This is a genomic window from Aequorivita vitellina, assembly GCF_022008365.1.
Lineage (GTDB): Bacteria > Bacteroidota > Bacteroidia > Flavobacteriales > Flavobacteriaceae > Aequorivita > Aequorivita vitellina.
In genome coordinates this window covers 1-57,671 of sequence record NZ_JAIRBA010000012.1, presented here as the reverse complement: position 1 = coordinate 57,671, position 57,671 = coordinate 1, and the positions used below count along the sequence as shown (strand labels likewise).

At 36.6% G+C, this 57,671-nt stretch carries 46 protein-coding genes, 1 pseudogene and 1 riboswitch (1 of these 48 running past the window's edge); of the genes and pseudogenes, 24 read left to right on the top strand and 23 right to left on the bottom strand.

Annotated features, from left to right (window positions below; translation table 11 throughout):
- The 3 genes in view from K8089_RS07970 to K8089_RS07960 are tightly spaced (at most 10 nt apart) and all read right to left on the bottom strand, a layout consistent with a single transcriptional unit that may run on beyond the window.
- Positions 1–306, bottom strand: partial view of a nicotinate phosphoribosyltransferase gene (locus K8089_RS07970; RefSeq protein ID WP_237602748.1) — the 5' portion only. 1,095 nt of this gene lie to the left of the window's left edge; 306 of the gene's 1,401 nt are visible here — the first part of the coding sequence; its start codon is at positions 304–306; its stop codon lies beyond the left edge, outside the window.
- A gap of 10 nt (positions 307–316) precedes the next feature.
- On the bottom strand, positions 317–1,342 hold the full coding sequence (locus K8089_RS07965; RefSeq protein WP_237602747.1) for a threonine aldolase family protein: 1,026 nt from the start codon (positions 1,340–1,342) through the stop codon (positions 317–319).
- 1 nt (position 1,343) lies between these two features.
- Complete coding sequence (locus K8089_RS07960; RefSeq protein WP_237602746.1) at positions 1,344–1,973, bottom strand: hypothetical protein; 630 nt, start codon at positions 1,971–1,973, stop codon at positions 1,344–1,346.
- Positions 1,974–2,151: 178 nt separating this feature from the next.
- Here K8089_RS07960 and prfB point away from each other — a divergent pair.
- Positions 2,152–3,259, top strand: a protein-coding gene (gene prfB, locus K8089_RS07955; protein ID WP_237602745.1) for a peptide chain release factor 2 whose coding sequence is annotated in 2 segments (ribosomal slippage) — positions 2,152–2,214 and positions 2,216–3,259 — 1,107 coding nt in all. Because the reading frame shifts where the segments join, the coding sequence is not laid out codon by codon here.
- A gap of 66 nt (positions 3,260–3,325) precedes the next feature.
- Positions 3,326–3,426: riboswitch (TPP riboswitch) on the bottom strand.
- Positions 3,427–3,487: 61 nt separating this feature from the next.
- On the opposite strand, the gene K8089_RS07950 is transcribed toward prfB, so the two are convergent.
- The 5 genes from K8089_RS07950 to K8089_RS07930 all read right to left on the bottom strand — a co-directional run bounded on the left by K8089_RS07950 (position 3,488) and on the right by K8089_RS07930 (position 10,214).
- Positions 3,488–3,661, bottom strand: a complete 174-nt coding sequence (locus tag K8089_RS07950) for a DUF1328 family protein (protein WP_237602744.1) — start codon at positions 3,659–3,661, stop codon at positions 3,488–3,490.
- A gap of 97 nt (positions 3,662–3,758) precedes the next feature.
- Complete coding sequence (locus tag K8089_RS07945) at positions 3,759–5,489, bottom strand: hypothetical protein (protein WP_237602743.1); 1,731 nt, start codon at positions 5,487–5,489, stop codon at positions 3,759–3,761.
- Between the two features lie 2 nt (positions 5,490–5,491).
- A complete protein-coding gene (locus tag K8089_RS07940) occupies positions 5,492–6,700 on the bottom strand; it encodes a DUF4249 domain-containing protein (RefSeq protein ID WP_237602742.1) in 1,209 nt (402 codons plus the stop codon).
- Positions 6,701–6,705: 5 nt separating this feature from the next.
- The gene (locus K8089_RS07935; protein WP_237602741.1) at positions 6,706–9,483 is read right to left on the bottom strand and encodes a carboxypeptidase-like regulatory domain-containing protein; all 2,778 of its coding nucleotides are present in this window, start codon (positions 9,481–9,483) and stop codon (positions 6,706–6,708) included.
- 2 nt (positions 9,484–9,485) lie between these two features.
- Positions 9,486–10,214 (bottom strand): hypothetical protein, encoded by a 729-nt coding sequence (locus K8089_RS07930; RefSeq protein ID WP_237602740.1) that lies wholly within the window; start codon positions 10,212–10,214, stop codon positions 9,486–9,488.
- Between the two features lie 224 nt (positions 10,215–10,438).
- On the opposite strand from K8089_RS07930, the gene K8089_RS07925 reads away from it, so the two are divergent.
- The 5 genes from K8089_RS07925 (at position 10,439) to K8089_RS07905 (ending at position 14,942) form a co-directional block, all read left to right on the top strand.
- A complete protein-coding gene (locus K8089_RS07925; protein ID WP_237602739.1) occupies positions 10,439–10,978 on the top strand; it encodes a DUF4142 domain-containing protein in 540 nt (179 codons plus the stop codon).
- Positions 10,978–11,340: a plastocyanin/azurin family copper-binding protein gene (locus tag K8089_RS07920; RefSeq protein WP_237602738.1), complete on the top strand. Its 363-nt coding sequence runs from the start codon at positions 10,978–10,980 to the stop codon at positions 11,338–11,340. The genes K8089_RS07925 and K8089_RS07920 overlap by 1 nt, the downstream gene beginning before the upstream one ends.
- Before the next feature lie 142 nt (positions 11,341–11,482).
- Complete coding sequence (locus K8089_RS07915) at positions 11,483–11,962, top strand: hypothetical protein (RefSeq protein ID WP_237602737.1); 480 nt, start codon at positions 11,483–11,485, stop codon at positions 11,960–11,962.
- Positions 11,963–12,023: 61 nt separating this feature from the next.
- Positions 12,024–12,365, top strand: coding sequence for an arsenate reductase (glutaredoxin) (arsC, locus tag K8089_RS07910; protein WP_237602736.1), 342 nt, complete (start codon positions 12,024–12,026; stop codon positions 12,363–12,365).
- 84 nt (positions 12,366–12,449) lie between these two features.
- Complete coding sequence (locus K8089_RS07905; RefSeq protein WP_237602735.1) at positions 12,450–14,942, top strand: TonB-dependent receptor domain-containing protein; 2,493 nt, start codon at positions 12,450–12,452, stop codon at positions 14,940–14,942.
- A 75-nt stretch (positions 14,943–15,017) separates the two neighbouring features.
- Here the strand turns inward: K8089_RS07905 and K8089_RS07900 are convergent, their stop codons facing one another.
- Positions 15,018–15,191, bottom strand: a complete 174-nt coding sequence (locus K8089_RS07900; RefSeq protein WP_237602734.1) for a hypothetical protein — start codon at positions 15,189–15,191, stop codon at positions 15,018–15,020.
- 225 nt (positions 15,192–15,416) lie between these two features.
- Between K8089_RS07900 and fumC the strand changes: the two genes are divergently transcribed.
- Positions 15,417–16,802: a class II fumarate hydratase gene (fumC, locus tag K8089_RS07895; protein ID WP_237602733.1), complete on the top strand. Its 1,386-nt coding sequence runs from the start codon at positions 15,417–15,419 to the stop codon at positions 16,800–16,802.
- 81 nt (positions 16,803–16,883) lie between these two features.
- Here the strand turns inward: fumC and ccsA are convergent, their stop codons facing one another.
- The 3 genes from ccsA to K8089_RS07880 form a co-directional block, all read right to left on the bottom strand.
- A complete protein-coding gene (gene ccsA, locus K8089_RS07890; RefSeq protein ID WP_237602732.1) occupies positions 16,884–20,075 on the bottom strand; it encodes a cytochrome c biogenesis protein CcsA in 3,192 nt (1,063 codons plus the stop codon).
- A gap of 65 nt (positions 20,076–20,140) precedes the next feature.
- Positions 20,141–20,548 carry a group III truncated hemoglobin gene (locus tag K8089_RS07885; RefSeq protein ID WP_237602731.1) on the bottom strand — a complete coding sequence of 136 codons (408 nt, stop codon included), beginning with the start codon at positions 20,546–20,548 and terminating at the stop codon, positions 20,141–20,143.
- Between the two features lie 2 nt (positions 20,549–20,550).
- Positions 20,551–20,838: a hypothetical protein gene (locus tag K8089_RS07880; protein ID WP_237602730.1), complete on the bottom strand. Its 288-nt coding sequence runs from the start codon at positions 20,836–20,838 to the stop codon at positions 20,551–20,553.
- 82 nt (positions 20,839–20,920) lie between these two features.
- Here K8089_RS07880 and K8089_RS07875 point away from each other — a divergent pair, with 82 nt between their 5' ends.
- The 10 genes from K8089_RS07875 to K8089_RS07830 all read left to right on the top strand — a co-directional run bounded on the left by K8089_RS07875 (position 20,921) and on the right by K8089_RS07830 (position 31,356).
- Entirely contained in the window at positions 20,921–21,508 is a 588-nt protein-coding gene (locus K8089_RS07875; protein WP_237602729.1) for a Crp/Fnr family transcriptional regulator, read from the top strand.
- A gap of 153 nt (positions 21,509–21,661) precedes the next feature.
- A complete protein-coding gene (locus tag K8089_RS07870) occupies positions 21,662–22,411 on the top strand; it encodes a Rossmann-like and DUF2520 domain-containing protein (RefSeq protein WP_237602728.1) in 750 nt (249 codons plus the stop codon).
- Positions 22,412–22,519: 108 nt separating this feature from the next.
- Complete coding sequence (locus K8089_RS07865) at positions 22,520–23,047, top strand: KdsC family phosphatase (protein WP_237602727.1); 528 nt, start codon at positions 22,520–22,522, stop codon at positions 23,045–23,047.
- A gap of 59 nt (positions 23,048–23,106) precedes the next feature.
- A complete protein-coding gene (locus K8089_RS07860) occupies positions 23,107–24,021 on the top strand; it encodes a geranylgeranylglycerol-phosphate geranylgeranyltransferase (protein WP_237602726.1) in 915 nt (304 codons plus the stop codon).
- 63 nt (positions 24,022–24,084) lie between these two features.
- Positions 24,085–24,759 carry a VOC family protein gene (locus K8089_RS07855; protein ID WP_237602725.1) on the top strand — a complete coding sequence of 225 codons (675 nt, stop codon included), beginning with the start codon at positions 24,085–24,087 and terminating at the stop codon, positions 24,757–24,759.
- A 91-nt stretch (positions 24,760–24,850) separates the two neighbouring features.
- Complete coding sequence (locus K8089_RS07850) at positions 24,851–25,438, top strand: Maf family nucleotide pyrophosphatase (protein ID WP_237602724.1); 588 nt, start codon at positions 24,851–24,853, stop codon at positions 25,436–25,438.
- A gap of 31 nt (positions 25,439–25,469) precedes the next feature.
- Positions 25,470–26,405 carry a septum formation inhibitor Maf gene (locus K8089_RS07845; protein WP_237602723.1) on the top strand — a complete coding sequence of 312 codons (936 nt, stop codon included), beginning with the start codon at positions 25,470–25,472 and terminating at the stop codon, positions 26,403–26,405.
- Positions 26,406–26,416: 11 nt separating this feature from the next.
- Positions 26,417–26,980 (top strand): mechanosensitive ion channel domain-containing protein, encoded by a 564-nt coding sequence (locus tag K8089_RS07840; RefSeq protein WP_237602722.1) that lies wholly within the window; start codon positions 26,417–26,419, stop codon positions 26,978–26,980.
- Between the two features lie 54 nt (positions 26,981–27,034).
- Complete coding sequence (locus tag K8089_RS07835; protein ID WP_237602721.1) at positions 27,035–29,527, top strand: PIG-L family deacetylase; 2,493 nt, start codon at positions 27,035–27,037, stop codon at positions 29,525–29,527.
- A 122-nt stretch (positions 29,528–29,649) separates the two neighbouring features.
- Positions 29,650–31,356 (top strand): sodium:solute symporter, encoded by a 1,707-nt coding sequence (locus tag K8089_RS07830; RefSeq protein WP_237602720.1) that lies wholly within the window; start codon positions 29,650–29,652, stop codon positions 31,354–31,356.
- Between the two features lie 83 nt (positions 31,357–31,439).
- Here the strand turns inward: K8089_RS07830 and K8089_RS07825 are convergent, their stop codons facing one another.
- The gene (locus K8089_RS07825; protein ID WP_237602719.1) at positions 31,440–32,363 is read right to left on the bottom strand and encodes a mechanosensitive ion channel domain-containing protein; all 924 of its coding nucleotides are present in this window, start codon (positions 32,361–32,363) and stop codon (positions 31,440–31,442) included.
- A 172-nt stretch (positions 32,364–32,535) separates the two neighbouring features.
- On the opposite strand from K8089_RS07825, the gene K8089_RS07820 reads away from it, so the two are divergent.
- Complete coding sequence (locus K8089_RS07820) at positions 32,536–33,102, top strand: GNAT family acetyltransferase (protein WP_237602718.1); 567 nt, start codon at positions 32,536–32,538, stop codon at positions 33,100–33,102.
- A gap of 42 nt (positions 33,103–33,144) precedes the next feature.
- Here K8089_RS07820 and K8089_RS07815 read toward each other — a convergent pair whose 3' ends face one another.
- Both K8089_RS07815 and K8089_RS07810 read right to left on the bottom strand, forming a co-directional pair.
- A complete protein-coding gene (locus K8089_RS07815) occupies positions 33,145–33,762 on the bottom strand; it encodes a hypothetical protein (RefSeq protein WP_237602717.1) in 618 nt (205 codons plus the stop codon).
- 75 nt (positions 33,763–33,837) lie between these two features.
- Positions 33,838–34,881, bottom strand: coding sequence for a WD40/YVTN/BNR-like repeat-containing protein (locus tag K8089_RS07810; protein WP_237602716.1), 1,044 nt, complete (start codon positions 34,879–34,881; stop codon positions 33,838–33,840).
- 417 nt (positions 34,882–35,298) lie between these two features.
- Here K8089_RS07810 and K8089_RS07805 point away from each other — a divergent pair, with 417 nt between their 5' ends.
- The 3 genes from K8089_RS07805 to K8089_RS07795 all read left to right on the top strand — a co-directional run bounded on the left by K8089_RS07805 (position 35,299) and on the right by K8089_RS07795 (position 47,402).
- Positions 35,299–36,507 carry an RsmB/NOP family class I SAM-dependent RNA methyltransferase gene (locus tag K8089_RS07805; RefSeq protein WP_237602715.1) on the top strand — a complete coding sequence of 403 codons (1,209 nt, stop codon included), beginning with the start codon at positions 35,299–35,301 and terminating at the stop codon, positions 36,505–36,507.
- 225 nt (positions 36,508–36,732) lie between these two features.
- Positions 36,733–40,548, top strand: a complete 3,816-nt coding sequence (purL, locus tag K8089_RS07800) for a phosphoribosylformylglycinamidine synthase (protein WP_237602714.1) — start codon at positions 36,733–36,735, stop codon at positions 40,546–40,548.
- 344 nt (positions 40,549–40,892) lie between these two features.
- The gene (locus K8089_RS07795; RefSeq protein WP_237602713.1) at positions 40,893–47,402 is read left to right on the top strand and encodes an alpha-2-macroglobulin family protein; all 6,510 of its coding nucleotides are present in this window, start codon (positions 40,893–40,895) and stop codon (positions 47,400–47,402) included.
- A gap of 88 nt (positions 47,403–47,490) precedes the next feature.
- Here the strand turns inward: K8089_RS07795 and K8089_RS07790 are convergent, their stop codons facing one another.
- The 3 genes from K8089_RS07790 to K8089_RS07780 form a co-directional block, all read right to left on the bottom strand.
- On the bottom strand, positions 47,491–48,564 hold the full coding sequence (locus K8089_RS07790; RefSeq protein ID WP_237602712.1) for an AOC03_06830 family ribosome hibernation factor: 1,074 nt from the start codon (positions 48,562–48,564) through the stop codon (positions 47,491–47,493).
- Positions 48,565–48,821: 257 nt separating this feature from the next.
- Positions 48,822–49,127 (bottom strand): hypothetical protein, encoded by a 306-nt coding sequence (locus K8089_RS07785; RefSeq protein ID WP_237602711.1) that lies wholly within the window; start codon positions 49,125–49,127, stop codon positions 48,822–48,824.
- 161 nt (positions 49,128–49,288) lie between these two features.
- A complete protein-coding gene (locus K8089_RS07780; RefSeq protein ID WP_237602710.1) occupies positions 49,289–50,011 on the bottom strand; it encodes an endonuclease domain-containing protein in 723 nt (240 codons plus the stop codon).
- A 322-nt stretch (positions 50,012–50,333) separates the two neighbouring features.
- On the opposite strand from K8089_RS07780, the gene K8089_RS07775 reads away from it, so the two are divergent.
- Entirely contained in the window at positions 50,334–50,474 is a 141-nt protein-coding gene (locus K8089_RS07775) for a hypothetical protein (RefSeq protein WP_237602709.1), read from the top strand.
- 51 nt (positions 50,475–50,525) lie between these two features.
- Here K8089_RS07775 and K8089_RS07770 read toward each other — a convergent pair whose 3' ends face one another.
- The 4 genes from K8089_RS07770 to K8089_RS07755 all read right to left on the bottom strand — a co-directional run bounded on the left by K8089_RS07770 (position 50,526) and on the right by K8089_RS07755 (position 54,896).
- The gene (locus K8089_RS07770) at positions 50,526–52,355 is read right to left on the bottom strand and encodes a DUF885 domain-containing protein (protein WP_237602708.1); all 1,830 of its coding nucleotides are present in this window, start codon (positions 52,353–52,355) and stop codon (positions 50,526–50,528) included.
- Positions 52,356–52,488: 133 nt separating this feature from the next.
- Entirely contained in the window at positions 52,489–53,034 is a 546-nt protein-coding gene (locus K8089_RS07765; protein ID WP_237602707.1) for a hypothetical protein, read from the bottom strand.
- 15 nt (positions 53,035–53,049) lie between these two features.
- Positions 53,050–53,451, bottom strand: a complete 402-nt coding sequence (locus K8089_RS07760; RefSeq protein ID WP_237602706.1) for a response regulator — start codon at positions 53,449–53,451, stop codon at positions 53,050–53,052.
- Positions 53,452–53,453: 2 nt separating this feature from the next.
- Entirely contained in the window at positions 53,454–54,896 is a 1,443-nt protein-coding gene (locus tag K8089_RS07755) for a sensor histidine kinase (protein WP_237602705.1), read from the bottom strand.
- Between the two features lie 205 nt (positions 54,897–55,101).
- Between K8089_RS07755 and K8089_RS07750 the strand changes: the two genes are divergently transcribed.
- The gene (locus K8089_RS07750) at positions 55,102–55,674 is read left to right on the top strand and encodes a response regulator (protein WP_237602704.1); all 573 of its coding nucleotides are present in this window, start codon (positions 55,102–55,104) and stop codon (positions 55,672–55,674) included.
- A 645-nt stretch (positions 55,675–56,319) separates the two neighbouring features.
- Here the strand turns inward: K8089_RS07750 and K8089_RS07745 are convergent.
- Positions 56,320–57,171, bottom strand: coding sequence for a hypothetical protein (locus tag K8089_RS07745; protein ID WP_237602703.1), 852 nt, complete (start codon positions 57,169–57,171; stop codon positions 56,320–56,322).
- 228 nt (positions 57,172–57,399) lie between these two features.
- Between K8089_RS07745 and K8089_RS07740 the strand changes: the two are divergent.
- Positions 57,400–57,671, top strand: a pseudogene (locus K8089_RS07740) (IS110 family transposase); the annotation flags it as partial.

Sequence of the window (57,671 nt, the reverse complement as noted above, 5' to 3'; positions counted from 1 at the left end):
AAAAACTACGTCACCTTCTTTAACAGAAAAAATACTTCCGTTAAACTTAAAATCTGTAAGGTACTCTAAAAAATCTGCTTCAAAATCGTGCATTTTCAGAAAACTTATATCTTCTTTTGTGAAGCGCAAATTTTCGAGTATATGAAGAATATTTTCTAAACCAGCAAAAATAGTGTAGCCCCCGTTAAAAGGATTATTTCGAAAATAATAATCAAACACGGCCACACTTTTGGGTTTCGTTTTAAAATAAACCTGAGCCATCGTTAATTGATACAAATCGGTATATGAAGCTGAAAAGTCGAGCATAACTAAAATTTTATTTCGAATAATTTTTCAATACACCAAGAAAGGTTTCGTGCATTTGGTTCGTGTAATCTAAGTGTGTTACAATGCGAAGTTTTCCTTGCCCCATTGAACTAATTCTAATATTTTTCTGAAGTAAATCGTCCATAAATTTTTCTTCGGAAACAGCTTGCGATAAGTAAAATATTACAATATTCGTTTCGGTAGGTTCCACCATTTTTATATACGATTGTTGCGAAAGTGTTTCGGCAATTTCAGCAGCTTTTTTATGGTCTTCGGCCAAACGTTCCAAATGATTGTCCAAAGCATAAATACCTGCCGCAGCCATAAAACCAATCTGCCGCATGCCGCCGCCCAACACTTTGCGAACACGCATGGCTTTTTTCATTATATCTTTTTTACCGAGCAATACACTGCCCAAGGGCGTGCCTAAACCTTTGCTCAAACAGACTGATATCGTATCGAAAACTTTTCCGTAGGTTTTTGGATCTTCCTTTTTTGCTACTAACGCGTTCCATATTCGTGCACCGTCAAGATGGAGCCCCAAACCGTGTGAATTACACACTGTTCTAATTTTTTCAATTTCAGAAAAATCATAACACGCTCCTCCACCTTTATTTGTTGTGTTTTCTAAACACACCAAACTTGTGAGCGGACTGTGGTAAAAATCGGGTGGATTAATGTTTTCTTCCACTTGTTTTGCCGTAATCATCCCGCGATTGCCATCCAAAAGTTTGCAGGAAACGCCACTATTAAACGAAACGCCACCCCCCTCGTAATTATAAACGTGGGCCCATTTATCTGTAATTAGTTGTTCCCCTGGCTGAGTAAGCATTTTAATTGCGGCTTGATTGGCCATGCTGCCCGTGGGAAAAAACAACGCTGCGTCCATGCTAAACATTTCGGCGAGTTTTTGCTCAAGCTTATTTGCAGATGGGTCTTCTTTATAAACATCATCGCCAACCTTAGCATTTAAAATTGCCTGCAGCATTCCTGTCGTAGGCTGGGTAACTGTGTCACTTCTTAAATCTATAATCATATTATCGCTCTCTAATAAATTTGCCGTTATCTTCAAAATGATTAACCAATTCAGAAATTAATTCGTCTAGTTTTATCAATTGAAGCGAGTTGTTGTGTTCGGCATTTACGTTTTTATATTTCGACTCGTTCGTTAAATCAAATTCTCTGAATTTTTTTTCGAATTTAATACCGCCTAAAACAAATTTATAAGCTTTATGGCAAGATTCTACGCTCATATTTCCAAAGGCATTTTCATCTACTTGTTCACCTTTATAAGGTTTCACTTCGCCATTCATCAACGCATCTCTATCTGCTATTGCTTTTACAAAAACTTTACTTCTGCTAATACTAATAGGCATATAACTTCCGCAGTTGTCAAATTTCTGAATTTTCAAAACAGAGTCACTTTCTTTCCAAAAAACATAAACTGCATAATAGGTAGATGACGAGGTGCAAAGGCTGCCATCGGGCATATTAAAAATCATTACCTGTCCATCGCAATAATCTTTCCTCAAAAAATATTCTTGATTTTGTTGCAGCTCCAATTCAGCAAATTTTTGTGCAACTAATGAATTTACATAAGCTTCGTCGTTTTGTGCGAAACCAGTCGTGCCTAATAAAAGCGCGAATAAAAAAAGTATATTTTTCATAATAATGGTTTTAAGTGATTTAAGTATTTTGGAAATTCAAAAATTAAGAAAGTATAAAATTAGCCGAAAAAATCTTTCTTCTCACTAAGTTAATGGTATTTTTGCTGCAATTGCAACTGGAAAATTCGTTTCAAATTCATTTAATTAAAAAATTTCCCGTCTCTGCGGGCTTGTATATATGACTTCAACAGACCAAATAAAAGACCTTAAAGTGCGGTTAGATGCTTTGAGGCACTATCTTTGACATTGCCGGAAAAAAAGTAGAAATTACCAACGAAGAAGAAAAAACTTTCGACCCCAATTTTTGGAACAATACCCAAGAAGCCGAAGCGTTTATGAAGGTTCTGCGCACCAAAAAGAAATGGGTCTCCGATTACGAAACAGCCAAAACACTTACCGAAGAAGCCGAAATTTTACTTGAATTTCAAAAAGAAGGCGAAGGCACTCCCGAGCAAGTAAATGCGGCATTTGAAAAAGCCGAAAGCGCAATTGAAACACTTGAATTTAAAAACATGCTTGGCGATGAAGGCGATGATATGAGCGCGGTGCTACAAATTACCGCCGGCGCTGGTGGCACCGAAAGTTGCGACTGGGCAGAAATGCTAATGCGCATGTACTTAATGTGGGCTCAAAAACACGATTACAAAGTAAAAGAACTCAACTTTCAAGCGGGCGATGTTGCCGGAGTTAAAACGGTAACCTTAGAGATTGCCGGCGAATTCGCCTTTGGTTGGTTAAAAAGTGAAAATGGTGTACACAGATTGGTACGCATTTCACCATTCGACAGTAATGCCAAGCGGCATACCAGTTTCGTTAGTGTTTACGTTTATCCATTGGTAGATGACACTATTGAAATTGATATCAATCCAGCCGATATATCGTGGGATTTTGCACGAAGCGGCGGCGCTGGCGGACAAAATGTAAACAAGGTTGAAACCAAAGCCATCCTTACCCACCACCCTTCGGGAATTGTTATTCACAACAGTGAAACCCGCAGCCAGTTAGAAAATCGGGAAAAGGCTATGCAAATGTTGAAATCGCAACTTTATGAAATTGAACTTCGCAAACAAATGGCCCAACGCGCCGAAATTGAAGACAGCAAGATGGCTATTGAATGGGGCTCACAAATACGCAATTACGTTTTACACCCCTATAAATTAGTGAAAGACGTGCGTACCGGCCACGAAACCGGAAATACAGACAATGTGTTAAATGGCGAAATTGATGGTTTTTTGAAAGCTTATTTAATGATGAGTGGGCAGCCGGAAGCTTCAGATGAGCTTTAAAAGAATTGAACACAATAATTAATTGAAACAAAAAACAAAGGGAACAAGATTTAAAAAATCTAAGTTCCCTTTGCAAATCATATTCCTTCCGTTGGCATTATCCATTTTGAAGTTTTACGAGTGTATTCTCAGCTGTTTTTAAAACTTAAGCACCCCGATATGATAATGAAATAAAATTACTGAAATTATTTGATTTAAAATAATCTTTATTAAAACTTTAACAGCAGATTATCCGCGTTTTCTTCCGCTAAATTCTGTGGCCCAAGTTGTTACCAATAAAATTATAAAAATCCCGCAAATATATTTGGCTGGCTCTAAACCACCTTCTTCTCCAATACCAATAAAACCAATAACTCCGAAGACAATGGCTAATATTATATATGTCGCTTTCCAATGAAGCATAACCTTTTAAATTTAAAATTTCAGTTAAATTAAAATGAAAGATAAATTATTTATGCGACATATTTTAACATTTATGCAAAAATTTTAACAAAATATGTTAATTTTTCGAAACTTTAAAATAATATTTATTGAGAATGTGCAATCCATTTTTAGAAAATCCCGTTATTAAAATCTCATAAACTCCCGAAACATCTGAAGTATAAAATGAAGTAGTAAATCCCTCCTTAGAAAGGTTTATCTCTGGTTGCCAAAGTAATTGAACCCTATAATCGGGTATTCTAGAAAGTTGAACTTTATCGCTATAATCTGGACGATAATATTTTTTATTCTTTACAGCGGGTGGTAAATTTATCTCTGCTACATAATCGTTTGTATGCCTCGGAACAAAGTCCTTTTCTTTAGTTTCCACAGCAATTATTCCACTGTAAATTTTTGGGCCATACCGATAAGGTTCAGTTACAACACGCACACTTTCTATATTGCGCGCATTGTAATTTAGTAATTCAGAATAGTCTTGTACCAGCATTCCGTCCATCAACACCAATGGGTCTATACTGTTGAATTTCGCTATTCTATTTGGGTCGTATGCATTGTAAACTAAAAACCTTGTATCGCTGCCAGTGCCTCTTACGGCGGCAAGCGTAACCACTTCAATAAAAGTTTCTCTAACTGTAGGGAAACGCGTGTAATCGTCTAATAAAAAGACTGTTCCCAAATTATCGTAAAACGCTGTATTTGTTTTTTTTGTTAAAATACTATCTCTTTTTGTATCGTAATAAGCGTTCTCTACTTGCAACTGCACGCTGCGTTCCAGTAGCCAATCTTTCAATTGCTTGTCTAATTTTAAATTGTATTCTTCTTCATTTAATTTGAAGTCTTTTGAATCCAAAACCAAGTTGTACGCACTGCGATACGCTTCATTGCCATACAATTGTAAAATACTTTCTTCAGCATTATAGGTTTCATCTACCGAAAAGAAAAAACGCCCCTGCGCATTGGTTTTTGCAATTTTAAAAATATAATCTTCACCGGGAATGGTTAGCGCCACTTCCTTGTTCGCCGCAGGTATATTGTCTTGTTTTGAAACAACCAGACCCGAAATGAGTTCGCCACGAAGCTCGGGCACGTAAAACATTGCCGAAGATTTAGATTTAGATGCTTTTGCAATTTCTCCAATAATTTCAACCGGATTAACCTTTCGAACAGAAAGCACATAGCTTCCGTTATCGTTATTATCGGTATTTTCTATATTTAAAGTCACCTTTTCGCGCAGGCCGAAAGATTGTTTGTTCAGTTTTATTTTAAGTGATTTGGTATTAGCTTTATTCGTTAAAACATCACCAACTTTTTCGGGTGAAGCTGCAATTTCAACGGTCTCTTTTGCAGCGGGGGCTACTTCACTTTTTACAAACGTATTTATAATGAAAATATTCACTTGGGTAAATGCATCGTTTATATTGTTTTTTGAAAAATTAGTGTAACCAATCAGCTTATAAATCCCTGTTTTTAAGTTGGAAGGGACAAAGAAATCTCCATTTACAGTTGCGTTTTCAACTTTCAGTTTATGGTTGAAAACTACAGAATCGTTCGCGTTTCGCAATGAAACGTACAGTATTTTGCTCAGCGCACTTTTTTTCTTGGAAGCATTAAGGATAAACCCTTTATACTGAAGTAATTCCCCAGCAAGCAAAACGTTTGAATTTACAACAAGCTTTACATTTTCTTTCGGAAACACACTGCTATCAAGTAAAACTTCATCCTTCGGAATTTGAGCCATAACAGTCAGTCCAACGAAAAGAAATAATATAAAATTTAATTTTTTGACCATAATTAATCTTCCCAAAAATCGGGTCTTACATTTGATGAAAAATAAGTGCAAACACTGCATTGGGGCTGCACAATTCTATAAATAAGGCGTGAGTTTGCGCCGATAACTTGATAGTCATCATAAGTTAAAAGTTGATATAATGCCGCGCGTTCATCGAGATCGTTATCCAAAACCGTTGCATCGTTATAATCTAATGTCAACACTTCGCAGTCTATAAAATACGGCGGTTTTTCTAAGCCTACGTCTTCATAATTAAAGTATATTCTCTTCTTAGTCATTGAAGAAGCTTCAAAGAAACCCAAAACTTTTTCGTTGGGGTTTGCTTCTGAAACCATATTACCGGCTACATAACCTGGCTGACTTTGCGATAGTAAACTTTCAACGCTGCCAAGTTCTTTCACAATTTTATAAAAAGTAAAAGCTTCTACGCTCTGCACGTATTGCCTCACCAAAATGCTGTATCGCGTTTGAAATTTAGCATCGGTTTTGTCCATATATTTTACAGGAAATCTAAAAACTCTATTCTCGTTTAGTTCGGTGGTAGAAGTTTGCACAATACCTGTTGAATATTCTGTTGAGTAGCAAATTTCTTCGGGTTCTCTGGGTGTAAGAACAATTTCGTATGTTCCTGCCATTGGATCGTGATTTATAATTTCAGCAAAATAGGGCGACGGATTGGGCGCTACAATTTTATAGGTTTCTTCATATTCGTATCTAAAATATTTAGCATTGCCCGTAGGATCTTCAGTATTTACCAGTACCTGCACGCCATCCTTCTCTGCTGTAGGATCGTCAATGCGTTCGGGATAAACTTCATTCATTTCAACCTTTGGAGGCAAGTTAACGACAGACGACTTGTAGTGCTTTCCGTCTTGGGTAATTATGTTTAAGGTATAACTAACATTTGGTTCGGCTTTAAAAGGTAAATCGGAAACATAGTAATTTTTTTCATTATTCCATGAAAAACCAAAGTTGTTGCCATTACTGGAGTTAACGGCGACTGTTGCATTTTTTTCATATAAAATTGCAGGATTTTCTAAAGTTGAAGTCTTGCTAAGCTTCACAATTTGTGGTTTCAATTCATCGGTAATTGTGCTTTCTACCACCAAGACACTTTCAAATTCTACGGTTTCAATTTCGTATGGTTCGGTACATCCCCACTGTGCGAGAAAAATTGCGAAAAAAACACTAAATAAAATCTTTGTTTTCATCTTTTCTAAAACTTAAAATTATAGGTTATTGTAGGAACAGGTACGGAAAATATAGAAGTTTTGTACGCTTTTATTTCTCCAGCTTCATTCACAAAAAATACGGAATATGGGTTGTTTCTTCCTAACACATTATACACCGAAATATTGATAAAACTATGCGCTAGTTTCTTCAATTTATGGCTGCCTTCAATATTAACCCCCAAGTCTAACCTGTAATAATCTGGTATTCGAAATTGATTGCGGTCGCTGTACAGCACCTGTTCTTCACCCGCAAAAACATAACGACCAATTGGATACGTAATTGGTCGTCCAGTTTGATAGGTGAAGTTTCCCGAAAAACTAAAACGCTTGGTTAGCTTGTAATTAGCCACCAACGAAAAATCATGTGGTTTATCGTAATTTGCAGGGAAAAATTCGCCGTTGTTTACGCGTTCCTGCATTAGCTGACTATCTAGTTTTACTTGCGAACGGGAATAACTGTACCCCAAATACCCATTAAATTTTCCCGCATTTTTCTTCACCAGAAATTCGATACCGTAGGCTTTTCCTTCCCCTTGTAATAATTCGGTTTCCAGTTTATCGTTTAAAATTAATTGGGCTCCAATTTTATAATCGAGCAAATCGGTCATTGTTTTATAGTATCCTTCTAAACTGAACTCTACATCTTTTCCGGGCAGGTTTTTAAAGAAGCCCAAACTGTATTGATTGGCGCGTTGTGGCGCGATGTTTAAATCGGAAAGTTTCCAAATATCTGTTGGCGATTGCGTGGTGTTTGTTGAAAGAAGATGTAAATATTGAATTGTTCTGTTAAAACCCGCCTTCACCGAAAAATCACTCCCCAATAAATAACGTGCCGAAATTCTGTATTCCGGGCCGCCGTAGGTTTCAATTACTTCGTTTTTGTCATAGGTTTTAACTTCTACAATTGAACTTTCACTTTTGGGAACACCTTCTTTGTAAACATTTTGAGTGGCTTCACCCAACGCGGCATAAAACGAATAGCGCAGCCCCACATCTAATAATAGGTTTTTATTTACTTCAAATAAATCTGAAAGATAGATGGCAGACTCCAAACCTTTTTCGCGATCTAAGGTTTTTGGTTGCACATCAGAATTTATTCCAATAGGCTCAATATCGCCCGGATCTATTGCGTACAGTTTGCTGCTCACCCCGTAACTTAGTTTGTGTTGTTTGTTTATTTTATACGATAAATTAAGCTTTGCCTGATATTCGTTGAGTTGGTAACCAAAGTCGAAATCCTGGTTGGCGTCTGCTTCATAATTAATTCCGTACTCGTATTGGCTATTCACAAAAATTACCTCTGCCCTACTTTTATCGCTAAAATTGTGACCGTATTTCAATGAAATTAAACGGTTGTTATAATCAAAAATTGAATCTGAAGTTATGCTGAAACGGTCTTTACTATAATATACGGTACCTTGAATAGAATTGTCGCTGTCTATATTATGCTTATACTTTACAATGCCATCATAAAAGGAAGCTTCACTGTTTTTTAGTTCTTCTTCGTCTAAACTTCTTAAAATCCAATCGGAATACGTAGCACGGAAACCTGCAATTACTGAGGCTTTACCTTTAACAACTGGAACTTCTACGGCAAGATTGGCGGTTATTGGCCCAACAGAACCTTCGCCTTTAAATTTTTCCATATCGCCAGATTTGGTTTCAATATCAAAAACTGAAGAAAGCCTCCCCCCGTATTCCGCAGGGATGCTGGCTTTATAGATTTCTAAACTCCCCGTAGTAAACGGATTTACTGCCGAAAAGAATCCCAAAAAATGTGAAGGATTGTAAAGCACGGCATCGTCCAACAAAATAAGGTTTTGATCCGCGCGCCCGCCACGCACGTTGAAACCGCTGGAGCCTTCACCCGCAGTTTTAATTCCTGGCATTGTGGTTGCAACTTTTAATATGTCTCGCTCCCCCAAAACCAACGGAATGGTTTTAACCGATTCAATATTAATATTTGTAACGCCCACAACTGCATCGCGAACATTGGCGTCTTTGTTAGATTTTACAACCACTTCATCTAGCGACTCTGTGTTTTCGCGCAGTTCAATATTTAAACTGCCATCGCCATACATAACTACGTCTTGACGAATACGTTCAAAACCCAAAAGATTTGTTTCTAATTTATTCAACCCGTACGGCAAGCGAATGCTGTAGCGTCCTTCGGAATCGGTTACCGCATATTTACTTCTATCTGTGGTTGAAATGGAAAGATTTTGAAGTGGCTCGCCCGTTTTCGCATTTTTAAAAACACCCGAAAGCGTGTACGTTTTGTTGGCAGCATTTGGTGTTTGTTTGCCAATAGTTACCAGCTTTCTGGTTTGAATAGCATTAGACGCGTATTCTTCCTGAAATATGGGTGCATTGTTATTGTCGTCAAATTCTTTTTCATCGGGTTTGGCTTCGTTGAAAAAATCTGTTGGCAATAGCGTGTAAACATAAGTGTTGTTCAGTAAAATCACCTTTCCATCCTTTAAAACATAGTTGATATTGGTATTGCTGAAAAGATCGTCCAACACGGTGCGAAGCGATTCGTTTTTAAAATCTTTGGTTACAAAATGTCCTTTCAGCCACGTTTCATCAAAATAGAAGGTTTTGTTTGAAAGCGTTTCCACTTTTAAAACTGCTTCCTTTAAAGGTGTGTGATTAAATGTTACCGTAATATGAGTATCGTTTTGTGCAAAAGAAACGGCGGTAGTGAACAGAAAAATTGCAATGGCAAAAAATCTATATTGTACGGAGAAATTCGACTTCAAAATTATAATTGATTTTTTTCCATTTTAGGGCCATCGAGGTATTTTACGAGATTCGCCATAAAAACATTGGGATTAGATTTGTAGCGTTTTTTATAAGTTTTATAATACGATTTTATTTCTTCTTCTTTTTGCGGAAGTATTTTCCGCATATCTCTTGGAGAGCTTACTATATTGTACTTTCCGTCGCTTTTCAAAATATAGAAATCGGCTTCAGAAAACCTGTATTGAATCCCGCTTTTTAAAGCTTTGTCCTTTTTCTTTTTTGTGTGTTTTATGTACAATTCTAAATCGTTGCCCAGAACGGCCACTTCAAAATAACCGTTTCCGGATAGGTTTAAATTGGTATCGGTAAGCCGCACAAAATGACGATTGTATATTGAAAATGAATTGACAAATTGGGGGATTAACTTCACATTAAAAATGCTCAAATTGTCCTCAGAGCGGGTTAGTAAATTATCTTCCAAAAGGTCGTATTTCAATAATACATTTACATAATATTGTCCTTTGTAGGTTACAGAACCTTTGGTGTAATCAAACGCATTAAAATAGCGGTAGCTTCCATCTGTGTTTAAAAACAAGTCTGTAAATTCGGTGCCGTTGTAAAGCCCTGTATTGTCCTGCCCCACGAGCGCATCGTACGTTTTGTAAACCCTGTCGTCTAATTGGTTTTGTGCATGTAAGCAAAATGTAAGAAAAAAAAGAAGTGTAAAAAAGGCGAATGATATCTTCAAAGTTGTAACTGTATAAAAATTTCGTTTAAAAGTAACGAAAAAAACATTTTTTAAAGGCTTTTAATAAAATGAAATTTAAATTCTAAAAAGAATAAAATAGTCTTAATTCTTCCCAATAAATAAATTGGGGTTTGCCAAAGTTTTATTAAAATCTACATGGATTGTAACCTGGGTTATGTCTTGTCATCAAATCAATAAAACATAAACCATTTAAAACAAATATCATGAAAACAATTTTAAAAATTAAAGTACTGGCCTCTTTATTCGTAATGTTATTAGTATCCACTTTTGGATTTGCACAGGACACGCCGCAACTTAACGATGCCGAAATTGCCAAAGTAGCTGTTGTTGCAAATCAAATAGACGTAGATTACGCCAAACTTGCAATGGAACGTTCTAAAAACCCCGATATACGCGAATTCGCTCAAACAATGATTGCAGATCACAACGCAATTATAGAACAAGCTGTGGCCCTAGTCACCAAACTTGGAGTTGTGCCCGAAGATAGTAAAGTAAGCGAATCATTATTACAACAAGCCGAAGCAACGACCAAAAAATTAAAAGCTGCGAAAGGCGACGCATTCGACAAAGCATACGTAGCTAACGAAGTTGCCTATCACAAAGCCGTAATTAGTGCGGTAAAAGGTCTATTGATTCCACAATCGCAAAATGCCGAATTAAAAGCATTACTTAAAGTTGCCTTGCCAATTTTAGAAACACACTTAGGGCACGCCGAAATGGCCCAAAGTAAAATCTCAAAATAATGAAAACATTTCAAAAATCAGTTGCAATATTTTCAACATTGAGCCTAGTGTTAATTGGTGTATTTGTAATTACTTCGAGTTTTAAAAGTGAAAGTGTCAATACTACTAAAGCCGTAACCCATGTTGTTACTATCCATCAAATGAAATTTGATCCGCAAAACATTGTTGTAAATAAAGGAGATATTGTAGCGTGGGTAAACAAAGATATCGTTCCGCACGATGTTACCGAGATCAATAAAAAATGGACATCGAAACCGATGAATCCAGGCGATAAGTTTTCAAAAGTAATAACAGAAGATTTCAATTATTTTTGCAGTTTACACGTTATTATGAAAGGTTCCGTAGCCGTAAAAAGTCGTTAATTGCTCCATTTTTAGTAAGGAAATTCACTGTTGTTTTATTTTTTTTTACAACAGTGAATTTTTTATTTACCAAACTTTCTAATAGCAGCAATTAGAGTTTTAATTTCTGAAAAACACTAGTATCTTTACCGCAAATAGTGTTATGAAAGCAGCCTCTTTAAAAGAAATTAAAACCGAATTAAACCACCGTTCTACTCAGGAATTGCTGGAACTTTGCCTTCGGCTTTCAAAATTTAAAAAAGAAAATAAAGAGCTCCTTACCTATTTATTGTTTGAATCTGCAAATGAAGAAGCTTTTATTGAAAGTATAAAAGCAAAGATAGACGAAGATTTTGAAGCCATAAATACCAAAACCTATTTTTACATTAAAAAAAGTGTTCGAAAAATTTTGCGAGAGATTAAAAAATTCATCCGCTATTCGCAAAACAAAGAAACCGAAGTTGAACTTTTGCTTTATTTTTGTGAAAAATTAAAAGATTTTAAACCATCAATAAACCGAAATACAACACTTACCAATATATACAACCGACAAATTGATTATATTTCAAAAAAAGTGGAAACACTTCACGAAGACTTACAGTACGACTATAAATTAGAACTCGAAGAATTATCGAAAAAGTAGCCTCTTTTTTCTTTGTTCTTTTATTCTTTTTTCTCAATTCTTCAACTTTAAACTAAAACCGATGACCACATTATACCACAACCCCCGCTGCAGCAAATCGCGTCAAGCACTTCAACTTTTGGAAGAAGAAGGCGAAACAATTGAGATTATAAAATATCTTGAAACCCCACCATCGCACCAAGAATTAAAACAGGTTATTGAGTTGCTGGGCATTAAACCCATAGCCCTAATTAGAACCAACGAAGCTGCGTGGAAAGAAAACTACAAAGGCAAAGCGCTAACCGATGATGAGCTCATAGACGCAATGATTAAATACCCAAAATTAATAGAACGACCCATTGCAATAAAAGGTACACACGCAGTTATAGGAAGACCGCCACAAAAGGTGTTGGATATTTTATAAATTGACTTCCTATATTTAACAGAAGTTTAGCAATTCCCAATTAAACCACCGCTATTTTCGCAGGTCAAAATTGCTAAAGATTATATGAAACTCAAACTATCGCTTCTATTCCTATTTGCCACGACACTACTTGTGGCTCAAAACACTCACACAAAACAAGTTACCGTAAAAGGCACCATTCTAGAAGAGGGAACCGACTATCCGCTCGAGTATTCTACCGTTTCTTTCATCAATAAAGAAGGAAAAACGGTTACTGGTGGAATTACGACTGAAGAAGGAAAATATAGTATTGACGTGCCAGAAGGAGTTTACACGGTGCGTTATGAATTTATTTCATATAAAACGAAAGAAGTTCCGAACCAAAATCTTACAAAAAATACCACCCTACCCACCGTTAAATTGGCAATAGATGCTGCAAGTTTAGACGAAGTAGTAGTGCGTGCCGAAACTACAGAAGTGCAAGTTCGGTTAGACAAAAAAATCTATAATATTGGGAAGGACCTAACCGCAGGTGGCGCCACAGTTAGTGACGCGTTAAACAACGTACCTTCGGTAACAGTAGATATTGACGGTGCAATTGCTTTGCGCGGAAATGAAAACGTGCGTATTTTAATTAATGGAAAACCATCTGCAATTGCTGGGTTTGGCTCTACAGATGCGCTTCGCCAACTTCCCGCTGAAGCCATTGAGCGCGTTGAAGTAATTACATCGCCATCGGCTCGCTACGATGCCGAAGGAACTGCAGGAATTTTAAATATTATTCTTAAAAAGGAAAAAACGCTTGGCCTAAACGGTTCTATTAGTACCAGTATTGGCGTTCCGTTAAACAGCAACGCTTCGGGAAATATTAATATCCGTACCGATAAATTTAATATTTTCAACACTACGGGTGTTTACTATCGCAACGGTCCGGGAAGAGCATTTTTCAACAATAATTATTTCCCACGTACCTTTATAGATGAAAATGGTGAAACCGTAACAGTAGATCCACAATTTGATCAAGTTATTGAACGAAGAGACTATGACAGGCAAGGAGATGGCTTTAATACCAACCTTGGAATTGAATATTTTTTAACCGATAAATCTTCATTAACTGCAAGCGGTTTCTACCGGAAAGGTGGTGGCAAAGATGTTACTACCAATAATACTTCAAACTTCAATGATAATACAATTGAAGAAACCATTTTAAGGGTTGAGAATGAGGATGAAGACGACTCAAACTATCAGTTTTCATTAAACTACGTAAACAACTTTGATGATAAAGGCCATAAATTAACTGCCGATTTACAATACGACCGCGGTAAAGATGACGAGCGTTCCTTGATTACAGAACAAAGAACCTTTCCCACTACCTTGGCGCTTTCTGCTGAAGAAATTATTGAAAAGCGCAATCAAACCGAATATTTAGCACAGGCAGACTATGTGCTTCCTATTGGTGAAAATGCACAATTTGAAGCGGGTTACCGTGGCAAATTTGAAGAATCTGAAACAGATTACACCTTATTGGAAGAAACCGGTACGTCTGGCAATTTTGTAAGAAATGACAGTCTTTCAAATATTTTCACCTACAATGAAAACGTTCACGCTTTTTATTCGCAGTATGGAAATAAATTTGGAAATTTCTCTTTCCTATTAGGGCTTCGTCTTGAAAATACCCAGCTAAAAGGAAAAGTAGACGCCGAAAATGTTTCAGAAAACACCCCTTTAAACTTAAATTTCGATAAAAATTACACGGGTTTATTTCCAACGGTAAACCTTACGTATGAAATTAAAGAAAGCGAAAACATTACTTTAGGTTACAACAGACGAATCAACAGACCACGCCACTGGTATATAAACCCTTTCCCTTCGCGTTCTAGTGAAGCAAACGTATTTCAGGGTAACCCCAATTTAGATCCCGCATACGCAAGTGCCTTTGATTTGGGTTATTTAAAACGTTGGAAAAAACTTACGTTAACCACTTCAATTTACTACCAGCACGAAACAGATGCTTTTGAAAGAGTGCAGGAAGAAACTGGCGAAGTAACCAGCAACGGAATCCCAATTATTCGAACATTGCCAATTAACCTTTCAACAAATCAACGCTATGGTTTTGAGCTAGGTTTGCTTTACAACCCTACAAAATGGCTTAACTTAAACGGAAGCTTTAACTACTTTCAGTTTAAAACCGAAGGCTTTTACAACGGCGTAGATTACGGTGCAGAAAATACCAGCTATTTTGGGCGTTTTAGCAGCAAAGTAAAACTTCCGTGGAAAGTTGAATGGCAAACCAATGCTTTTTACAGAGGGCCGTCAAACAACTCACAGACTGAAAGTGACCCAATTTTGTCATTAAATATGGCGATGAGCAAAGATATAATTAACGACAATGGCACCTTGGCATTAAACGTAAGCGATTTGCTAAACACGCGAAAAAGAAATAGCCTAACCACAACAAACACTTTTACTAGCGAAAGCGAGTTTCAATGGAGACGCCGCCAAGTAACCTTAACTTTTACGTATAGATTCAACCAGAAAAAACAACGCCAACGTCCAGACAGAGGCGGTAATTTTGATGAAGGTGGATTTGAAGGTTAACACTAGTGATTAATTGCAAACAAAAAAGGGAACCCAAATTGGTTCCCTTTTTTTATATATCATTTTATTCTGAAGTTATTCCTTCACTTCATTTTTGCGTTTTTCTTCGCGCTTCAATTTCCAGTTTTCGTAAAGAGATCCTCCAATCCAGTATGGTAGAATGCTCACTAAAAATATCATTAACCAAAACCCCATTGTAAGGATGGTAAGGAAAACAAGAAAACCTAAATATTGTTCGAATGTAAACATGTTGCAGCGTTTTTAATTGATGCCTCAAAGATAATAGGATTTTTTGAAAAACAACAAGAAAACTTTTCGATTTATTCACAACAAATAAACACCTACGCGGGTTGAACAACTTTTGGCTTTTCGTTACCTTTGTATGCAAATTTAAAAGCTACAGCTCAAGATTTTTTAAAAGGTTCCCAAGCTACGGTGAAGGAACGTTACTAATTCATAATTAATACTTTCACAATGCAATATAGAATAGAAAAAGACACTATGGGCGAGGTAAAAGTACCTGCCGATAAACTATGGGGTGCACAAACAGAACGCTCTTTCGAAAATTTTAAAATTGGTCCAAAAGCATCAATGCCGTTAGAAATCATTTACGGTTTTGCGTATCTTAAGAAAGCTGCCGCCTACACAAACTGCGAGCTTGGCGTACTTTCGGAAGAAAAAAGAGACCTGATTGCAAAGGTTTGCGACGAAATTTTAGAAGGCAAACACGACGATCAATTTCCATTGGTAATATGGCAAACCGGAAGCGGCACCCAAAGCAATATGAACGTGAATGAAGTGGTTGCAAATCGCGCGCACCAACTAGCTGGAAAAACCATTGGCGAAGGCGAAAAAACCCTTCAACCCAATGACGATGTTAACAAATCGCAGTCGTCTAACGACACGTTCCCAACGGGAATGCATATTGCAGCCTATAAAAAATTGATTGAAAACACCCTTCCCGGTGTTGAACAACTTCAAAAAACATTCGCTAAAAAAGCTGCCGATTTTAAAGATGTGGTAAAAATAGGTCGAACCCATTTTATGGATGCCACTCCCCTAACCCTTGGGCAAGAATTTAGTGGCTACGCCGCACAACTTGAGCACGGTATTAAAGCATTAAAAAACACACTTCCACATTTGGCAGAACTTGCTTTGGGCGGTACTGCGGTTGGAACTGGCTTAAACACCCCAAAAGGCTACGATGTAAAAGTTGCTGATTACATTGCGAAATTTACCGATCTACCTTTCGTAACTGCTAAAAATAAATTTGAAGCACTTGCTGCGCACGACGCTTTTGTTGAAAGTCACGGTGCTTTAAAACAACTTGCCGTTTCGTTAAATAAAATTGCGAATGATGTGCGAATGCTTGCCAGCGGCCCCAGAAGTGGTATTGGCGAAATAACCATTCCTGCCAACGAACCCGGCTCATCTATCATGCCCGGAAAAGTAAACCCAACGCAATGCGAAGCACTTACAATGGTTTGCGCACAAGTTATAGGAAACGATATGGCAATAGCAGTTGGCGGAATGCAGGGGCAATTTGAGCTAAATGTTTTTAAACCAGTAATGGCGGCAAACTTTCTTCAATCTGCACAATTGATTGGCGATGCGTGTGTTTCATTTGATGTTCACTGCGCCCAAGGTATTGAACCAAATCTTGAAGTAATAAAAAGACAATTAAACAACAGTTTAATGCTAGTAACTGCGTTAAACCCAAAAATTGGTTACTACAAAGCTGCTGAAATTGCGAACACAGCCCACAAAAACGGAACTACTTTAAAAGAAGAAGGAGTAAACCTAGGTTATCTAACTGCTGAAGAATTTGAAGAATGGGTTAAACCAGAAGATATGGTTTAAAAGTAATTCAAAATTATATAGTTGTATAAAACTGCGAAGTCGAGAATGAGTAAAGAATTCTCGACTTCGCAGTTTTTTAATTTACTTTTTTAAAGTTTTGGGTTTCTTTTTCTTCCCATAAAACTTCTTATATCTAAAATAAGACACCACACTTAAAATCACTCCAAACAGCGTAATCCACCATACAAAGGTTGGTGTAGCGGGCGCATCACCACTAGCGTAACTATGTAAGCCACTTAGGTAGAAATTCACCCCAAAGTAGGTCATCATAATAGAAGCGTAAGCAAACATCGCTAAAACGTTGAATGTCCAACGTCCGCGAAGTCCTGGTACCAATCTGGCATGGATTACAAAAGCGTAAATCATAATACTAATAAGTGCCCAGGTTTCTTTTGGATCCCAACCCCAATAACGTCCCCAGCTTTCATTGGCCCATTGCCCGCCTAAAAAGTTACCGATGGTGAGTAAAACCAAACCTACCGTCAGCGCCATTTCGGTTACAACAGTAAGCTCGCTGATGTTGATCTCCATATTTTTATAGTTGCGCTTTGTGGTAAAAATCATAAGAAACAGTGAAACTGCAGCCAAAATCATTCCCAAAGTGAAAGGGCCGTAACTCATTACAATTACCGCCACGTGTATCATCAACCAATAACTATCTAATACAGGTTGTAAGGTTGCAATAGACGGATCTAACCAGTTTTCGTGTGCAACCCAAAGAATAATAGCTCCAGCAAATGCAGTGGCAGCAACGGTTAAATCGCTTCGGCGTCCAAATGCCAGTCCAAAGAAAATGGTTGCCCAAGCCACGTAGATAACAGATTCATAAGCATCACTCCACGGGGCGTGACCACTTACATACCAGCGCAGTGCCAACCCAAGTGTCATTAATGCGAAGAAAACCCACATTATAATCTTGGAACCACTAATTAAGGTGCGAAGTATTTTTCGATCTTTAAATAGCTGCATCACGATGAAGAGCATCATCAAAATTCCAAATACTGCAAAATATTTATAAAGCCTATTAAAAATGTCTGCTTGGTTGTAAAGAGTTTCTGCGCGAAGTTTATTTTCCGAAGGCATTACTTCGGCTCCGTATTTTTTCTGAAAATTGGTAACGCTTTCCAACAAATCGTTTGCCTGATTGTAATCGCCTGTCTCTCTGGCTTTTTTCAAACTGTCAAAATACAACGGAAGAATATTCCTCGCATATAGCGAATCCATTCCTTTTAAATTGGCTTCTCCCAATTCGGGGTACGAAACCCACTTGTTCCCTGGGTCGTTAGGTATGGGGAATATTTTCAGAATACTTCCACTTAAGGCTGCATTCAACAGTGAAAAGTTTTCGTGCGCGCGAATAAAATCTTTTTGAAATTGATTTGGCGTATTGGTGCGTGTTGCAGCAGACAAATAAGGCTCCAATTTGTAATTTCCTTTTTCGTCAAAAAGATCGAGCAAAGCAATATCTTTCTGACCTTCGGGAACACCCGCAACGTGACGAATACTGTCGTTGCCCCGTTTAAGCGCAATTAACGGTACTTCAACCCAAAGTCGTGGAAACTCCGTCATTGAAATAAAAACTTGGTTTGCATCCAAACCCTGGTAGGTTTCGTGTCTGCTTATTTTTCGCAAAAGCTCGCTGGCAAAGGTGTTTACAGGCTTCATTCGCCCGTTATCTTGAATAATTAAATGCCCAAACTTGGCGGCGTGCTCTTTACTAACTGCATTGGCCTTAATTAAAGAATCAATTTGATGCTTCGGAACTACCGTGTGCGCTGAAGGCTCGTGTTGCTGTGCAAATCCTGTAAACGATAAAAGTAAAACCAGAATGGTAATCATATTTTTCTTTTTTCGCTTTATTCTATTTAAAATCTCCTCCAATTTTCCAAAGCGACTGTGCTTACTAAAAAGAATAGCCATCAAACCAAGATACAGTAAAAAATAACCGATGTAGGTTATCCAAGTGCCCCACCAATCGTGGTTTACAGAGAGGATTGTTCCGCCCTCATCGGGGTCAAAACCAGACTGAAAAAAGCGATACCCTTGATGGTCCAACACATTATTCATAAAAATTTCGGCATCAAAATGAGTTTTATCTTCGTTAATAACGGTCACTTTACTTTTAAATGAAGAATAACCTTTTTCGGTACCTGGGTATTTATCGGCGATAAAATCGTTCAAGGTAATACTGAAAGGCAATGCTATGCTTTCAGAACCATAGCTTGTATATACTTTTAAGCCTGCAATTTCTGTTTCCACAGGATTTGGGGCAGTACCTTTTCCGCCGAGCATAGAAACTGTTTTTGTTTCCCCGCCAGCAGATACTTCAACAATAAGTGCGTCTTGGTGACTCGGCTGATCTGCTGCGGCTTTTACAACTCCAAATTCTCCTTTGGTAATAGGTTCTGGCGCAACAAATGAAATCCCGGCAAGTCTATAAAGTGAGCGTAAATTGAAAGGCTGCACACTATCTGAAAGAACTTCGCCTTCCATTTGGTCTGCCATACGCATATAATTACCTTCAAAAGGACTTGAAATCGTGTAATTTCCATCTTCGGAATACGTAATGTTAATTGCTCCGTCTGTTGGTTTATTGATTGCAAAAAGAATATTGTGAATGTTTGAAACCTCTCCAACTTTTACCCAATGATCGTGGCGTTCACCTTCACCTGCTTCAACAATTTTTAAGTACTCTTCTCCGTTTTCATTTGGTGTTAATCCTTCGGTCGCCCCACTAATAAAATCTTTAAATTTAATAGTTACCGGTTCGCCATTATAGTCGGTTTTAATTGTAAAATCGTTGTTTAACTTTTCTGAAAGTCGAAGTTTTTTGGGTTTAACTTTTCTTCGTTGTGCAACGCCATCAATCATATAATCTCCGTCAATAAAAACGTCGAGGTAAGTTTGCTCTGAAAGAATTGTATTTTCTGTTTGGCCTTCGCGTATGTGCATTACACCTTCAAAACCAATATATCTAGTAACGAATGCGCCAAAAATCACTAAAATAAATGCAAGATGCAGCATTAATGAAGCCCACATTTTGCGTTTGTGAAGATTGTATCTAAAAATGTTTCCCACAAAATTTATTACAAAAAGCGCCATAATGGCCTCAAACCACCAAGCGTTATAAATAAGTTCTCGTGTATAGGGTGTTGGCGGACTCTGTGAATCTGCATCCATAAATGTTCCAGCGGCCATTGCGGCGGCATAAACAATAAATAAAACAGCGGTGAGTCTAGTAGAGAAAAGAACGGAGGCAATCTTTTTTTGCATTACAGGAAATTTTGGCGCAAAAATAAGGAATTAGACCCATTTGGACTACTGAAATGTGTTAACTATTATTCTTCTTTCTTTGCTTCTCTATTTCTAGCGTTAAAAATATTCAAATGAATAAAAGTTCCCATATTTCTGGCACGATTTATCGCAATCTGTGCAGTTTCGCCTTCAAAAAGCTCGTTAATAGTTTCTAACCAAAGATTAATCCAAACACCAAAATGAAGTTCATTAATGGTATGGTTCATTTTATGATCAACTACAACATGGGCGTGTAACGGATTTCCATAATACTTTCTTGCGTACAGTAAATTGGTTTCCCAAAAATCGGTTAGGAGCTCTAAATGCGTATCCCAATCGGTGATAATTCGGTTGAAAATAGGCCCGAGAAGCGCGTCTTTCCTAACTTTTGAATAGAACGTATTTACTAGTAAAGACACATCTTCTCGGGACTCTATTTTCTTTTTGCTCATTTTTATAATAAGGTTATTAATATCAACAATAAATTTACCACTAAACTAACAATAAGTAACCAGAAAGCAAATTTTCTATTTGAACCCGCTAGCAAAGCTGCGTTATAACCCATGCACAATGCTACACACAATGTAAGCTCAATACCTGATATTAAACTAGTTCCTTGTGCCAAAATGGCCATAGCAGCAATAGAACCAATGCAGCTATTTAAAATTATGCTCAAAGGTACATACATGTAATAATCGTGTTCAAATTGTTGTTGCCAATGTTTTAAAGAAAGGGTTTTCATAATATGAATAGGGTTTTGATTTTTTAAAATGTAAATTTACAACACCAATGAACCCCTATTTTATGAGGCTAATCATAAACCTATGATCCCAGAAAATTTACTCTTAGACTACAATGCAACCCTTGAAAATATAGATGCTGCTGAAGTAATACTTCACGAAAAAAAACGTGCCCATTTCTATTTTCAGATTAAAACTGGTGAAGTAAAAATGTATAATTTGAACGATCAAGGAAAAGAATTTGTACAAGGTATTTTTTACAAAGGCGAAAGTTTTGGCGAACCGCCTTTGTTTGGCGATTTTAAATATCCAGCTTCGGCAGCTGCAGTAAAACCCACGGAGCTTTACAAATTAAGCAAAACAAATTTATTTGAACTCCTAACCCACAATCCTGAAGTAAATTTAAAATTTACCAAAGCCATGGCGAAACGACTTTTTTATAAAGCCACTATTCTAAAGGAAATTTCGGTGCATACACCCGAACATCGCATTTTGGCGCTTATAGATTTACTAAAAAAGAAATATGGTTCCGAAGCACTTTTTCAAGTGGAATTAACACGACAGCAAATTGCAGATTTAACCGGTCTGCGGGTAGAAACCGTAATTCGCGCAATTAAGCAACTGGAACAAGACGGCGAACTAAAATTGATAAAACACAAGGTTTTCCGTTGAAAAACCACAAAGAATTATTGAGAACAGCCCAAAGTAAAAAGTCGAGATTGATAAAATCATCTTTTTTCTTTCTTCTTTCATCTTTACTCTTTTTTCCATCTTCTTTCCTCCTTTTTCCCCCACCATTCTACTAAAAAAAGTTAACTTCGTATTATGATAAAAGTGGTTCTATTAGGATTTGGCAACGTAAACCATCATTTACTTAACGCTTTATATAAAAGTGATAAAGTTTCTGTTACACAGGTCTTTAATCGAAACTATATTAAAATGATTTCTCCTTTTGAGAATATTCCCTTTACCGATGATATTTCAAAAATCGTCAATGCCGATATTTATATAATCGGAATTCCTGACGATGCTATTGCTAGTTTTTCGGAAAGCTTACCATTTCAAAATAAATTAGTTGTGCACACTTCCGGTGGCGCAGCAATGAACGTACTTTCCTCAAAAAACACGCGCGGAATATTTTATCCGTTACAAACATTTTCAAAACAACGCCCTGTAAATTTCGTAAACATTCCTATTTGTATTGAAGCCGAAAACCCAAAAGATTTGGAGCTATTGCAAAGTTTGGGAGCAGCTATTTCGGAAAATGTGGTTGAAATTTCTTCGGAACAAAGAGCGAAGCTACATTTAGCCGCGGTTTTTGTGAATAATTTCGTGAACTATTTATACAAAGTTGGAAACGAGATTTTAGAAGAAAATAACTTGCCTTTTGAGCTGTTGAAGCCGCTTATTGCCGAAACCGCTTCAAAAATAGAAACTCTTTCACCGGAAGAAGCACAAACCGGCCCCGCAAAAAGAAACGATAATAAAACAATTGAAAAACATTTACATTTACTGGAAAATAGTGACTTTAAAGCGTTTTACGAATTATTTACAAAAGCTTTAAAAAAAGAATGAAAACACGCTACGAACTCACGAGCATACTGCAAGGTTTTATTGCGAAACACCAAGCAATTGCCTTGTTGGTATTAACCAATCAGTAAATTCATAAAAAACAATGCGAAAATGAGCTATAAAGAATATTTAAAACACATTACAACTTTCATTTTTGATATTGATGGCGTTTTAACCGACGGCACCATACAAGTAAACACCCAAGGCGAGATGTTCCGTACTATGAATATCAAAGACGGTTACGGACTTAAAACCGCAGTTGAGCAGGGGTACCACGTTTGCGTTATTTCTGGCGGTACGAATGAAGGCGTACGAGTTCGACTTCAAAATTTGGGAATAAAAGATATTTTTTTGGGAGCGCATCATAAAACTAAAGTTCTGGAGGAATACTTAAATTCCAATAATATAAAACGTGAAAACACCCTGTATATGGGCGACGATTTGCCCGATTTTGAAATTATGCAAGAGGTTGGCCTTCCTACTTGTCCGCAGGATGCCGTACCCGAAATTAAAACAATCTCTAAATACGTTTCACATAAAAAAGGCGGCAAGGGCTGCGTTCGCGATGTGATTGAGCAAGTCCTGAAAGTTCAGGGAAAGTGGATGGTTACAAATGGCGTAAGTGCAAAATATGACTAAAATTGAAACCGAAACTGAAATCGAAACCGCACTCCAAGATTAATATTGAATTTTAAGTTTTGAAATACCTAAACCTCATTCGTTACCAAAATCTGCTATTTATAGCTTTGGTACAGGGTTTTATAAAACACGGGCTTTTCAAACCTTTTGGTGCCGCAACAGTTTTAGACGCTTTCAACTTTACACTGCTTGTGTTTGCAACTCTTTGCATAGCCGCCGCCGGCAACATTATCAACGATATTTACGATGTAGAAATTGATAAAATTAACAAACCCAATAAAGTATTAATTGGCAAAAAAATTTCCGAAAGAAACGCCAATCAACTTTTTATCATCTTAAATATAACGGGAGTTGCAATAGGTTTTTATCTTTCAAATAGGATACAGCAACCCAGTTTTGCAGCGCTATTCGTCGCCATTTCCGCGCTGCTCTATTTGTACGCTACTTACTTAAAAGGAATATTGCTTTTAGGGAATATTACAATTTCAATTTTGGTGGCGATGAGCCTAATAATAGTGCCAATTTTCGATTTACTTCCCGCGATTACACAACACAACCAAACTATACAATCCACAGTTTTTACAATTGTTTTGCATTATGCGCTGTTCGCGTTTTTCATTAATTTAATTCGTGAAATAGTAAAAGATCTTCAAGATATTAACGGCGACAAAAAAGGCGGGAAAAACACCTTAGCCATTGCCATAGGCAGAAAACGAACAATTACAATAGTTTTTATTTTAGGAGTTCTTTTGGTTTTCGGCATTGTGTTCTATATGTATGAAAATTTGTACAACACGCAAATACTTTTATTGTATTTTCTATTTGCCATCGTGGGTCCGCTACTCTATTTTTGCATAAAAGCCTGGGATGCCGAAACACCAAAACAATACACATTCCTTTCAATTCTCTTAAAAATTAGTATGTTTTTAGGAATATGTTCCATCCCATTGTTTCAATTTGTAATTCTGAAATAAATAGGAAACAGCTAGCCGTTATATGCAAAATCCCACAGCTAGTCATCAATTAAACTGTTTGTAATGAAAATTAAGGAACTCACTCTTCACACCTCTCAAATAGCGCTACAAAAGAAATTTTACGGCGAGGTGCTGGGTTTGAAAATTTTCCGCGACGACGAAAATGAAATTTCTTTCAAAGCAGGAAACTCTATTCTCAATTTTTTAAATAAAGAAATATCGCAGCCGTACCATTTTGCTTTCAACATTCCTTCAAATAAAGTAAATGATGCCTTAAATTGGCTTAAAAAACGAGTGGAAATTCAAAAAGATGGAAAAGCTGAAATCGTGGATTTTCCCGCTTGGAACGCCGAATCGATCTATTTTTACGACGCGGATAAAAACATTTTAGAATTCATTGCAAGAAAGAATTTGAACAACAATTCGCAAAAACCTTTTAGCTCGGAAGACATTTTGGAAATTTCAGAAATAGGGCTGGCAACAACCAATTTTAAAGAGAAATACAGTTTTTTAACTTCGACGCTCGGGCTCGAAAAATTTGGAGGTGGATTGGAAGTTTTTAGCGCAATAGGCTCAGAACACGGGCTTTTTATTTTAATTGATAAAACGCGTAAAGATTGGTTTCCTACGAACGACAAAGCATTTTCAGCAGAATTTCTCGCAACTATTGAGGCCAATGAAAAAGTAACGCGCGTTGAATATAAAAACGAAACAATTATTTTTGAACATATAACTTGAGCGAAACCGAAAATACTACAGCTGCAACTTTCAGATTTTGCATCTTTGTGAAATTATTCAAATTGAAAAACCACAAATTTAAACAGCCAAAATGCTTCGCGAAAAACTAAAAAACTACAACATCATCCTCGCTTCCGGTTCGCCGCGAAGACAATATTTTTTTAAGGAATTGAATTTAGATTTCACCATTCAAGTAAAAGAGGTTGAAGAAACGTATCCTGAAAATTTAAAACGCTCACAAATAACCGATTGTCTCTCGCAACTTAAAGCTTCGGTTTTTAGCAACTTGGCAGAAAACGACATTTTAATTACAAGCGATACCATTGTTTGGCAGGGCGATAAAGCCCTCGGAAAACCAAAATCTTTTGAAGAAGCAAACCAAATGCTTCAAAAGTTGAGCGGGCAAATGCACGAGGTTATCACTTCGGTATGTTTTACTTCAAAAAACTTTCAGAAAACGGTGAACGACCTTACAAAAGTGTGGGTCAAACCGCTTACCGAAGAAGAAATTGATTTCTATATAAAAACATATAAACCCTTTGATAAAGCCGGAAGCTACGGCATTCAGGAGTGGATTGGTTATATTGGAATAGACAAAATTGAAGGTTGTTATTTTAATGTAATGGGCTTGCCAACACGACTTGTTTACAAAACGTTAACCGAGATTGCCACCGGTTGAAATTGTGTATTTTTGTATAAAACGCTTCACCATGAAATTTTTTAAAACTTGCACTCTTTTCGCTGTAATAATTCTACTTGGAAGTTGTAATTCTTCCGAAGAAAAAAATGGTTTGCAAAAGATTTCAAATAAAAAGGCTGCTTCTAAAATCGTGGAACCGAGAACGGTTTCTGAAGAGTTTAAAGATTATTGGTACAGCGGAACTGCCGAAATTACTTCGTATAGTTTAATGCAGGAACGTTACGGTGAAATTCGCGAAGGCACGGCCGTAAATATCTTTGTTACCGAAGATTTTCTGCCGGATGCGCAGGTAAAAGCCAACAATGCTTCCGACGAAAATATTTCAGTTTTAAAGCTAAATCAAATGAAAAGTTTTAATACTGGCATTTATCCATATTCAATAATGACCAGTACTTTCAGCCCTATTTCGATAAAAGAACACCCGTTAAAAATTACGAATAGCGTGCAGGAATGGTGTGGGCAAGTGTATATGCAGCTCAACAATCGAAATGATTTCGAAATTGAAAGTCATTCCTATTTTCAAGATGAAGCCGATCAAAAACTATCGTTGCCAAAAACCTATTTAGAAAACGAAATTTGGAACCTCATCCGCATCAACCCCGAAGAATTACCAACCGGCGATATTATGATTATTCCTTCCTTTGAATATTTACGACTTCGGCATAAAGAAATTAAGCAACACAACGCTTTTGCAAGTTTAAAGCAAGGCGATTCCATAACCATTTACACCGTTAATTATCCAACTTTGCAGCGTCAGTTGATGTTGTTTTTCAACAGTACTTTTCCGTATGAAATTGAAAAATGGGAAGAAGTTAATGCCGCCGACCAAAACGATACGCTTCGACTAAAAACCACGGCGACAAAATTAAAGCGAATTAAAAGTGATTATTGGACAAAAAATAAAAATGAGCACTTTGGATTACGCGATTCCCTAGACCTAAAATAACAAAAATTGAAATGATAAATTTAAGAGAATTTTACCCAGAACTTATTGAATCTATCGTCCTGATAGCAGTATTGATGTTGTTGCGATTAATACTAAAAAGAACAGTGCGAAACTTTGCCAAACGAATAGAAAGGCTGGAACACCGCACAGGACTTATCATGAAACACGTAGATTTTGCAGTTTTCATTTTAATTGTTTTGGGGTTAATTATTATTTGGGGAGTCGATTTTGAAAATCTGGGGCTTGTTATGTCGTCTGTTTTTGCGGTAATCGGTATCGCCTTTTTTGCACAATGGTCTATACTTAGCAACATAACGAGTGGGGTAATTATGTTTTTCACCTTCCCCTATAGAATTGGCGATTACATAAAAATTCACGATAAAGAAGCGCCGTTGGAAGGTTTAATTGAAGATATAAAAACCTTTCATATTATACTTCACACCGCCAATAATGAAATAATTACCTACCCCAATAGTATGATGCTCCAAAAAGGTGTGAGTATTATAAAACCCGAAGAATTTTATGAACAACAACACGAGCACGATAAAAATAAGGAAGTACTGCCCCACGATTAATTTTTACAAATAAGTATCTTTGAAAAGTTTCGAATAAATCAGCACGCTACTTTTATGCACAAATCGTTTTTCTTCCGTCTTCTATTTTTATTTATCACAATAGCCGCAACTGCCCAAACCCCAAAAAAACCTACGGCTTCCGAAATTTATCACAACCTTCAAAAACTCAATTTTTTGGGTTCTGCACTGTATATTGCCGCGCACCCCGACGACGAAAACACGCGGCTTATCTCCTATTTAGTTAATGATGTACACGCAAACACCGCTTACTTGTCTATTACACGCGGCGACGGCGGACAAAACTTAATTGGTCCAGAATTGCGCGAACTTTTGGGTGTAATTCGCACTCAAGAATTGCTCGCCGCTCGTAAAACCGACGGCGGACAACAGTTTTTTACCCGCGCGAATGATTTTGGTTACAGTAAAAACCCCGACGAAACCTTTGAGTTTTGGACCAAAGAAGATGTTCTCAGCGATGTGGTAATGACCATTAGAAAATTTAAGCCAGACATTATTGTAAACCGTTTTGACCATCGCAGCCCGGGTAGTACACACGGGCATCACACGGCTTCGGCTATGCTTAGTTTAGAGGCTTTTGATGCTGTGAACGATGCTTCAAAATTCCCCAAATCTGCCGAAAAATATGGCGTTTGGAAACCGCAACGACTGTTTTTTAATACTTCGTGGTGGTTTTACGGTAGTCAGGAAAAGTTTGACAATGCCGATAAATCGAAAATGGTTTCGGTGGAAACAGGCAACTATTTCCCTGCCCTGGGATTATCAAATGGTGAAATTGCTTCCTTAAGTCGCAGTATGCACAAATCGCAAGGTTTTGGCAGCACGGGTTCACGCGGAACTGAAACGGAGTATTTAGAGTTGTTGAAAGGCAGCAAACCTGCAGATAACAATCTTTATGAAGGAATTAACACAAACTGGTCAAGACTTGAAGGCGGAACTGAAATTGGTGCAGTTTTGAATCCGTTGGAAGCAAATTTCAACTTTAAAAATCCTTCGGAAATGTTGCCACAGCTGCTAAAAGCATATCCGTTAATTTCAAAATTAAAAGATAGTCATTGGCGAAATATAAAGCTCAAACAGTTAAAAGAACTTATTTTAGATTGCGGAGGCATCTTTATTGAAGCTGCTTCCGAAGTAAATTCAATAAACCCGAACGAAAATTTCAAAGTAAATCTTGAAGCCATCAATCGCGGGGAAAGTGACGTTTCGTTGCAATCCGTAAAAAATACTGACGACGAAATTCTTTGGAATGCTTCGGAAAAACTTCTTTTTAATGAAAAGAAAAACATTGAAATAACTGTTAATTCCGGAAAACACAATCCGTCTTTTTCTTCGCCCTATTGGTTAAATGACAAAGGTTCGGTGGGCATGTACGTTGCGCCGGACGAATTAATCGGCTTGCCCGAAACTCCGGTTTTAGAGAAACTGGTTATTGAACTAAAATTTGGAAATGTAACAATTCCTTTCACAAAAAATATAATTTATAAATTCAACGATCCCGTAAAAGGCGAAGTGTATCGCCCGCTGGAAATTTTACCCGAAGTTACGACTTCATTGCCCGAAAAAGTACTAATTTTTGCAAACGATAGTGCCGAAAATGTATCGGTAATTGTACGCGCCGGAAAGGACAAAATTTCTGGCAATGTGAGTTTACAACATCCCGAAGGCTGGAAAGTAGAACCTGCACAGCAAGCATTTCAACTTAACAGAAACGGAGAGTCTAAATCCTTCAGTTTTACCGTAACACCGCCAAAAGGCCAAAGCGAAGGTTATTTAAAAACAATTGTAAACGCTGACGGAAAAACATTTGATAAAGAACTGGTAACCATCAATTACGAACATATTCCGTATCAAAGCGTTCTGTTGCCCTCCGAAGCGAAAGTTGCTAAAATAAACATCCAGAAAAAGGGTGAAAATATAGGCTACATAAACGGCGCCGGCGATGCAATTCCTGAAAGTTTAAAGCAAATTGGGTACTCGGTAACAACCATTGATCCTTCAAATATTTCAGTGGAAAATCTTCAGGGTTTTGATGCAATTGTTGTTGGAATAAGAGCTTACAACACCGTTGCGGAACTCGCCTTTGTACAACCAATATTGAATAAATACGTTGAAAATGGCGGTACCATGATTGTACAATACAATACGAGTCGCGGTTTGGTTTCCGAAAATATTGCACCTTATAAATTAAAACTTTCGCGAGATCGCGTTACCGATGAATTTTCAGAAGTAGAAATTCTGGCACCGGAAAATCCGTTGTTAAATTCACCAAACAAAATTACGCAAAAAGACTTTGAAGGTTGGGTGCAAGAGCGCGGATTATACTTTCCGGACGCATGGGCAAAAGAATTCACTCCAATTTTAGGAATGCACGACAAAGGCGAAGTCCAAACAAAAGGTTCTCTTTTAGTGGCCAAATACGGAAAAGGATACTATATTTATACAGGATTGAGCTTTTTCCGCGAACTCCCCGCAGGCGTTCCCGGAGCTTACAGATTGTTTGCGAATATACTTTCAATTGGAAAATAATTCAAAAAATCGTGACTGAAGAAAAACAAAAATTTACTTGGAAATGGAGCTACACAATAGTGCTGCTAATGAATGCCGTTTATATTTATTTGTTTTATTTATTAATGCAAAACTTCGTTTAAATGCAGCAGATTGACTGGATTGTTTTAATCGGGACACTTTTATTTATCGTGCTTTACGGCACTTGGAAATCACGTCAACAAAAAGACGTAGGCGATTATCTTAAAGGTGGAAGCACGGCGCATTGGTGGACTATCGGGTTGAGCGTAATGGCAACGCAAGCCAGCGCAATTACCTTTCTCTCTACCCCTGGACAGGCGTTTCACGACGGAATGGGCTTTGTTCAATTCTACTTTGGTTTGCCAATTGCAATGGTAATAATCTGTTTGGTTTTTATTCCTATTTATCACAAACTCAACGTTTACACAGCCTACGAATATTTAGAAAGTAGATTCGATAAAAAAACACGAACCTTAACGGCTATTTTGTTTTTAATCCAGCGCGGTCTCGCTTGCGGAATCACCATTTTTGCACCTTCCATTATTCTTTCGGCAGTGCTTGGATGGAATTTAATTTATTTGAATATCATCATAGGTGTACTTGTAATAATATACACAGTAAGCGGCGGCACAAAGGCCGTAAGCGTTACCCAAAAGCAACAAATGGCGGTAATATTTTTCGGAATGTTTATCGCTTTTCTCTTAATTTTAAATTATTTGCCGCTCGATATTTCCTTCACCAAAGCCCTTGAAATTGCAGGTGCAAACGGAAAAATGGACATCCTCGATTTCTCCTTTGATTTTGACAACCGTTATACCTTTTGGAGCGGAATAATTGGCGGAACATTCTTAGCGCTCTCCTACTTCGGGACAGATCAAAGCCAAGTGCAACGCTACCTTTCGGGAAGAAGCGTAAAGCAAAGCCAAATGGGTTTAATAATGAATGGTTTGCTAAAAGTACCGATGCAATTCTTTATATTATTGGTGGGAATAATGGTATTCGTTTTTTATCAATTCAATAGCTCTCCGCTTCACTTTAACCCTTCGGCGGTAAATGATGTTAAAAATTCTGAATACGCTGGCGAATACAAAGCTTTAGAGGTGAAAAAGGATGCGCTGGACGAAAAACTTGCTTCGGCCCAACTTAGTTATGCCCAAGCGCAATCCGACCTTGAAAAACAAGGCATTGCAAAAGAAATTAAAAGCTTGAACGAAAACGAACAACAGCTGCGCGATCAGACTGTTTCAATGATAAAAAAGGCAAATCCGAATGCGGAAACCAACGATAAAGATTACGTTTTTATTCATTTTATATTAGAAAATCTACCCCGCGGTTTGATTGGATTGCTTTTAGCCGTAATTTTAAGTGCGGCAATGTCTTCCACAGCTTCAGAATTAAATGCTTTGGGAAGCACAACCACCATAGATTTGTATAAAAGAAACGTCCCCGGTAAACGCGAAAAACACTACGTAGCAGCCTCGCGAGGTTTCACGCTTTTATGGGGCGTTATTGCAATTGGCGTGGCTTGTACGGCAAATTTATTCGACAATCTTATTCAGCTTGTAAACATTATTGGTTCTATTTTTTACGGGAACGTTTTAGGAATATTTCTACTCGCGTTTTTTATAAAATACGTGCGAAGCAAAGCCGTTTTTATTGCAGCATTAATTACCCAAATTATCATTATTTATTTCTGGTATATAGATTTAATGCCTTATCTGTGGCTTAATTTAGTGGGTTGTGCAATTGTTATGGCACTTGCAATCTTGCTGCAGCTAACACTACCAAATAATAAAAACAGGGAAGATTTAGCTTTAAAAGAAGCTTAAAAATTTCTTTGAATACAGTATTTAAAAAGAATGAATTGAGGAAACATCCCTGCCTACTTTTCTGCTAAAATTCGAATAAAAATTTACCGCAGCGTTCCTTCGGGAAATTGAACTTTATCGGGTGCTTCGTTTAATAATGGTAACGCATATTTTAAAATTCTATTTCTACGGCCTGTAGTATCTTCTGGCTCTACGGGATATGAAATTACGGCTTCCATCCACGCGTAGCTGTTAACCCTAAAATAAACCGCAGGCTCCCATTTTTCATTCTTTTGAGAATCTAACTGTGGGTAACGTTCTTTAAAATCGTTGCGCGCAGCATTTAATAAACAAGCCTCCACAAATTGCAAATCGCTGCTAAATGCCACCTGTAACGGGGTTTCATTCCATATAAAAGGCACTTCGGAACCAGAATAATTAATTACTTCTTCTCTTAAAATTAAACTATTGGGAAAACGAATTATTCTACCACTGCGTCTATCGTTTACCAAATAATCGCCGCTACACTCCAAAATTGAGGTGTCTAAATAACTTATTTCTACAACATCGCCACGGAATCCTTTTATTTGAATGCGATCGCCAACCAAATACGAACGTCGAAATATTAAATAAACCCAAGCAATAAAAGAAGTAATGGGCGCTTGCAATGCAAAACCCACCACCAACGAAAACAGTCCAAAACTTACTATTGAAGCATAAAAACTCTCAAACAAAAATGAAACTACTACCGTGAGGCTAAATACAATTGCCAGAAACCGAATAATTCGCAATAAGTTGTACCTGTCGCCTTCCAGATAGGTTTTATTGTTTACAATTTTTGAAATGATTTTACTAATCAGAAAAATTAAAGCTATTAAAAATAAGCTTAAACTTAATTTTTTCAAAAACGGAATATAATCATCCCAAGGATTAAAAACTTTCAATTCTAACAAATAATGAATAGCGATTAAAACCACCGCCATTACAGCAAAGATGGTAATCCATTGGTTGTCTTGTTGATTTTTCATAATACTAATTTTCCGTTTTTAAAATTTTAAAAAAATACAGCTATTTAAGGAAATAAAATACGTTGACATAAAAATTTTAGATTCCTTCATATTAATTTATTGGCTAATTTCGACATAAATAAAGTACGTTATTTTTCGAGAGAACAGCACAAGTTTTTTAATTAGCAAACAGATGATAAAAACAAGAATAGCAAATTACAACGACTTTACCGGAGTTTTATCGCTTCAAGAAAAATATTTGTATCGCAACTTAAGCGAAATAGAACGAAAAAGCGGTTTTGTTACGACGCCTTTCACACTGCTTCAATTAGAAGAAATTAGTAAACAGAATGGAATTTTTATAGCTGAAAACGAAAATAATCACATTGTTGCCTATGCTTTTGCAGGAAGTTGGAAGTATTTTGAACAATGGGAAATATTCAATTTTATGGTATCGCGTTTTCCACAATTATCTTTTAATAACATTGAAATTACTGCCGAAAACAGTTTTCAATACGGTCCCGTTTGTATTGATAAAAAGTACAGAGGAAAAGGTTTATTAAACCAAATTTTTGAAGAAATGCGAATTGAATTTGTCAAAAAATACCCAATCTCCATTACCTTCATCAATAAAATAAATGTGATTTCTGAAAAAGCACACACCAAAAAGCTAGGTTGGAAAATTATAGACGAATTTCAGTTTAACAGCAATACTTATATCAGTTTAGCTTTCAATATGAAAAATTCTGTCTTAAAATAATTCGTTACCCCAAATTCACAAATAAAAACAATAACACCTTAGCTATTCCACCTTCAGCTTTAAGGCATCGTACGACTCAGATTTTATACCAATTAAACCATACTTGGTTTCGCCAGCTTTTATCACTGTGCCATATATATTGTAAATCATCAAGTCTGTTTTAAAATTTTTATTGGCAGAACTGGCTGCAATCATATTTCCACCCGCTAAGCCGGGACCTAAAATTAAGCCAATAGGAGATGTAGATTTCTTTTGAATTCCAGTAGCATTCGTTTTTGTAACGGTTAAATTTAACGGAGAAAGCAGTAAATACAGCAGGTATGAAGCAGGACTTTGTTTTAAGGTTTTAAAAACCCTATCGTTTTCCATGACGGGTACTTCAGATTCATTTTCATAAATTAATTTCACATCTCTCCCAAACATTACGTCATTATCAGTAGTGTTTGTGATTTTTACAGCGACCAATTTTACGCCTTTTTTCTTTTCTTTCTTTTCGTATTTTTTATACAACAGATCGTATTTATATTCCAACTTTACCCCTTTATCCACATTTGTAGAAATATAATTAATAGCTCTAGGCTGAATTGATTTGTAGCCAGAAGCACAACTCGTTAAAGAAATAATGGCAAGTAAAAGCAGAGTAATTTTGAAGAATCTCATAGGTTAGGTCTAAATATTGGGGTGTTTTTAAAAAAATGCTAATGTAGCTAAATTTTTAAAAAATAAAAGGCAAAATTATCTTTTGAAAATTAATTTTGAAATGCGGTTGTTTCCCGAAGCAAAGGCTGTACTATCGTTCACAAATTCAATTGCGAAAAAACCTTCTTTTGAAAGTTGTTTCCAGTTTTTTCCGCCGTCGCCACTAAATGAAATTCCCGGCGAACCAATTGCCACAATCCCCTGCCCTTCTGTGCCGGGAATATATTTTACCGAAGAACGATAGCCCGGTTCCTTGCCATTTGCAATCAGCTTCCAAGTTTTTCCGCCGTTTTTGGTAACGGCTTTATTTCCCTCGTTAAAAGCTTTGTCTTCCCAATTGCCACCGAAAATAATACCGTTGTTTTCATCTAAAAAATCAATGCTATAAATCCCGGTCATCGCTTGCCCCTGCACAATTGGTGTATTAAAAACTTCCCAAGTTTTCCCTTTATCGGCAGTGCGCATTACTCGCGATTTTTTACCGCCTGTGGCTACCCAAGCATTGTCGCCATAAATTGCAATATTGCTGTTACTTGCCGCAAATGCGGCTTCACCTTTTTCAACTTTTGGAAGATTTTCGCAGGACAATTTTTCCCACGTATTACCGCCATCGCGCGTTATTATAACCGACATACAATTCTCTACCGGATCGCCAATAGCAATACCTTCCTGCTCGTTCCAAAATTTCATGGAGTCGTAAAAAACATTATCGCCTTTTTCGGTATAAACTTCTTCAATATTGGTGGCTTCGGTGCCGTTAAAACCTATTTTATACAACACGGCCGGATTTGAAATACTCAACACAAAAACAGCTTCTTTGGTTGCCGCAATAGACCTAAAATGAAGCAACGAATCGCCGTATTTTATAATTGCAAGTTTTGGCGTATCGCCATCAATCAACCCAACTTTGCCCTTATCGGCCGCAAACCAAACCCTATTTTCGTCCAAAGGTTGAATGGCACGAATGCTTAAGCTATCAATAAAAACAGGTGTTATTTCAACCGAATTGAATTCAATTTCAGCTTTCTTATTGCACGAAACAAAGACGAGAGCAGCAATAAAAACAAGTATAAAACGCATAGATCAGTTTTTTTGCCAAAAGTAACAATTACTTTAAATTTTGGAAGTTTAATTCGGGATTCGTTGATTTGTCAATTCGTGATTTGTTAATTAGAAATCGTGCTTTCGTCAAACAGTTTTGTGAATGAGTGATTTTCGATTTCAGTTTCGATTTCGATTTCGTCTTCTCCGAACAGTAACCTAAATATTCTTCAGCTGCGCTCAGTACAAACATATTTCAACCTGTTGCACTTAGAAGAATTCAATCGCTCATCTAAATTCCGCTCTTTAATTTACAGCTTTGAATTGTCCTGAGTCCTATTTCTTTTAAGTCTTTTCTCTTTCTTCATTTTTCAATTTCAGTTTTGTTTTCTTTCACATTTCATTTTCAAAATTCTAATTTTAAAAAGATACCTTTGCAACCGCAAAATGCAGACAATGAAACTACACAGAAATTTGGTATTCGCCACCATAGACTCCCTTCACTTGATTTTCAACGAAAACAAGCAGGCAGATAAAGTGCTTAAAAACACATTAAAACGCGATAAACGCTGGGGCGCCCGCGATAGAGGCTTTATTGCCGAAACCACTTACGATATTGTACGATGGAAACGTTTATATTCAGAAATTGCCGAAGTACGAGAGCCGTTTGACCGTCCCAACCTTTTTAGGTTATTTACAGTTTGGGCAACGCTAAACGGAATTACTATTCCAGATTGGAAACAATTTGAAGACACCCCAACCCGCCGTATAAAAGGAAGGTTTGACGAACTTTCTAAAATTAGAAAAATGCGCGAGTCTATTCCAGATTGGTTGGACGAATTGGGTGCAAAAGAATTAGGCAAAAAGTGGGATGCCGAAATTACCGCGCTAAACAAACAAGCCGATGTGGTTTTACGTGTAAATACCTTAAAAACCACCGTTGAGAATTTAAAAAATGAATTGGCCGATTTAGACATTGAAACCGAAATTCTAAAAGGCTACCCACACGCTTTAAAGCTTAAAGAACGCACTAACGTTTTTACCACCGAAGCCTTTAAAAATGGTCTTTTTGAAGTGCAAGATGCTTCTTCGCAAAAAGTTGCTGAAATTTTAAACCCGCAACCCGGTGAGCGCATTATTGATGCCTGTGCTGGTGCCGGCGGAAAGAGCCTGCACATTGCAACAATGATGGAAAACAAAGGCCAGCTAATTGCAATGGATATTTACGAAAATAAGTTGAATGAGTTGAAACGTCGCGCACGCAGAAACGAAATTTTCAACATTGAAACTCGTGTTATTGATTCAACAAAAGTGATTAAGAAATTAATTGAAAAAGCCGATAAGGTTTTGATCGATGCTCCTTGTTCGGGCTTGGGTGTTTTAAGAAGAAATCCAGACGCCAAATGGAAATTACAACCTGAGTTTATGGATAAAATTCGCGCCACCCAAAAAGAATTGCTCGATAGCTATTCGCGAATGGTAAAACCCGGCGGACAGTTAGTTTATGCCACTTGCTCTATTCTTCCTTCGGAAAACGAAATGCAGGTGAAAGATTTCCTTAAACGAGACGAAGGGAAAGATTTCACACTTTTTTCTGAAGAAAAAATAATGCCGAGCAAAAGTGGTTTCGACGGATTTTATATCTCACTTTTACAGAAAAAATAATAAAACTATTTCATATTCTATATCAAAAAGTGCGGGCTAATCCCCGCTCTTTTTTATTAACGCTTATTACTTTGGCATTTTGTTTTATTTAAAATATCTGGTATTTCACAGAAATACAGCGAGTTATCTATATTTTTTTATTGATTCCACTTGTATATTTTATGATTAAATTCTTTCAAAATTGTTTACTTTTGCAACTTCAAAAATCACCTAATATTCAAAAGAATGATTCACTTTTTTGGGAACGTTGAAACCACGGTTTTCGCAGTCCAAACCCACGGAGAAATTTCAGAAGAAAATACTAAAAAGTTAGAGTGGCTCTTTGGCGGCCAACCTAAAATATCGCAATCCGTCCTGTCTTTACACGCGACGGATTTTTTTATTGGTCCGCGTGCGGCAATGATTACCCCTTGGAGTACTAATGCGGTGGAAATAACACAAAACATGGGCATTCCCGACATTATTAGAATTGAAGAGTTTCACAATAGCAATGTTGAAAAAGAAACTTTTGATCCTATGATTTCACAAAAATATCTAGAGTTAAATCAAGATATTTTTGATATAAATGTGAAGCCAGAAGGTATTTTAGAAATCGACAATATTTCAGAATACAACCAAAAAGAAGGGTTGGCCCTAAACGATGAAGAGGTTGAATATTTAGAAAATTTATCTCAAAAGCTGGGAAGAAAACTAACAGACAGTGAAGTTTTCGGCTTTAGCCAAGTAAATAGCGAACACTGCCGACACAAGATTTTTAACGGTGTTTTTGAAATTGACGGCAAAGAAATGCCCACTTCCCTATTCAAATTAATTAAAAAAACTTCCGCAGAAAACCCGAACGATATTGTTTCGGCTTATAAAGACAACGTGGCTTTTGTAAAAGGTCCGAATGTAAAACAATGGGCGCCAAAAAGTGGCGACAAACCAGATTGGTACGAAGAAAAAGATTTTGAAAGTGTAATTTCACTTAAAGCTGAAACCCACAACTTCCCAACAACTGTAGAGCCATTCAATGGTGCAGCAACTGGAAGCGGTGGTGAAATTCGCGATCGTTTAGCTGGTGGAAAAGGTTCGTTGCCATTGGCTGGAACAGCGGTTTATATGACATCCTATTCACGATTGGGCGCTTCGACTCCGCTCAGCGACCAAACTTCGGCTCCGCTCAGCGGCCAGTCATTGAGCGGAGCCGAAATGACCCTCCAACCGTGGGAACAAGGAATGAAAGAACGTCCGTGGCTATACCAAACTCCGCTCGATATTTTGATTAAAGCGAGTAATGGCGCTTCAGATTTTGGAAACAAATTTGGGCAGCCATTAATTGCTGGTTCAGTTTTAACCTTTGAACACGAAGAAAAGGAGGATGTCACCCTGAGCGCAGTCGAAGGGTCTTCGCGGAAACTGGGTTATGACAAAGTAATAATGCTTGCCGGCGGAATTGGCTACGGCAAAGCGAGTCAAGCTATAAAAGATACTCCAAAAGAAGGAGATAAAATTGTTGTATTAGGTGGCGATAACTACCGAATTGGAATGGGTGGTGCCGCAGTTTCATCGGCAGATACCGGTGAATTCCACAGCGGAATTGAACTAAATGCAATTCAGCGTAGTAATCCCGAAATGCAAAAAAGAGCCGCAAACGCCATTCGCGCAATGGTTGAAAGTGATGAAAACCCAATTGTTTCTATTCACGATCACGGCGCTGGTGGACATCTAAATTGCTTAAGCGAATTGGTTGAAGATACCGGTGGCCGAATTGAATTGGATAAACTTCCAATTGGTGACCCTACCCTTTCGGCAAAAGAAATTATGGGCAACGAAAGCCAAGAACGAATGGGGTTAATCATTGAGGATAAGCACATTAAGCAACTTAAAAAAGTTGCTGACCGCGAACGTTCCCCAATGTATGAAGTGGGCCATGTTACGGGCGACCAGCGATTCTGTTTTGAAAACAAAAATGGTGAAAAACCAATGGATTTCGCTTTGGAAGATATGTTCGGCAGCTCGCCAAAAACAATAATGAAAGACAAAACCATAATTAGGAATTATAAAAATCCAGATTATGAGATTTCAAAAATAAAAGATTACGTTACACAAGTGCTTCAATTAGAGGCTGTAGCTTGTAAAGACTGGCTTACAAACAAAGTTGACCGCTGTGTTACGGGGCGCGTTGCAAAGCAACAGACAGCTGGGCCATTACAGTTGCCTTTAAACAATTGTGGGGTCATGGCGTTAGATTTTCACGGGAAAGAAGGAATTGCTACCTCAATTGGACATTCCCCGCTTACAGCCCTAATAGATCCGGCTGCGGGATCTCGAAATGCCATTACTGAGTCATTGACAAACATAGTTTGGGCACCGCTAAAAGATGGATTAAAAAGCGTTTCGCTTTCAGCTAACTGGATGTGGCCTTGTAATAACGAAGGCGAAGATGCCAGACTTTATTCTGCCGTTAAAGCCGTTTCAGACTTTTCAATCGATTTGGGAATCAACGTTCCTACGGGAAAAGATTCGCTTTCAATGAAGCAGAAATACAAAGATGGTGAAGTTATTTCTCCCGGAACCGTGATTATTTCTGCAGCTGGAAACTGTAATGATATTAAGAAAGTTGTTGAGCCCGTGCTGCAGAAAAACGGTGGCAGTATTTATTATATTAATATTTCGCAAGATGCGTTTAAACTAGGCGGTTCTTCTTTCGGACAGATTTTAAATGCTGTAGGAAATGAAACTCCCGATGTAAAAAGTTCAGCTTACGTAAAAACGGTTTTTAACACTTTACAAGAATTAATTAAAGACGATAAAATACTAGCTGGGCACGATATAGCTTCAGGTGGATTGATTACTACTTTACTTGAAATGTGTTTTGCCGATGTAGATTTAGGAGCGAATTTGGATCTTTCAGGTTTGGGTGAAAGTGATTTGGTGAAATTATTATTTGCTGAAAATGCTGGCGTTGTAATTCAAACTTCAGACGATGCTTCGGTTGAGAAACTATTTACTTCAAAAGAAATCAAATTTCAAAAAATAGGAACTGTTTCAAAAGAAGAAACACTTCAAATAAAAAATAATTCAGAAAAACTTAGTTTTAATATTGTCGAAATGCGCGATACATGGTATAAAACTTCGTATTTATTAGATAGAAACCAAAGTGGCGCCACGCTTGCAAAAGAGCGTTTTGATAATTATAAAAATCAGCCGTTAAAGTTTAAATTCCCGAAGAATTTCACTGGAAAACTTCCTGTCAGTTCCAGCGGTTCTGCTGAGCGCAGTCGAAGTACAGTCGAGAACGGTTCGTCGCGTCCAAAAGCAGCAGTTATTCGGGAAAAAGGAAGTAACAGCGAGCGCGAAATGGCTTATATGATGCACCTTGCAGGTTTTGATGTAAAAGATGTGCATATGACCGATCTTATTGAAGGTCGCGAAACTTTGGAAGACATTAAATTGCTGGTCGCCGTTGGTGGTTTTAGTAATAGTGATGTTTTGGGAAGTGCGAAAGGTTGGGCCGGTGCGTTTTTATACAACGAAAAAGCAAACGCAGCATTGAAAAATTTCTTTGCAAAAGACGATACCCTTTCCTTGGGTGTTTGTAACGGCTGCCAGCTTTTTGTGGAACTTGGATTGTTGAACCCGGAAGATGAGCAAAAACCAAAAATGCTTCATAATGATACTGGTAAATTTGAATGTGGATTTACTTCGGTTAAAATTCAGGAAAATAACTCGGTTATGTTATCATCATTGGCCGGAAGCACCTTAGGAATATGGGCAGCACACGGAGAAGGAAAATTCAGTTTCCCAAATCCCGAAAACCATTATAACATTGTTGCAAAATACGGTTACGATGCCTTGCCAGCAAACCCGAACGGCAGCGATTTCAACACTGCAATGATGACCGATAAAACAGGTCGCCATTTGGTGATGATGCCGCATTTGGAGCGTTCTACTTTCCCTTGGAACTGGGCAACCTATCCAAAGGACAGAATGAACGACGAGGTTTCGCCTTGGGTGCAAGCTTTGGTTAATGCTAGGGAATGGATTGAGAAGAAGTAAGAAATAGATTTATAATTTATAAAAAACCGTTCGCAATTTTTTGTGGACGGTTTTTTGGGTTTACTGAGCTATTGCAAGATTCAAGCTCGTTTCTTCAAATTTTGAAAAATTAAAGAGCCGAAGTATCCAACCACCTCCATTCTCCAAAAAAGTATTTGTGAATTCGTGGTCCCATTTCTAACACAATCGGAATTCCCTCTCCAACAATGCTTTTTGCCAATAAAAAAATCTCACAAACTAATTGAAAACCACTCTTCACGGCCAAAATTTGTTAGTTGCCTAATTTGCCAGCTTCGATTTTTTAGGAAAACAGTATCTTCGGCAGACAACCAAAATAAATTCCAATGAAAAATATAATCCTCGCATTTTTCCTGCTATTTGCCTTTCCTGTATTCGGACAGAATTTTGAAAAAAACTGGAAGAAAGTAATTCAACTTGAAGAAACAGGTAGCATAAAATCTGCTTTGAAAGAAGTAAATAAAATCTATGAAAAGGCGATACGAAAAAATAACGACCTTGAAGTTATTAAAACATTTTTCTTTAGATCTAAGTACTTGTTAGTACTGGAAGAGAATGCCCAAACTAAAATAATAAATAATCTTCAAGAAGATATTAATACCCTTTCTGAACCAAACAAAAGTGTTTTGGAATACCTCTATATTTCTTGTTTAAATAGTTATTGGCAACAAAACAAGTATAATTTAAATAGAAGAACGGAAACAGAAACCGTTTTTAAAAATAACTTTCTTACTTGGACTATTTCAGATTTTAAACGCGAAATAGATACGTATATCAATAAAAGTGTTGCTAATAATTCACGCTTAAAAAATAAAGCACTAAAGGATTACGAACTTATTCTGGATTTTGAAAAGCTAGACAATTTAGAAAACAATAGTCTCTACGAATTTCTTCTTAAAAAATACATTGATATTTATGCAAGCCACTTGAATCGGTGGGACGATACTAGTTCATATTTCAAAGAAATTGAAAATAAAATTTTTGGCAGCAGCAATGAATTTCTATCCATAAGTTTTGATTCCTTAGCCGACGGCAATCTTAAAAGTGCGAGTTTGCTGTATCAAGAATTAGAACGTCAAAATCCAGAGAATGACCAGTTGGATTTTGAAAGAATGCTTTTTTTCGAAACCTATATTTATAAAAACGAAACTGACTATTTAAAAGTTCTAAATAGTTTACAGACTAAAATTAAAGACACAATTCTTTTTCAAAAGGTACAACTGCAACGGGCTAATTTATATGCAAAAATGGCTTCTAAAAATAATCATCCAGATTATAACGAAAAAGCGATGAAAATACTGGACAGTATTTTAAGCGTAACTTCCCGCTCTAATAATTATAAAATAGCCTTTGTAAAAAAACAAAGTATGCTCGCAAAATCTGTAAATATTCAATTGCAGAAATACGTTTATGAAGGTGAGAACACAAGAGCGTTTGTTAACTTTAAAAATGCTGATAGTTTAATTCTAAAATTATTTAAGGTACCCACCCATTTTCAATTCCCAAATAATGCCTTCGACAGAGACAGCGTTATTAATAATTTACTTAAAAATGCCAAATTCGAAAAAACGGCTGCTTATAAACTTCCAAGCAAAAACGACCTTTTTAGCTACAGTACAGAGGTGTTAATGCCAAAATTGAAAAAAGGAAAATATTTAATTCTGTTTGCCGTAGACGAAAAGCGTTTTTCTGAAAAGAAACCTCATAATTTTACATTTTTAAACGTCACAGATATGTCCATACTGCATTCTGATAGTGGGAATACCGACTATTTTCAAGTAGTAAATAGAAAATCTGGAAAACCCATTGAAAACGCTACTATTCAACTTGACAGCACTTTTGTAAAGACCGATGAAAGCGGTAGCGCATCAATACTTAGAATGAAATCTAAAAGAAATAACAACGGCTATGCTATTCTAAAAATTTCAAAAGAGATTGATTCCTTAAACGTAGATTTCTACAAAGGCTACTATAATGAATATAGTGATGATGAAGATGACGAACTCACGGGAGATGTGAAGTTTTATATGGATCGCGCCATCTATAGGCCGGGGCAAAAAGCCTATGTAAAAGCCATTGCCCTCCAAAGTAAAAACGGGGTGAAAAGCGTAGTTCCAAATCTTACGGTTTATGTAGAAGTAAATGATGCCAATTACGACACAATTCTCGAACGCGAATACAAAACCAATGCATTTGGATCCTTCACTTTCGATTTTATTATTCCAAAAAACGGTGTTACTGGCGAATACAGCATTGAAGCGGATGAACCCGATGATTTAGAAAATGATGAACTGTACTACGATGAAGAGGAAGAGGAACATCTTTTTTGGGATTATGTAGATTTTGATTATTCCGAAACTGAATTCAGTGTCGAGGACTACAAACGTCCTACTTTCAAAATAGAGTTCAATCCAGTTACTGAAACCTTTGGGGTTAACGACACCGTTAGCGTTTCTGGGAAAGCGATTTCATTTGCTGGTGTAAATCTTAACGATTCCAAAGTAACGTATAGCGTGGAGCGAAATTCGTACCCCAACTATCGACACGGTTATTATTCCGAAGAAAGTTTAACCATTACCCAAGGCGAAACTACCACAGATTCCGAAGGAAATTTTAAAATAGATTTTACAGCCCTACCCTATTTAGGTTTTAAAAAAGAAGACCTTCCAGTTTTTCATTATACAATTGATGCAACTGTAACCGATAGTCGCGGAGAAACACAAAACACTGAAACTACAATAAAAGTGGGGTATCACGCGCTCGATTTGGAAGTTACACTTCCATCAATCATAAACACCAAAAACGAAAATACCGTACAACTAAACAGCACCAACCTCAACGGTAGTTTTTTAGCAACCAAAGGCGTTCTAAAAATTTATTACAAAACACCTTTAGAGACAAAATTCAAACCCCGAGTGTTTAGTGAGCCTGAGATTCCGGGCTTTACTAAAGAAGAATTTGAACAACTTTTTCCGTATGAAAAAACCAGCGCTGCTGAAAAAAATGATGCTTTGGGAACGCTGATTTTTTCGAAAGAAGTAAACACAGAATTTGATAAAGAATTATCACTCGATTTTCTAAAAACGAACGAGATTGGAAATTATAAGCTGGTCTTTTCTGCTAAAGATGCTCACAACAATGATATTGAAACTTCATCTAATTTCACCCTTTTACACGAAAACACAAATCAATCCAACAAACTGTTCACTCTAAAACAAATAAATGCGCATCCGTTTAAAGACGGCTTTGTGGAGGTTGAAATACGTTCTGAAATTAAAACACTCTACATAAATGTTTCTATACCAGCAGGAATTTCAAAAATGATAAAAGCGGTTCGGCTAAAAAATGGTATTTCAAAAATAAAAGTCCCAATTAATATTAAAAGCTCAGCAGATGTGAATATAAATTTTGAAACCTATTTCGAAAATCAATTTTTTGCGGAAACATTCACAGTTGAAAAAGAAGAAATTGGGGAAATTGATATAACAATAAACAGTTTCAGAAATAAAATTGAGCCGGGAAGCGAGCAAAACTGGAGCTTTACAATCACCAATAAAAATAAGGCTATAGAGGCAGAAGTACTCGCATCTATGTACGACAGTTCGTTAGACCAGTTTAAAATCATAAATTGGGACGGTTTGAAAATTAGGAATTATTATGGCAATTACAATTATTCCACCACTCACAATCTTAGCGAAGGTTTGGAATACGCTAATCTCAGTGCCCTAAATGATCCCTTGCCATTGTTTCACTTTACTGATAGTAACGTAGATATATTTTGGTTTGGCTTCAATTTTACTAATCCAAAAGGAATAACAAACTATACAAACAAGAAAAAGATAATTTCAAAAATACCAGCGGGCGCAGATATGGTTTACGGCATAGTAACAGATGATACCGGCTTGCCTTTACCTGGAGCCAACGTAATTGTACGTGGCACAAGCCGCGGCACGCAAACAGATTTTGACGGTTACTATTCCCTAGAAGTAGCTCCCGGGGAAGTGTTGGATATTAATTATGTAGGTTTTGATTCTAACAGTTTTATTGTGAGTTCTGGTGAATATAATGTGTCTTTGGAGGCTGGTGCTGTGTTAGATGAAGTTGTGGTTATGGGGTATAGTGTACGTAAAGAGACGCAAAGCCTGAGCTATTCAGTTGTTAGTGTTGATGAGTTACTTCTGGACAGCATTCCAGGAGTGCAAGTGACTTTTGCCAATGGAAAGCCTGGCCAAGGTTCGTTTGTTCGTATAAGGGGCGCAGGGTCGCTATCAAGTGAACAAAATAACATGCTTATTATAATTGATGGTGTTCCCGTAAATTTCGGAGATAAAATTTCTGGCAACAGTATTGATAAAAATAATATCATCACTCTTGCAAATCTAAACTCTGACGATATTGCCAATATAAATGTTTTAAAAAGAGAAGGTGCAACGGCCTTATACGGATCGCGAGGTGCAAATGGTGTACTAATAATTACAACCAAAACGGCCTTAGACGAATTAAAAAAAGTGCCAACGCGTAAAAATTTCAACGAAACGGCCTTCTTCTATCCACACCTTAAAACCGATAAAAATGGACAAATAAGCTTCAATTTTACCAGTCCAGAATCTCTAACTCAGTGGAAACTGCGGCTATTTGCACACAATAAAACAGCACTTTCAGGGTATTTAGAAAATTTGGTGATCACTCAAAAAGAGTTGATGATAGCGCCAAACATGCCACGCTTTTTTAGAGAAAAGGATACTATAAAAATAACAGCTCGCATTTCGAATCTCACTACTGAAAACAAATCGGGCACAGCAATTTTACAGTTGTTTGACCCTATTACCATGGAGCCAATAGATACTGAAATGGGTAACGAAACTAACTTTCAAAACTTTCAGATTTCCGCTAAAGGAAACACTACTGTAACTTGGAAAATTCATATTCCCGAAGGCCTTCAAGGCGTTCAATATAAAGTTATCGCCAAGGCAGGAGATTTTTCTGATGGTGAAGAAAATATAATTCCCGTTTTAACCAATAACATATTAGTAACCGAAAGTATTCCGCTTTGGGTGAAAGGAAATACAAAGCGCGAATACACTTTTGAAAACTGGAAAAATAATACTTCCACTACTTTAAAAAATCATCAACTTACTCTGGAATATACTTCAAACCCAACGTGGTTGGCCCTGCAAGCACTCCCCTATTTGATGGAATACGAGCACGAGTGTTCTGAGCAAACGTTTGCACGCTATTACGCAAATTCGATAGCGACAGACATTATAAATAGCAATCCAAAAATTGCTGAGTATTTTGAAAATTTAAGTAAGGAAGGTATTGCTTCTAAACTTGAGAAAAATGAAGCGCTAAAATCTATTATTCTTGCTGAAACGCCTTGGTTTAACGATGCACAAACCAAAACTGAAAAACTGGCTCGTACAGCGCTATTGTTCGATTTAGAAAAAATGAAAAACGCCGAACAAACTGCCTTTGAAAAGTTAAGCAGTCAACAAATGTCTAGCGGTGCTTTTCCTTGGTTTCAAGGCGGTGGAGAAAACGAATTTATTACAAGACACATTCTTGCAGGCTTAGGAAAGCTTATGGAAAGAACTGATAGCCTTCCTTCAAATTTTAGTTTTATGACAAAACGTGGAATTGCCTATTTGGATAAAAAGTTTGAAGAGAACCAAAAATTCAATCGTGAAAAATTGCAAACTAGTACTATTCCTAAGTATTCTGAAATTCATTACTTATACACCCGTAGTTTTTATTTAAAAACGCTTCCACTTTCAGATACTTTAAAACTTAAAATTAATGAAGACTTAAAACTTCTTAAAGAGAATTGGCTAAACGCTTCTTTATACGAAAAAGGAATGGCTGCTCTCATTTTTCAACGTTTTGAAGATTCAAATACCGCTAAAAAAATAATAAATAACTTTAAAGAAACAGCCGCAAATAATGAAGATTGGGGAATGTATTGGATTGAAAATAAACAGAGTTGGTATTGGTACAAATCTCCAATTGAAACCCAAGCGTTACTAATAAAAGCTTTCGCCGAAGTAGCCAATGATAAAAAGTCTATAGAGGCAATGAAAGTTTGGCTCTTGAAAAACAAACAAGTAAAACACTGGGCGACCACAAAATCTAATACCGAAGCTATTGATGCCCTTTTGACTTTCGGTAGCGATTGGACAACTATAAAAGACAAAACTAAATTTGAATTGGGCGATTCAAAAGCATTACCAAAAAAGTTAATCGAAGCTGAAAAAGAAATTGAAACAGGTTATTTCAAAATAGATTTTAAAGGCTCAGAAATGACGCAAGAAATGGCGACTTTAACAGTCAACAATAAATCTGAAGTACCCGGTTTCGGAGGTTTTTATTGGCAGTATTTTGAAGATTTAGACAAAATTAAAACTAACGCCAATCAACCTTTGAAAATTTCAAAAGAACTCTACCTAAAAAAGAATACTGACTCAGGGCAGCAACTACAACAAATAACTGCGATAAACCCTCTGAAAATTGGGGATTTGATTACAGTGAGGCTCATCGTTTCCTCCGCAGAAGATATGGAATACGTTCATTTAAAAGGCATGCGAGCCTCTGCTTTAGAACCCGTAGATGTAATTTCTAAATATATCTATAAAGATGGTCTTGGCTATTATATGAGTACTCGCGATGCTGCAACGCATTTTTTCTTTGATAGTATTAAAAAAGGAACTTACGTATTAGAATATGATGTTCGCGTAAATAATATAGGTGAATTTTCAAATGGCATAACCACTATACAGAGTATGTATGCCCCAGAATTTAGCAGCCACTCGAAAGGTATTAGAATTAAAATCGAAGAATAACCTCCTTCAATTTTTCAGTTAAAAAAAAACCAGTCTTACTTTCAACATTGAAAGTAAGACTGGTTTTTAAAAAATATCAAGCTAGGTTTTAATACCGCGTTATCGCACCAAAACCATTAAACTTTGATAGTTCCCCTTTTGGAAGGAAAACCACATCGCCACCAAACTTCATATTTTCCTCAATCATCTCGTCGTAAATATCGTCGATTACACCAGTGTCGTTTCGTTCAATATTAGAAACATAGACTATGGAGTCGTCTTTTATAATGGCGGGTTGAAATAGACCTTGCTCAATAAATAGGGTTTGTATTTTTCCGTCAGATATAGCTTTCCAAATTTCATTGGTATCGCTTAAAAATTTGTTTTCTCCCACGGCTTTTTTCAAATCTGCCTTTCGTTCGTTGTTTTTCTGAACTACGTACTCCTTCACTAGCTCCCAGCTTTCTTCAACTATGGAATGCGCCGCATCATTAATTTTATTTTTATCTAAAAACACGTTGAAAATACTGCGTTTGTTATCGGCAATTTTTAGGTATTCGTTGTGGTTCTCTTCAAGACCGCAAATCAATACTGGTAACGGGTTGCGCTTTCTAACTTCATTCACCATTTTATCTGCTTGATTGAAATATTCAGCAATTAAACTGGTTTGTTTTGCCGCCATGGCATTTGCCGCACGATTTTTTGAAAAAAACTGGGTGTTTTCAAAAGGAAACGGTGTGCCAACTTCGCGAACTATCGTATCGTTCATCGCTTCAATAAGTCTTATTTTCTCCTGACTTAAAACCAAAATGTAGTAGTTGGTTTCCAAGTGCATAGCTCGCACTAAATCGCGTGTGGCGAAGGTCTCATCTATAACCACACGATCTTCAACCTTAATTGGGAGGCGTGTGTATTCGCCAATCTCATCATTTACAAAAAGCATCAAACTCTCCAAATTTTTACTATGATCAATTTGGGCAGCGAGCTTATTTAATTTTTCTATTAAACTTTTCGCGTTGCGTTTACTGGTATCTGCCATTAACCTGTCTTCCGCTTGCTTAATTAAATTTTTAAGACGTAAGCCGTCATTTAAGTAATCTGGTTTTGTTCGGTGCGTAGTAGCAATAATGGTGATACAATTTTCCGAACGTATGTCTTTAAGCTCTTTTAATGCAATGTTCATGTTTTTCTTGTTTTAAAGTTTTATTGAAGTGTGGGCAGAAATGCCTTCATTTTTTTGAATGGTATTTTTGGAGATTTCATATAATTATAACCTTCGTAAAACTTAATTGAGATCATATTCATTTATATGTAATCTGTATCCCAAAAAGACTAATATAACCCTTGCAAGGCTGATAAACAATGACATATATCAGCTATTGGGTATGTGTAATAGAAAAGTGGAGAGCGGAAATTTTTAAATATAAAGTATTGGTGTTGTTAAATTTTAAATCCAATTAGTAATATTGTGAAAAGAAAGATTGCCAGAATACATATGGTTACAAGTAAGTTTATGATGTAGTTTCTACGCTGATTTTTTATTAAAATTCGAATCTTTTCTTTTAATAAAACACGGTCGGTTTCAGAAAGCGTTTTTCTATTTAACCCAAGCTTAGATTGCTCACTGCTTATTAAGGCAAGTTCCTCTCCGTAAATTTTTTTAAGCTGCTTAAAAGGCACACTAGCTTTCCTATTGAAAAAAGAAGTCTGATTGCCAGCACCAATATATGCCGAACTTAAACTCATTCTTCTTTTGTTTCGTTGTAGGCTCAAATCTAAAGTTGCTTATTTCAAATATACTGAATCGAATAAAATATTAGTTTTTTTGCGGTGAGTGTTTAGAAGCCAACAATCGGCAATCAAAAATCAATTGGCCTATTCAATTAGTTAATTTTATCGGAATCGGTTTATACATTATAATAAGAAGCTTTTTCAATCCATTTCTTAATTTCGGCTACAATTGAATCTGTATTTTCATTCACATCCTTTCCTGTATATCGTAAAACTTGAAACCCTAATTCTTGAAGTTTTCTGTCTATTCGCTTATCGCGTTGCGCTTGTTCTTCTGTGCGTTCGTGATATGTATGCCCATCTGTATAAACACATAATTTCACTCCTCTTTTCTCGATATAAAAATCTGCAACCGTCAATACATCCTTAAAATTGTTTTTCGGATTGTTATACGTTTTACCTTCAATGGAAATATTCTCGCCTTTCCAATTCAGTGGATATTGCGTTGAAAAGCGAATGTATTCTTTGTTTAGTGCCAGAAATAACTTTCTCTCCAGCGGGCTCTGTAACTCAAATATGCAGGTTAAGCAATTATTGGTGAATTTATAAATACAACCTTGACAAAGTGCATCTTGCGAATAGTGTCTGTCAAGTACGTTTGCTTCATCATTAGTAATATTTAACCTTTCGGCAGTGGTGGTAGTTTCTATTAATTGTGAAATTTCGTCACGAAACTTTGTCAATTCTTTTATATTACAGCGTACAGTTTTTTCCCAACCTTGACCTTTCTCAGTAAGGGTAATTAAATATTCTGTTATTTCTTTTGGAATGCTGTCTGTACTTCCTAAATAGCGACTAGTTTTCTTAATTTTTTCAATTTCAATAGGAATTTTGGCCATATTTATATTTTGGTTAGTAGGTTTCTATAGCTTGTTTACAATGACAATTTTGTAAACATCGCACAAACTAAACTTATTTAAAAATAATTTCCAAATAAAACCAATGGCGGCAAATTTTAGGGCTACCACTACTCGCTTCTAAAAACTAAGAACCAAACCATTACAGATTATCTAAAAATGTTCAAATCCTGTACATAAGAAAATTAGTAATGCCAACTTACTTTTGATATTTTTAAGAGTTCAGTAATTCTTTATAACGCGGATTGCAATTATTTCAACTTTCAGTATTGCAGAACTCACCAAAAAAGATGAGTTTGAGTGGATGGAACTTTTTGAGGAAAACAAGAAAAAAGCACAAACACTACAATCTCAAATAACCACCATCGAAAAAGAAATAGACCAAATGGTTTATGAACTGTATAGGTTAACGGAAGAGGAGATTGCTATTGTGGCAAATAGTTAATCCCCTATTCGCGTTATTTCTATATGTAATGTTATCTGTCAGTTTTACAGCTCAACTATTAGCAGCAATATACTCATCTACAAAATCTTCTAAAACGTTTAGCGGAATTGCACCCTGAGAGAGAACCACTTCGTGAAATTCGCGGATATCAAAATTATCGCCCAAAGCGTTTTTTGCTTTTTTACGCAATTCCAATATTTTCAACATTCCAATCTTGTAAGCTGTGGCTTGGCTTGGCATAACAATGTGTCTTTCAACCATTTTAATTGCGTCTAAGGCTGCATTGGGCGTATTCTCTGTATAGTATTTAATTCCCTCTTCACGGGTCCATTTTTTGGCATGTATTCCCGTGTCTACAACCAATCTGCAGGCTCTCCATAATTCCATTGCCAAACGTCCAAAATCTGAATACGGATCGGTATAGAAACCCATTTCCTTTGGAATAAATTCTGAATATAATCCCCAACCTTCGGTATAGGCTGTGTAGCCTCCAAATTTTCTAAACATAGGCACTTCTTCTAATTCTTGCTGAATTGCCAATTGCATATGGTGCCCCGGGATACCTTCGTGATAGGCCAATGCTTCCATTTGATAGCTGGGCATAGATTCCATATCATACAAGTTAGCGTAGTAAATCCCCGGTCTGGAGCCATCTGCTGCTGGGCGATTGTAAAATGCTTTTCCCGCTGCCTTTTCTCTAAATGGTTCCACTGCTTTTACAATAATATCTGCTTTGGGTTTGGTGATAAATATTTCGTCTAAACGTGTTTTCATGCTATCTATTAATAACACTGCTTTCTTTAAATAAGCATCCTTTCCGGCTTGGTCTGCACTGTAATAGAATTGCTCGTTGGTTCGCATAAACTGAAAAAAGTCCTGCAGTGTTCCTTCAAATTCCACTTCATTTTTAATTGCCTCCATTTCTTCGTGGATTCTTGCAACTTCACGCAATCCTATTTCGTGGATTTCATCAGCTGTTAAACTGGTTGTGGTCGTTCTATTTAAAGCGTTATTATAAAAAGCGTCACCGTCGGGAAATTTCCAAGCTCCATCGTCTGTGGTAGCTCTTTCTTTCTGCTCTTTCATAAACGTAATAAGTGCTTCGTAAGCAGGTTTTACCGAGGTTAAAAGAGCTTCATTAGCTTGTGTTTCTAATTTAGATTTGGTTGTTGCATCAATATCTAACGTGTTCACTTTCTTCATAAAATCTTTTAATAAAGTGCTTTGCTTATCTGAAGCATCAAATGGCTGACCAATCAAAATATTTTCGGAGCCTTCTATTACTTTATCGTAAATAAATTTAGGGGGAACAACACCAATTGCTTCGCGCGCCTTTAGGTTTTCAACTGTTTGGGGGAAGAATCTGTTAAACTCGTGCAATCGCGAAATATAGGCTTCTGCATCAGCAACACTATCAATACGGTGCATATTTATCATAAATGCCGGCTTGCCAGAATGTGCGCCATACATCTGATTTACTGGATAGTTATACAGTCTGTATTTATAATCGGCTATGTTGTTTTCCTTCTTTTGTTTATACAGTTTATAGCTCAATAATGCATTCTTGGAAAGCGCAGCCACATTCACAGAATCTGTTAGCCACGCCAGTTCTTTTTTGTCTAATTCTAACTCTCTTTCAGCGGCTTCGGGAGTGTTGTCATTCAGTTTGCCGTAGTCTGTTTTTATTCCTTGTCTCGTCTGAAATTCAGGAGATATACTCAATTGATAATCGAATGACTTCTGAAAGAAATCATTGACTTTTTTTGATTCGGCAGCGATTTCTGCTTCGGAATAACTTTCACGATCTACTTCGGTTTTGCAAGAAGTATAAAGGCTAAGCGTTAGTAAAATGAATACTAAATTTAAGCTAGTGTTTCTCATTTAAAAGATGTTTAGGTTTTTGGGATGGCACCGGATTTCAGGTAAATTCTGAAGTGATTATAGATTCCTACAGCGCTAAAAAAATTCACCCAGACGGAAAGATAGCAATTTGAAACTAATTTTTTATAAAGTATTAATTTTCATCTTCTATTTCTTCTTCTTCCTCTGAAGAAATAAGCGGATGATCCTGTCCCAATCCTACGATTGTAATAATGTTTTTTACCGTGCTGTACAATAAAAGTATAACCGTAACAAGCATTCCACTAATTACTGAAGAGCTTAAAAGGGTAACCCAATAAATAGTAGTAAACCAAGAGACAGGTACATTTTCAGATTCGGTAATGGGAATATTAAAAAGTTGAAACAAAATAAGTGCTGCTATAAATAATATTGTATCAATTTTTGCAATGGATAAGACTTGAAAATAGTGTGCTTTTTTTAATTTAGATTGCGAACCAGAGCTAATACCTAGCAGTGTAAGAAGCAACGCCAAAATTGTAGCAGACGCCAAAACAACAGTATTGCAAAGCATATTTATACCGCGAACCGAACCTTCTAACAGCTGTTTGGCTTCGTAGCCCGAAACATTTCCCAATAAAAAAATGCCGAGACCAATAAACAAAGTAGAGATTAATCCACCTATGAGTGCCACTTTATTTTTTTTAAGAAATGAAAGCATTTGGTTTTGTTTTTTTTAAAAGTGCGTTTCAAGAATATTTTTTAAATATGTTTCATCTAGAGGTTTGTTGTAAAAACCTTTTACACATTTAAACTCGTGTGCCTTAGATTTATCACGCTCGTCTATAGAATTGCTAAGCATGGTCAATACTATTTCGCCCTGTTGTGATACTTCTAGTGCTTCATAAGCCTTTAGAAACTCCCATCCATTCATTCCGGGCATGTTTATGTCTAAAAAGATTAAAGTAGGTTGCGGATGCTTACCGTCTAATTCGCTTTTTAAATAATCTAAAGCTTCTTCTGCACTATAACAAATATGTATATTGTCTGATATTCCCATCTTCTTTATCTTTCGTGCATGATAGAAATTATCACTTTCAGAATCGTCAATTAGGAGTACGTTTTTAATTCTTTTCATTATTACTTTTTTAAAGTGAAATGTATAGTGGTGCCTTCTCCAAAAGTAGAACTCACCCAAATATTACCCAAGTGAAGCTCTACTATTTTTTTACAGAATGCGAGTCCAATGCCTTGTCCTTCATAGTTTTTAACACTGTGTAAACGACTGAACATATCAAAAATTTTGGTAAAATCTTTCTCCGGTATTCCAACACCATTATCTGAAATATGAAAATTATAGTAGTTCTCAGTTTCTTGATAGGTTATTTTAATGTGCGGCTTTACGTGGGGAGGCGTAAATTTTATAGCATTCGATATTAAGTTTTGGAATAGTTGTTTTATTTCAATTTTATGGCCAACTATTTTTGGCAACTCGTCGTTTTCAATAATTATATCTCTGTCACTAATTACAACTGCAAAATCCTGCTTAATTTTTTTTACTGTTTTATTGAGGTTTATTAACTCCATCTCGCCACTGGTACCAAGGCGCGAAAAAGAGAGCAATCCACTAATTAATTTACGCATACGCTCCACGGCTTTGTTGATAAAATCGAAGTACATAACCGCCTCCCCTTCTACCCTTTCTGGAAAATCCTCTTGAAATATTTCTAAAAAATTAGACACCGTTCGCAGCGGTTCCTGTAAATCGTGCGATGCTACATAAGCAAAATGATCTAATTGTTGGTTTTTAGCAATTAAAGACTCGTTAAGTTTTTCTGCTTCTTCAATTGCCAATTCTTTCGCTTTAATTTCTTTTACCTTATCCGCGTTAGATTGTTTTAATTCGGTAAGTGTATTTTTGAGATTTACGTTTGTAAACTCGAGTTTTTCTTGAGTGCTAAGCAACTCTTCTATTAAAGGTTTAATTTTCTGAATTAAATTGTAAAGACTGGTAAACACAATAACCGTGGCCAGCCCCAATGCCCCTAAAATAATAAATTTCCATAGCGTATAGCGTTGGTTGCGCTCCGCCAAAAGTTGGTCTGCTGTAACAATTAATTCTTCTAAATTTTCCTGAAGCGGTTCTGTGAGGTACAAATTTGCGTTGTCGCCATTTGCTTGTAAGTTATTGTTGGTGGAATCAGTAAATAGAATTTTGCTGTAATTTTGAAAATGACTTTTCATTTCTCCATCAATAACCCGTAAACGTTCGGTTTGCAACACATCTTCTTGGGTGGCATTTTCTAAAGTTTTAAAAAGTGAATCGTATTCTACCTGCGCATCTATAACGGCCTGTTTGTATTTTTCCTGATTTGTAAATTTATACGCCAGGCCATAACTTTCAATCCGCGAAATAATTGAAGATATCTTCCGTATATTGCTTTTAATCTCCCAACTTTTGGCAATATCGTCTACAGACTGCGAATTTTTAATAAAAGAGAAACCAATTAGAAATATCGCAAATAAGAGCGAAGCAACCAGTAAAATAAAATTGGTAAGTCCTACCTTTCTAATTCTTTTCATTCAGCGCTGAAAATTTATTTTATGGGTAAAAGATAAAAAAATTGAGGGTACTAAAAGTGCTCGAAATTATAAATTTTCGCCAAATTAGCTATTCCGTAAAATTTTCACTGGTAATTATTCATTTTAATATTTTTTTACAATTAAATTTATTTTTTATTCGTAAAAATTATAACTTTACTTGTTAACCGCTAACGACCATAAAATTATGAACCTACCCAGTAATTTAAATTTTTTGTTAGTTGAAGATCTTGTATCAGACACTTTTTTATTGCAACGGCAACTTAAAAAAATTAGTCATAATCCCGAAATTCGTTTTGTAGATAGTGAGATAAGTTTAATAAATGCACTTAAAACATACATCCCCGACATTGTAATTACCGATTTTAATTTAGTTGGAATGAATGCGTTTGACGTGATTAGGATAATAAAAAATTATAACGACAAAATTCCGGTTGTAGTTATTACTGGCAATCTGAAATACGAAGCAGATAAAGGTGAATTGCTCAAGAAAGGTGCAAAAGGTTTTTTTCTAAAAGAACCAATAAATACACTTAACGAACGATTGGCTCCCCTATTTAAAGAGATAATAGCAGCTGAAAAAGAAAAATTGGATCGACTAAGTGTAGAGCGTCGTAAATACGCCACCAACAAATCCAATAGTGATTTTTTAAGACAATATACCTTTGGCACAAACGAGACAGCAGAGACAAAAGCTGAAGCAGAAGAAACAAAATCTAAATCTGTGATAGATTCAATCCGTAACTTTTTTCGAAAATAGGAATGATTTTGCCTTGATATCTTTTAACTGCTTTCTTTTATCCTATATGGCTTTATCTATTCCTCGGATAAAGGATCGGGTCTCAACAAATCATCAAGGCAAAGTGCAGCCCAAAACGTACCAAGAGCGTTTCCATTTTCGTGTTCAATATCCTTTCACCCCTCTTCAATATCCATATCGTATCCACAAATGGTATTCAAAATAGATTTAAATTTTTTGGAAGCATTTTGACAGCTTTTGGCGGTCAAGACTAATTCCTTCTCCCACAGGTTTGCAATCTCCAAAGTGCCCATCAGTTTCAAGTTTCTGGATTCGGAAAAGTATTTTAGATTTCGCACGTATATCTTTCAGCTTCCTAATCCATTTTATCAAACTCAGATGTCTTTTTAGTGACAATCATTTATTGTATCCAGTTAGATACAAAATTAAACATTTTTTTGGATTTGTGAAATGGTTTCTCGATGAAGTGAAGTGCTACGTGTTTGTATAACGTTCCGTTGCGAAACATTTTGACCAAAATACATAGAATTTCCCGAATTTACCGATTGCGTGGATTTATCCGAGAAGCCAAAATAAGCAATGGACGTTATGCGTTGTTCTCTGCTGGCTTATTTTTTAATTTAAAGCCGTCATTACCTCAAATAATCAGTATTTTATCTTACCAGTACCTTTGCATTTAGAGCACTTAATTTTCTGAAAATAATCGTTACTTGTAGTTGTAGTTTTCTTATAAAGATAAAACGTATCTTCTGAAAATTCTATATATGTATTATTTACTTTTTTTGAGGTAAATACGTGTCCATAACCTGCGCATTTAGGGCAATTACTACCTTTTTTTGCCCTTACCCATGCTTTGTCCAATTCTCTTTTCATCGAATCCTGAAATCGCTTCATTTTGGCTATTTCATTGGGAGTTAAAGTTCTTTCTTTTTTTGAAGAGCTAGAAGAGAAGATGTTGACATCTGTATATTTTGTTGGTTCTGGAGCTTTCCATAATGGATACTTAATTAATAAAGTATCTAAATACCTATTCATGGTAATCTTATCTTCATACGTAGAGTTCGCTTTTAAACACGCGAGCAGTTCGTTTAAAATTGTTGCATGCTTCTCTATTAGTTCATCACTAAGATTATTTTCAAATCCGTAAATCCATATATCAAAATCTGTAAAAGTTCCTTTTGCTCTTAACTCAAATATCTCTCTATCTTCTGTCTTGGTATAAATCACCAGTGCTTTATTTTCTATATCAACTTTTGTGTGAATTTGCTCTGGCTTCATGACGTGTACTGCACCTGAACCTTTTTTTACAACAAGTAAATAATTTTTGGTCCAAATCTTTACAGCTTTATCCCCGAAATTAATTTGCATCTCATTATTAAAATTTTTCATTAGCTCTAAACATGATGTATAATTAGGGCTAGAATGAGATATAGAGTTTTGGCTTAATAAAAACAATGGTGTAAGAAAAAGAAACAGAGTCATCACCGAATTTTTCATATTCTTTGTTGTATTATAGTTTATAGATTTTTAATATGTTAATATCAGCTTGCAGAGAACGGTTTTGTGTATGGTTAGTTGCGTGTTTAAGCAACTAATTTAGCAAATAAAAACCGAATAGAAAATCCGCGAGGATTTTCGTAAGTAGGCTAGAACTAGCAATAAATTATGGCATCGATGAAAAAGCAGTGAATCCAGTATCTTTAAAGTTCACCAAAACAATAAGATATGAAAACTGCACCCACTGCCCAACCAAAGTTATACATTGGCATCGACATCCACAAGCGAAGCTGGAAGATTCACTGTGCTACGGACCTATTCTCAGGCAAATCCTTTTCCATGCCACCTGAGGCCAAAACCCTTTATGACTATGTTCAGAAGAACTTTAAAGATCATCAAGTGAGCGTTGCTTATGAAGCTGGCTGCTGCGGATATTCTGCTCATCGTAGTTTCACTGGGTTTGGTTGGCACTCCATAGTTACCAACCCTGCCGATATCCA

Bases quoted from the DNA above. Each gene is read 5' to 3' on its own strand.
- K8089_RS07940 (WP_237602742.1), bottom strand. From the start codon at position 6,700: ATGAAAACAAAGATTTTATTTAGTGTTTTTTTCGCAATTTTTCTCGCA.
- K8089_RS07845 (WP_237602723.1), top strand. From the start codon at position 25,470: ATGAAATTTTTTAAAACTTGCACTCTTTTCGCTGTAATAATTCTACTT.
- K8089_RS07785 (WP_237602711.1), bottom strand. From the start codon at position 49,127: ATGAGTTTAAGTTCGGCATATATTGGTGCTGGCAATCAGACTTCTTTT.
- K8089_RS07745 (WP_237602703.1), bottom strand. From the start codon at position 57,171: ATGAAAAATTCGGTGATGACTCTGTTTCTTTTTCTTACACCATTGTTT.
- K8089_RS07880 (WP_237602730.1), bottom strand. From the start codon at position 20,838: ATGAAAACCCTTTCTTTAAAACATTGGCAACAACAATTTGAACACGAT.
- K8089_RS07750 (WP_237602704.1), top strand. From the start codon at position 55,102: ATGAACCTACCCAGTAATTTAAATTTTTTGTTAGTTGAAGATCTTGTA.
- K8089_RS07790 (WP_237602712.1), bottom strand. From the start codon at position 48,564: ATGAACATTGCATTAAAAGAGCTTAAAGACATACGTTCGGAAAATTGT.
- K8089_RS07805 (WP_237602715.1), top strand. From the start codon at position 35,299: ATGAAACTACACAGAAATTTGGTATTCGCCACCATAGACTCCCTTCAC.
- K8089_RS07850 (WP_237602724.1), top strand. From the start codon at position 24,851: ATGCTTCGCGAAAAACTAAAAAACTACAACATCATCCTCGCTTCCGGT.
- K8089_RS07925 (WP_237602739.1), top strand. From the start codon at position 10,439: ATGAAAACAATTTTAAAAATTAAAGTACTGGCCTCTTTATTCGTAATG.
- K8089_RS07770 (WP_237602708.1), bottom strand. From the start codon at position 52,355: ATGAGAAACACTAGCTTAAATTTAGTATTCATTTTACTAACGCTTAGC.
- purL (WP_237602714.1), top strand. From the start codon at position 36,733: ATGATTCACTTTTTTGGGAACGTTGAAACCACGGTTTTCGCAGTCCAA.
- K8089_RS07965 (WP_237602747.1), bottom strand. From the start codon at position 1,342: ATGATTATAGATTTAAGAAGTGACACAGTTACCCAGCCTACGACAGGA.
- K8089_RS07900 (WP_237602734.1), bottom strand. From the start codon at position 15,191: ATGTTTACATTCGAACAATATTTAGGTTTTCTTGTTTTCCTTACCATC.
- K8089_RS07760 (WP_237602706.1), bottom strand. From the start codon at position 53,451: ATGAAAAGAATTAAAAACGTACTCCTAATTGACGATTCTGAAAGTGAT.
- K8089_RS07870 (WP_237602728.1), top strand. From the start codon at position 21,662: ATGATAAAAGTGGTTCTATTAGGATTTGGCAACGTAAACCATCATTTA.
- K8089_RS07835 (WP_237602721.1), top strand. From the start codon at position 27,035: ATGCACAAATCGTTTTTCTTCCGTCTTCTATTTTTATTTATCACAATA.
- K8089_RS07820 (WP_237602718.1), top strand. From the start codon at position 32,536: ATGATAAAAACAAGAATAGCAAATTACAACGACTTTACCGGAGTTTTA.
- K8089_RS07915 (WP_237602737.1), top strand. From the start codon at position 11,483: ATGAAAGCAGCCTCTTTAAAAGAAATTAAAACCGAATTAAACCACCGT.
- K8089_RS07950 (WP_237602744.1), bottom strand. From the start codon at position 3,661: ATGCTTCATTGGAAAGCGACATATATAATATTAGCCATTGTCTTCGGA.
- fumC (WP_237602733.1), top strand. From the start codon at position 15,417: ATGCAATATAGAATAGAAAAAGACACTATGGGCGAGGTAAAAGTACCT.
- K8089_RS07765 (WP_237602707.1), bottom strand. From the start codon at position 53,034: ATGCTTTCATTTCTTAAAAAAAATAAAGTGGCACTCATAGGTGGATTA.
- K8089_RS07775 (WP_237602709.1), top strand. From the start codon at position 50,334: ATGGAACTTTTTGAGGAAAACAAGAAAAAAGCACAAACACTACAATCT.
- K8089_RS07780 (WP_237602710.1), bottom strand. From the start codon at position 50,011: ATGGCCAAAATTCCTATTGAAATTGAAAAAATTAAGAAAACTAGTCGC.
- K8089_RS07840 (WP_237602722.1), top strand. From the start codon at position 26,417: ATGATAAATTTAAGAGAATTTTACCCAGAACTTATTGAATCTATCGTC.
- K8089_RS07885 (WP_237602731.1), bottom strand. From the start codon at position 20,548: ATGAGCAAAAAGAAAATAGAGTCCCGAGAAGATGTGTCTTTACTAGTA.
- K8089_RS07815 (WP_237602717.1), bottom strand. From the start codon at position 33,762: ATGAGATTCTTCAAAATTACTCTGCTTTTACTTGCCATTATTTCTTTA.
- K8089_RS07830 (WP_237602720.1), top strand. From the start codon at position 29,650: ATGCAGCAGATTGACTGGATTGTTTTAATCGGGACACTTTTATTTATC.
- K8089_RS07945 (WP_237602743.1), bottom strand. From the start codon at position 5,489: ATGGTCAAAAAATTAAATTTTATATTATTTCTTTTCGTTGGACTGACT.
- arsC (WP_237602736.1), top strand. From the start codon at position 12,024: ATGACCACATTATACCACAACCCCCGCTGCAGCAAATCGCGTCAAGCA.
- K8089_RS07755 (WP_237602705.1), bottom strand. From the start codon at position 54,896: ATGAAAAGAATTAGAAAGGTAGGACTTACCAATTTTATTTTACTGGTT.
- K8089_RS07795 (WP_237602713.1), top strand. From the start codon at position 40,893: ATGAAAAATATAATCCTCGCATTTTTCCTGCTATTTGCCTTTCCTGTA.
- K8089_RS07905 (WP_237602735.1), top strand. From the start codon at position 12,450: ATGAAACTCAAACTATCGCTTCTATTCCTATTTGCCACGACACTACTT.
- K8089_RS07855 (WP_237602725.1), top strand. From the start codon at position 24,085: ATGAAAATTAAGGAACTCACTCTTCACACCTCTCAAATAGCGCTACAA.
- ccsA (WP_237602732.1), bottom strand. From the start codon at position 20,075: ATGCAAAAAAAGATTGCCTCCGTTCTTTTCTCTACTAGACTCACCGCT.
- K8089_RS07825 (WP_237602719.1), bottom strand. From the start codon at position 32,363: ATGAAAAATCAACAAGACAACCAATGGATTACCATCTTTGCTGTAATG.
- K8089_RS07920 (WP_237602738.1), top strand. From the start codon at position 10,978: ATGAAAACATTTCAAAAATCAGTTGCAATATTTTCAACATTGAGCCTA.
- K8089_RS07960 (WP_237602746.1), bottom strand. From the start codon at position 1,973: ATGAAAAATATACTTTTTTTATTCGCGCTTTTATTAGGCACGACTGGT.
- K8089_RS07875 (WP_237602729.1), top strand. From the start codon at position 20,921: ATGATCCCAGAAAATTTACTCTTAGACTACAATGCAACCCTTGAAAAT.
- K8089_RS07865 (WP_237602727.1), top strand. From the start codon at position 22,520: ATGAGCTATAAAGAATATTTAAAACACATTACAACTTTCATTTTTGAT.
- K8089_RS07810 (WP_237602716.1), bottom strand. From the start codon at position 34,881: ATGCGTTTTATACTTGTTTTTATTGCTGCTCTCGTCTTTGTTTCGTGC.